The sequence below is a fragment of the Streptomyces sp. NPDC054834 genome (assembly GCF_053611185.1).
In genome coordinates, this window is sequence record NZ_JBSGZV010000036.1 from 54,864 (window position 1) to 97,969 (window position 43,106).

26 protein-coding genes and 1 tRNA gene (1 of these 27 only partly in view) are annotated in these 43,106 nt (G+C 66.2%); 8 read left to right on the forward strand and 19 right to left on the reverse strand.

The window, feature by feature from the left end; translation table 11 throughout:
- The 12 genes from prmC to ACWGJM_RS35155 all read right to left on the reverse strand — a co-directional run.
- Positions 1 to 117, reverse strand: partial view of a peptide chain release factor N(5)-glutamine methyltransferase gene (gene prmC / locus ACWGJM_RS35100; protein ID WP_453415807.1) — the 5' end (the start) only. 723 nt of this gene lie to the left of the window's left edge; 117 of the gene's 840 nt are visible here — the first part of the coding sequence; the start codon lies at positions 115 to 117; the stop codon falls past the left edge of the window.
- A 96-nt stretch (positions 118 to 213) separates the two neighbouring features.
- Positions 214 to 1,290: a peptide chain release factor 1 gene (gene prfA, locus ACWGJM_RS35105; protein WP_453415808.1), complete on the reverse strand. Its 1,077-nt coding sequence runs from the start codon at positions 1,288 to 1,290 to the stop codon at positions 214 to 216.
- A gap of 112 nt (positions 1,291 to 1,402) precedes the next feature.
- Positions 1,403 to 1,627 (reverse strand): 50S ribosomal protein L31, encoded by a 225-nt coding sequence (gene rpmE, locus ACWGJM_RS35110; protein ID WP_030672379.1) that lies wholly within the window; start codon positions 1,625 to 1,627, stop codon positions 1,403 to 1,405.
- 158 nt (positions 1,628 to 1,785) lie between these two features.
- Positions 1,786 to 2,916, reverse strand: coding sequence for an LCP family protein (locus tag ACWGJM_RS35115; protein ID WP_453415809.1), 1,131 nt, complete (start codon positions 2,914 to 2,916; stop codon positions 1,786 to 1,788).
- A 206-nt stretch (positions 2,917 to 3,122) separates the two neighbouring features.
- Positions 3,123 to 4,838, reverse strand: coding sequence for a trypsin-like serine protease (locus tag ACWGJM_RS35120; RefSeq protein ID WP_453415828.1), 1,716 nt, complete (start codon positions 4,836 to 4,838; stop codon positions 3,123 to 3,125).
- A 243-nt stretch (positions 4,839 to 5,081) separates the two neighbouring features.
- A complete protein-coding gene (gene rho / locus ACWGJM_RS35125; protein WP_453415810.1) occupies positions 5,082 to 7,121 on the reverse strand; it encodes a transcription termination factor Rho in 2,040 nt (679 codons plus the stop codon).
- A 405-nt stretch (positions 7,122 to 7,526) separates the two neighbouring features.
- Positions 7,527 to 8,456, reverse strand: coding sequence for a homoserine kinase (thrB, locus tag ACWGJM_RS35130; protein ID WP_453415811.1), 930 nt, complete (start codon positions 8,454 to 8,456; stop codon positions 7,527 to 7,529).
- A 461-nt stretch (positions 8,457 to 8,917) separates the two neighbouring features.
- Positions 8,918 to 9,976, reverse strand: a complete 1,059-nt coding sequence (thrC, locus tag ACWGJM_RS35135) for a threonine synthase (protein WP_453415812.1) — start codon at positions 9,974 to 9,976, stop codon at positions 8,918 to 8,920.
- A 6-nt stretch (positions 9,977 to 9,982) separates the two neighbouring features.
- Positions 9,983 to 11,275 (reverse strand): homoserine dehydrogenase, encoded by a 1,293-nt coding sequence (locus tag ACWGJM_RS35140; RefSeq protein WP_453415813.1) that lies wholly within the window; start codon positions 11,273 to 11,275, stop codon positions 9,983 to 9,985.
- Positions 11,276 to 11,611: 336 nt separating this feature from the next.
- The gene (gene lysA, locus ACWGJM_RS35145) at positions 11,612 to 13,003 is read right to left on the reverse strand and encodes a diaminopimelate decarboxylase (protein WP_453415814.1); all 1,392 of its coding nucleotides are present in this window, start codon (positions 13,001 to 13,003) and stop codon (positions 11,612 to 11,614) included.
- 15 nt (positions 13,004 to 13,018) lie between these two features.
- Positions 13,019 to 14,026, reverse strand: a complete 1,008-nt coding sequence (gene nrtL, locus ACWGJM_RS35150; protein ID WP_453415815.1) for an ArgS-related anticodon-binding protein NrtL — start codon at positions 14,024 to 14,026, stop codon at positions 13,019 to 13,021.
- Positions 14,027 to 14,113: 87 nt separating this feature from the next.
- Positions 14,114 to 14,557 (reverse strand): response regulator, encoded by a 444-nt coding sequence (locus ACWGJM_RS35155; RefSeq protein ID WP_453415829.1) that lies wholly within the window; start codon positions 14,555 to 14,557, stop codon positions 14,114 to 14,116.
- A gap of 187 nt (positions 14,558 to 14,744) precedes the next feature.
- On the opposite strand from ACWGJM_RS35155, the gene ACWGJM_RS35160 reads away from it, so the two are divergent.
- A tRNA-Arg gene (locus tag ACWGJM_RS35160) sits at positions 14,745 to 14,816 on the forward strand.
- 299 nt (positions 14,817 to 15,115) lie between these two features.
- The gene (locus ACWGJM_RS35165) at positions 15,116 to 15,586 is read left to right on the forward strand and encodes a GNAT family N-acetyltransferase (protein WP_453415816.1); all 471 of its coding nucleotides are present in this window, start codon (positions 15,116 to 15,118) and stop codon (positions 15,584 to 15,586) included.
- Between the two features lie 153 nt (positions 15,587 to 15,739).
- Here the strand turns inward: ACWGJM_RS35165 and ACWGJM_RS35170 are convergent, their stop codons facing one another.
- Positions 15,740 to 15,892, reverse strand: coding sequence for a hypothetical protein (locus ACWGJM_RS35170; protein ID WP_453415832.1), 153 nt, complete (start codon positions 15,890 to 15,892; stop codon positions 15,740 to 15,742).
- Between the two features lie 207 nt (positions 15,893 to 16,099).
- Complete coding sequence (locus ACWGJM_RS35175; RefSeq protein WP_453415817.1) at positions 16,100 to 17,245, reverse strand: DNA cytosine methyltransferase; 1,146 nt, start codon at positions 17,243 to 17,245, stop codon at positions 16,100 to 16,102.
- Between the two features lie 503 nt (positions 17,246 to 17,748).
- On the opposite strand from ACWGJM_RS35175, the gene ACWGJM_RS35180 reads away from it, so the two are divergent.
- The 3 genes from ACWGJM_RS35180 to ACWGJM_RS35190 are packed head-to-tail and all read left to right on the forward strand — an operon-like array spanning position 17,749 to position 26,068.
- The gene (locus ACWGJM_RS35180) at positions 17,749 to 19,587 is read left to right on the forward strand and encodes a hypothetical protein (protein ID WP_453415818.1); all 1,839 of its coding nucleotides are present in this window, start codon (positions 17,749 to 17,751) and stop codon (positions 19,585 to 19,587) included.
- Positions 19,587 to 21,026 carry a hypothetical protein gene (locus tag ACWGJM_RS35185; protein WP_453415819.1) on the forward strand — a complete coding sequence of 480 codons (1,440 nt, stop codon included), beginning with the start codon at positions 19,587 to 19,589 and terminating at the stop codon, positions 21,024 to 21,026. Before ACWGJM_RS35180 ends, ACWGJM_RS35185 begins: the two co-directional genes overlap by 1 nt.
- On the forward strand, positions 21,023 to 26,068 hold the full coding sequence (locus ACWGJM_RS35190; RefSeq protein WP_453415820.1) for an FtsK/SpoIIIE domain-containing protein: 5,046 nt from the start codon (positions 21,023 to 21,025) through the stop codon (positions 26,066 to 26,068). Before ACWGJM_RS35185 ends, ACWGJM_RS35190 begins: the two co-directional genes overlap by 4 nt.
- Before the next feature lie 337 nt (positions 26,069 to 26,405).
- Here ACWGJM_RS35190 and vsr read toward each other — a convergent pair whose 3' ends face one another.
- From vsr to ACWGJM_RS35215, 5 genes are all read right to left on the reverse strand, one after another.
- Positions 26,406 to 26,990: a DNA mismatch endonuclease Vsr gene (gene vsr, locus ACWGJM_RS35195; RefSeq protein ID WP_453415830.1), complete on the reverse strand. Its 585-nt coding sequence runs from the start codon at positions 26,988 to 26,990 to the stop codon at positions 26,406 to 26,408.
- Positions 26,991 to 27,551: 561 nt separating this feature from the next.
- Positions 27,552 to 29,354 (reverse strand): DrmB family protein, encoded by a 1,803-nt coding sequence (gene drmB, locus ACWGJM_RS35200; RefSeq protein WP_453415821.1) that lies wholly within the window; start codon positions 29,352 to 29,354, stop codon positions 27,552 to 27,554.
- Positions 29,335 to 31,812 (reverse strand): helicase-related protein, encoded by a 2,478-nt coding sequence (locus ACWGJM_RS35205; protein WP_453415822.1) that lies wholly within the window; start codon positions 31,810 to 31,812, stop codon positions 29,335 to 29,337. Before ACWGJM_RS35205 ends, drmB begins: the two co-directional genes overlap by 20 nt.
- A gap of 695 nt (positions 31,813 to 32,507) precedes the next feature.
- The gene (locus ACWGJM_RS35210) at positions 32,508 to 34,025 is read right to left on the reverse strand and encodes an NERD domain-containing protein (RefSeq protein WP_453415823.1); all 1,518 of its coding nucleotides are present in this window, start codon (positions 34,023 to 34,025) and stop codon (positions 32,508 to 32,510) included.
- Positions 34,022 to 38,734, reverse strand: a complete 4,713-nt coding sequence (locus ACWGJM_RS35215) for a sacsin N-terminal ATP-binding-like domain-containing protein (RefSeq protein ID WP_453415831.1) — start codon at positions 38,732 to 38,734, stop codon at positions 34,022 to 34,024. Before ACWGJM_RS35215 ends, ACWGJM_RS35210 begins: the two co-directional genes overlap by 4 nt.
- 1,115 nt (positions 38,735 to 39,849) lie before the next feature.
- On the opposite strand from ACWGJM_RS35215, the gene ACWGJM_RS35220 reads away from it, so the two are divergent.
- The 3 genes from ACWGJM_RS35220 (at position 39,850) to ACWGJM_RS35230 (ending at position 42,596) form a co-directional block, all read left to right on the forward strand.
- Positions 39,850 to 40,143 carry a helicase associated domain-containing protein gene (locus ACWGJM_RS35220; RefSeq protein WP_453415824.1) on the forward strand — a complete coding sequence of 98 codons (294 nt, stop codon included), beginning with the start codon at positions 39,850 to 39,852 and terminating at the stop codon, positions 40,141 to 40,143.
- Positions 40,144 to 40,251: 108 nt separating this feature from the next.
- The gene (locus ACWGJM_RS35225) at positions 40,252 to 41,748 is read left to right on the forward strand and encodes an AAA family ATPase (protein ID WP_453415825.1); all 1,497 of its coding nucleotides are present in this window, start codon (positions 40,252 to 40,254) and stop codon (positions 41,746 to 41,748) included.
- Positions 41,748 to 42,596: an HNH endonuclease signature motif containing protein gene (locus ACWGJM_RS35230; RefSeq protein WP_453415826.1), complete on the forward strand. Its 849-nt coding sequence runs from the start codon at positions 41,748 to 41,750 to the stop codon at positions 42,594 to 42,596. Before ACWGJM_RS35225 ends, ACWGJM_RS35230 begins: the two co-directional genes overlap by 1 nt.
- Positions 42,597 to 43,106 lie beyond the last annotated feature (510 nt).

The window sequence follows — 43,106 nt, forward strand, 5'->3', positions numbered from 1 at the left end:
CTGGCTCCTCTTCACCCCGTGCACGAACGCGGCGAGCTCCTCCGCGTCGTTGCGCGGCGAGGGCACGCCGGCGGCGGCCAGCCGCTGGGTCGCCTGTGCCACCTCCGCGAGCAGCACGCTGCGGGGGCTTGGGGGTCGCCCCCCAAAATCTTGCTGCACGCTCGTCCTCCGGTGCTCAGTACTTCGTCACGTGCGTGACCTGCGTAATGTGCCTTACGCGGCCGCGAGTTTCGCCGCCGAGTCAGCGTCGACGCAGGCCTGGATCACCGCGTCGAGCTCGCCGTCCAGGACCTGGTCCAGGTTGTACGCCTTGAAGCCGACACGGTGGTCCGAGAGGCGGTTCTCCGGGAAGTTGTAGGTGCGGATCTTCTCGGAGCGGTCGACGGTGCGGACCTGGCTGCGACGGGCGTCGGCGGCCTCCCTCTCCGCCTCCTCCTGCGCCGCGGCGAGCAGCCTGGAGCGCAGGATACGCAGTGCCTGCTCCTTGTTCTGAAGCTGGCTCTTCTCGTTCTGGCAGGAGGCGACGACCCCGGTCGGGATGTGCGTGATGCGCACCGCGGAGTCGGTGGTGTTCACGGACTGGCCGCCCGGTCCGGAGGAGCGGTAGACGTCGATGCGGAGGTCGTTGGGGTTGATCTCCACGTCCACCTCCTCGGCCTCGGGGGTGACGAGGACACCGGCGGCGGAGGTGTGGATACGGCCCTGGGACTCGGTCGCGGGCACCCGCTGCACGCGGTGCACGCCGCCCTCGTACTTCAGTCGGGCCCACACGCCCTGGCCGGGCTCGGTGGCACCCTGGCCGCCCTTGGTCTTCACGGCGACCTGGACGTCCTTGTAGCCGCCGAGTTCGGACTCGGTGGCGTCGATGATCTCGGTCTTCCAGCCGACGCGCTCCGCGTAGCGCAGATACATGCGCAGCAGGTCACCGGCGAACAGGGCGGACTCGTCACCGCCTGCGCCCGCCTTGATCTCCAGAATGACGTCCTTGTCGTCACTCGGGTCGCGCGGGACGAGCAGGAGGCGCAGCTTCTCGGTCAGTTCCTCGCGCTGCTTGTCCAGCTCCTTGACCTCGGCCGCGAAGTCGGGGTCGTCGGCGGCCAGTTCGCGGGCCGTCTCGACGTCGTCGCCCGTCTGCTTCCAGGAGCGGTACGTGGCGACGATCGGGGTGAGCTCGGCGTAGCGCTTGTTCAGCTTGCGCGCGTTGGCCTGGTCGGAGTGGACCGACGGGTCGGCGAGCTTCTTCTCCAGGTCGGCGTGCTCGGCGACGAGTTCCTCGACGGCCTCGAACATCTTGGGGCTCCTGTACTGCGGGTGAAGGGCTGGCGGGCGACCAAAAACGCCGGTCCCGGCGCGACGCCCTCCGGGGAGGGGACGCGGCCGTGGACCGGCGGATCGGTGCTCGCTACTTCTTCGAGCCGGCGGCAGCCTTGCCGAAGCGGGCCTCGAAGCGGGCCACACGGCCACCGGTGTCGAGGATCTTCTGCTTGCCCGTGTAGAACGGGTGGCACTCGGAGCAGACCTCGGCGCGGATGGTGCCGCTCTGGATCGTGCTACGGGTGGTGAACGACGCGCCACAGGTGCAGCTGACCTGCGTCTCGACGTACTCGGGGTGGATGTCGCGCTTCAAGGTGTCTCCTAGGTTTCGGGAGGGCGCCGGGTCGCTGCCGCGGGGTGCGGAGGCGTGAACCGGAGCCGACGTACCAGTCTGCCAGGACTGGGGCCATCCCCCAAAACCGGGGGTTCGCGTTTTCTATTCCCTGAGGGTGGGGCGCATACAGCGAGCGCCTATGAAGAGGTCACGACGCCCTTGGCCTCGCCCGTCGCCGTGCCCTTCGTGGCGCCGGCCGGGATGGGCCGGTCGTTCTTGAGGGCCGTCCACACCTGCTTGGCCTTGGTCTGCTGGACGATGACGCGGTTGGGGTTCGCGGGGTCGTACTGGACCGGCATCGTGACCATGTGCATGTGCGAGGAGCTGATGCCCTTCAGGCCGTCGGCGAAGTCCGTCAGGGAGTTCACCGAGCCCAGGTCGGAGTCGGTGGTGACCGTCTTGGTGGCGGTGTCGGCGAGGTCGAGCAGCTTCTTCGGGTTGGTGAAGACGCCGATGTGCTTGACCTGGTTGACCAGGGCCTTGACGAAGGCCTGCTGGAGCTGGATGCGGCCGAGGTCGGAGCCGTCGCCGACGCCGTGCCGGGTGCGGACCAGGCCGAGGGCCTGCCGGCCGGTGAGCTGGTGCGTGCCGGCCTTGAGGTCCAGGTGGCTCTGCGGGTCCTTGATGCTCTTGGTGGTGGTCACCGGGACGCCGCCGAGCTCGTCGATGAGCTTCTGGAAGCCGGCGAAGTCGACCTCGAGGTAGTGGTCCATGCGCAGGCCGGTGAGGGTCTCCACGGTCTTGACGGTGCAGGCGGCACCGCCGGTGGAGTACGACTCGTTGAACATGACCCCTCTGGCCGCGGGGTGGGTGGCGCCCTTGGTGTCGGTGCACTCGGGGCGGTCGATGAGGGTGTCGCGGGGCATGGAGACCACGGTGGCCTTCTTGTGGCCCTTGTAGACGTGCACGATCATCGCCGTGTCGGAGCGGGCGCTGCCGTCGTCGGTGCCGCCGCCGAGCTTCTTGTTGGAGCCGGAGCGGGTGTCCGAGCCGAGGACCAGGATGTTCTCGGAGCCGTTGTCGGCCTTGGCCGGCCGGTCCGTGCCGAGCGCCTGGTTGATGTCGACGCTCTTGATGTTGCCGTTGAGCTTGAAGTACACGTACCCGATGCCGGTGCCGCCCAGCACCAACACGCCCCCCGCGGTCCAGGCGGTGACCAGCAGGGCCTTGTGGCGCCTGCTGGGGGCCTTGCGGCGGCGCCCCTTGCTTCGGCGGCCCTTCGGGCCGGGCTCGGTTATCGCGGGCTCCGGCGTGCTCTCGGCAGACATGTGCTCCTCGAATTCTCGTCCGGTCGGTTACCCCCTGCTTTCAGGGACAGGCCTGGTCTCGCGACCCTTACCGCACCATCGTCACTCCCCCGGGTCAGACGGGGAAACTCGGCAAAGGGTTGCACAACGGACCGTGCCCACCGCGTACGACGGTGGGCACGGTCCGTAGTCGGACGAGCGGGGTCACCACCCGCTCACCTGCGGGTTCAGCCGAAGATGTCGTACCTGTCGAAACCGGTACCGACCGAGACACGTGTGGCAAAGATCTCGCTGGTCGCCTTGCCGGTGCCCTTGTACAGGTAGAGCGTGCCGCCGGGCGTGCGGGCCAGGAAGTCGGCCTTGCCGTCGCCGTTCACGTCACCGACCGCGTCGAAGGCGTTGTACGTCGTACTGCTCCACGTGCGCACCTTGACCCGGGTGGAGAACGCCCCGGTGCCCGACTTGCCGGTGCCCTTGTACAGGTACACATCGCCCGTGCTGCTCTTGCGCGCGAGCAGGTCGGCCTTGCCGTCACCGTTGAAGTCGCCGTGGCCGCGTACCGAGTTGTACTGGTTCCAGCCCGTGCCGACCTCCACGCGGGCGGCGAAGGCGCCGTTGCCCTTGCCCGGGTAGAGCCACATCGTGCCGCCGGAGTCGACGGACAGCAGGTCGGGCAGGTAGTCGCCGGTGAGGTCGCCGGGGGCGATGATGCGGGTGCGGGTCTCCCAGTTGTCGAAGATCTGCTGTGTGCTCCAGGATCCGCTCGAGGTCACGTAGTGGGTCCAGAAGACGTCGCCGGAGGCGCTGTCGCGCACGACCAGGTCCTGGTAGCCGTCACGGTCGAGGTCGGTCTGAAGGACGACGTTGACGCCGCTCCAGCCGCCCCAGGACTGGCGGGCGCCGAACGCGCTGCCCGTGGAGTCCTTCTCGTAGCCGGTCTTGGTGGAGGACTCGCGCACCCACAGGTCGGCCTTGTGGTCGCCGCTGAGGTTGGTGTCGTCGATGCGCGGGTAGGCGGCGCCGGCGTAGGTGCTGGTCTTGGTGAAGACGCTGTAGGAGCCCTTCTCCACGCAGTCTTTCACGCCCCAGGAGACCACGCCCACGATCCGGTTGTTCACGATCAGCGGGCCGCCGGAGTCGCCGTTGCAGGAGGCGGTGGTGCCGGTGTCGCTGCCGGTGGCGGGCTTGCCCGCGCACACCATGTGGCCCTTGACGAAGTCCGTGCCGTAGTAGCCGGCGCAGGTGCTGTCCGACTGGATGGGCAGGGTGGCCGTCTTCAGCGTGTCGGAGATGTCCTGGCTGGTGGAGCTGGTGCGGCCCCAGCCGTACAGCTTGGCGCTGGTGCCCGCCGCGTACGAGGCGGTGTCGCCGGACGTCGTCATCCGGATCGGCGCGGCCTTGATCGCGACCGGCAGGGTGAGCACGGCCAGGTCGTTGTCGATGGTGTTCGCGCTGTACGACGGGTGGTTCCACTGCCGCCAGACGCCGGTGGCGGTCCCGCCGTGCAGGTCGGTGTTGCCCGAGTCGTCGGTGGTGGCCAGCTGGGAGGTGCCCGTGATGACGGCGCCGTTGGCGTGCCAGTCGTAGCCCTTGACGCAGTGCGCGGCGGTGAGGATCTTCGTCGGCGCGACGACGGAGCCGCCGCAGAAGAAGCCGAGGTCGTCGCTCGTGTCGGTGGTGCCCTTGTCGTCGTAGTACCAGAGCTGGGCCATCCACGGGGCCGAGGTGATGGTGGTGTCGGTGCCGCCGATGATCTTCGGGTCGGCCGTGGCGGTGTTCGTGCTCGCGCTCAGGGACGACTTCTGGGTCGTCTGCCCCGCGGTGTCGTCACCGGCGAGGGCGCCCGCGACCCGCTTCTCCAGCTCGCTGAGCGACGGCGAGCTGATGGCCGGCTTGACCGTCGGTGTCGGCGGCGTGGTTGTCGCACCGGCGGACGAGGTCATCAGCGCGGCGGTGACGGCCGCGGCCACACCGGCGGCGGCGAGGGGAAGGGCGATGCGTATCCGGCGTCTGTGCCGGCCGCCGGCGGGCGAGGCTGTGCTCAAGGGAGTCCCCAGGGAGGCAAGAGGTGGACGGGACGCATGATGCGTCCCGTCCTACTCAGCGCCAAAGGGCCGCCCCCCGTCACTCGTGTGACGGGGGGCGGCCCGGAAAACGCCTGGCGAGGCTCTGAGTGGAACTCTGCCTCAGTCTCCGTTGCCGGGAGTCGGCGTCGTCTTCTGGATCTGCATCAGGAACTCGGCGTTCGACTTCGTCTGCTTCATCTTGTCGAGGAGCAGTTCGACCGCCTGCTGCTGGTCGAGGGCGTGCAGCACCCGGCGCAGCTTCCAGACGATGGCGAGCTCGTCGGGAGCAAGCAGGATCTCTTCCTTGCGGGTGCCGGACGCGTCGACGTCCACCGCCGGGAAGATGCGCTTGTCGGCGAGCTTCCGGTCGAGCTTGAGCTCGGCGTTGCCGGTGCCCTTGAACTCCTCGAAGATCACCTCGTCCATGCGGGACCCGGTGTCCACCAGGGCGGTGGCGAGGATGGTCAGCGAGCCGCCGTCCTCGATGTTGCGGGCCGCACCGAAGAAGCGCTTCGGCGGGTACAGCGCCGTCGAGTCGACACCACCGGACAGGATGCGGCCGGAGGCCGGCGCGGCCAGGTTGTACGCACGGCCCAGACGCGTGATCGAGTCGAGCAGCACGACCACGTCGTGGCCCAGCTCCACCAGTCGCTTGGCGCGCTCGATGGCGAGCTCGGCGACCGTGGTGTGGTCCTCGGCCGGGCGGTCGAAGGTCGAGGAGATGACCTCGCCCTTGACCGACCGCTGCATGTCGGTGACCTCTTCCGGACGCTCGTCGACGAGGACGACCATCAGGTGGCACTCGGGGTTGTTGTGGGTGATCGCGTTGGCGATCGCCTGCATGATCATGGTCTTGCCGGTCTTCGGCGGGGCCACGATCAGACCGCGCTGGCCCTTACCGATCGGCGACACGAGGTCGATGATGCGGGTGGTCAGCACGCCCGGGTCCGTCTCCAGGCGGAGGCGGTCCTGCGGGTAGAGCGGGGTCAGCTTGTTGAACTCCGGGCGGCCACGGCCGTGTTCGGGCGCCATGCCGTTGACGGAGTCGAGGCGGACCAGCGCGTTGAACTTCTCGCGCCGCTCGCCTTCCTTGGGCTGACGGACCGCACCGGTGACGTGGTCGCCCTTGCGCAGGCCGTTCTTGCGGACCTGGGCGAGGGAGACGTACACGTCGTTGGGACCCGGCAGGTAGCCCGACGTACGGATGAAGGCGTAGTTGTCGAGGATGTCCAGGATGCCCGCGACCGGGATCAGGACGTCGTCCTCGGCCAGCTGCGGCTCGGCGATCTCGTCGCGGCCACGGCGGCCCCGGCGGTCGCGGTAGCGGCCGCGACGGCCACGGCGGCCGCCGTCGAAGTCGTCGTCGTCCTGCGGACCGGCGTTGCGGTCCTGGCGGCCGCCGCCCTGCTGCTGGCCCTGCTGCTGGCGGTCCGGACGGTCCTGACGGTCCGTGCGGCCGCCGCCCTGGCCCTGCTGCTGGTCGTCGCCCTTGCCGCCACGGCGGTCACCGCGGTCACGGTCCCGGCCGCGCTCGCGGCGGTCGCGGCGGCCACGGCCCTCGCCGTCACCGGCGTCGCCCTTGGCGGCGTCACCCTGCGGCTGAGCCTGCTGGGCGGGCGTCTCGGCCTTGGGCTCGCTCTTCGCCTCGGCGGCGATCGTCTCGGTGCCGCTGCTCGCCGGGGCACCCGCCTCGGCGGTGGCACGGCGACGGCGACGCTCGGTCGGGGCGTCGTCCCCGTTGCCCCCGGCCGGCTGGCCGGGAATCTCGATCTGCTGCTGGGCCACGGCCTTCTCGGCGGGCGCCTCGGCGGCCTTCGCGGCCTTCTTCTCGGCGGCCTCCTCGCCCGTACGGGCCTTGGAGGTGGCCCGGCGCTTCGGCTTGGTCTCGGCGGGGGCGTCGGCCTTGGCGGCCGGGGCGGCGCCGCCGCCCGCCTGCGCCTCCTTGATGACCTCGATCAGCTGGCTCTTGCGCATACGCGCCGTGCCCCTGATGCCGAGGCCGGATGCGACCTGCTGCAACTCGGCCAGCACCATGCCGTCGAGGCCGGTACCGCGGCGCCGCCGGGAGCCGGCACCGGTGGCAGGCGCGGAGGCGTCCGTGGCGGGCGCGGCAGCGGTCTCCTCGACACGTGCGCCCATCAGATCGGTGGTGTCGCTCACGAAGGGTCCTTCCCTGGAGCGGACGTCGGCCTGTCTGGCTCGGCGACCGGTTGTGCTGTCCGGCATCGGTTCTGTCTCTGTGAACCAAGCCGGGGCGGTGGTCCGCCTAAGCGGCGGAGGAAATTTCTGGTGATGGCGCTTCCTCGAGCCGTGGCACCCAGTGTCACGTGGCGTGGTAGCACCGATTCCGGAGCGTGCCCAGTGGCCCGCTCAGTGCCCGCGTACAACGTGCTGCCCAGGTACGACGTACGGAACACGGAGTGGCTTGGGAGACTCCCGGAAGAATGTCTGTCCCGGACGGGGACACGAAGCACCTCGCCATGGTGGGGTCGGGTGCAGACTTGAGATTAACACTACCGGATCCAACAAACATTCCCCCTCTCCAAATCCGGCAACCGGACGCTTTTAAATATCCCCGGGAGCCGCGAGCGGCAGGACGCTCGCACCCTGGGCATCCAGGCTCAGCCGGTTGGCGGCCCAGCCGGCCCCCGCCAGCCGTTCCACCTTTTCGGCGGTGCCCGCGTCGGCCAGCGCCATGACGGTGGGCCCGGCGCCGGAGATCACCGCGGGGATCCCGTCCGCCCGCAGCCGCTCCACCAGCGCGGCGCTCTCCGGCATCGCGGGGGCGCGGTACTCCTGGTGGAGACGGTCCTCGGTGGCGGGCAGCAGCAACTCGGGGCGCCTGGTCAGGGCCTCGACGAGCAGGGCGGCGCGGCCCGCGTTGACGGCGGCGTCGACGTGCGGCACGGTGCGCGGCAGCAGGCCGCGCGCCGTCTCGGTCAGTACCGGCTTTCCGGGCACGAAAACCACCGGAACGATGGAATCCTTGGGCTCCATCCTGATCGCCCGCGCGGCGCCGGCCTCCATCCAGGAGAGCGTGAAGCCGCCGAGCAGACAGGCCGCCACGTTGTCGGGGTGCCCCTCGATCTCGGTGGCCAGCTCGAGCAGGGCGGTGTCGTCGAGCTTGGCCTCGCCGCCTATGGTCACCGCCCGGGCGGCGACGATGCCCGCGCAGATGGCGGCGGAGGAAGAGCCCAGGCCGCGGCCGTGCGGAATGCGGTTCGCGCACACGATCTCGAGGCCGCGCGGCTGGCCGCCGAGCAGGTCGAAGGCGGTGCGCAGGGAGCGTGCGAGGAGATGGCTCTCGTCACGCGGCAGCGTCTCGCTGCCCTCCCCCGCGATGTCGATGTGCAGCCCGGAGTCGGCCACCCGGACGACCACGTCGTCGTACAACCCCAGCGCGAGGCCCAGGGCGTCGAAGCCCGGGCCGAGGTTGGCGCTGGTGGCGGGGACGCGCACCCGGACGGCGGCGGCGCGGAACGCTGGACCGGCCATCGCTCGATGACTCTCCTTGAGCTGCGTGATGGTCGAATGACATTCGATACGTACGTGAAGGCCCTCCGGCCGCGCAGACAACGCGGCACCCTGCCATATGCGCGGCATATGCAGTGGGCGGGTTCAGTACAGCCTATCGAAGGAAGGTTCTGTGGCGACATAGGGCGCACAGGAGGCGCACGATGCGTGTCGTGGGCCCCTCGTGCCCCCTTCCCAGGGAGTCCCCAGATTTAGACGCCGCAGGGAGCCGCCGGGTTGCCCGGTGCGGGCGGGTTCTCCGGCGGATCCGGAGCGGATCTCTGGGGATCCTCGGGTCTCCGCGGATCCTCGGGTCTCATCGGATGCTCGGGTCTCATCGGATGCTCGGGTCTCATCGGATGCTCGGGTCTCATCGGATGCTCGGGCGAGGCCGAGTCGGGATCCGCAGGTCCGGGATCCACAGGTCCGGGATCCGCAGGGCCTCAGGCGAGGCCGAGGCGCTCGGCCGCCGTCGCGGCGTCGACCGGGACGGTGACCGGCTGCGGGGCGCCCGCGACGGCCCAGTCGGGGTCCTTCAGGCCGTTGCCGGTGACCGTGCACACGATCCGCTGCCCCGGGTCGACCTTGCCCTGCTCGGCCGCCTTCAGCAGACCGGCCACGGACGCGGCGGACGCGGGCTCCACGAAGACACCCTCCTGCGCGGCCAACAGTCGGTAGGCACGCAGGATTTCACGGTCCGTCACCTCATCGATGAAACCGCCCGACTCGTCCCGCGCCGCCAGGGCGTACTGCCAGGAGGCGGGGTTGCCGATGCGGATCGCGGTGGCGATGGTCGACGGGTCCTTCACGACCTCGCCGCGCACGATCGGGGCACTGCCGGAGGCCTGGAAACCCCACATCCGGGGGGTTCTGGAGGCGACGCCGTCCGCGGCGTACTCCTTGTACCCCTTCCAGTACGCGGTGATGTTGCCCGCGTTGCCGACCGGCAGGACGTGGATGTCCGGGGCGTCACCCAGCATGTCCACGATCTCGAAGGAGGCCGTCTTCTGCCCCTCGATGCGCACCGGGTTGACCGAATTGACCAGCGCCACGGGGTAGTTCTCGCTCAGGGCACGCGCGAGCGTGAGGCAGTCGTCGAAGTTGCCGTCGACCTGGAGGATCTTCGCGCCGTGCACGAGGGCCTGGCCCATCTTGCCGAGCGCGATCTTGCCCTGCGGCACGAGCACCGCGGAGACCATCCCGGCGCGCACCGCGTAGGCGGCGGCGGAGGCGGAGGTGTTGCCCGTGGAGGCACAGATGACGGCCTTCGCCCCCTCCTCCTTGGCCTTGCTGATGGCCATGGTCATGCCGCGGTCCTTGAAGGACCCGGTGGGGTTCGCGCCCTCCACCTTCAGGTGGACCTCGCAGCCCGTGCGCTCGGAGAGCACCTGCGCGGGCACGAGGGGCGTGCCGCCCTCGCGGAGCGTCACGACCGGCGTGGTGTCGGATACCGGCAGCCGGTCCCGGTACTCCTCGATGATTCCGCGCCACTGGTGGGTCATTGCTGGTTACTCTCCTTCAACCCGCATGATGCTGGCGACACCCCGCACGGTGTCGAGGTTGCGCAGCGCCTCGACGGTCCCCGTCAGGGAGGCGTCGGACGCACGATGGGTGACGACGACGAGGGAGGCCTCACCGTCCTTGCCCTGCTGCCGAACGGTATCGATCGACACCCCGTGCTCGGCGAACACGGTCGCCACCTGGGCGAGAACACCCGGTTTGTCGGCGACGTCGAGGCTGATGTGGTAGCGCGTGACGACATCACCCGTGGGCGAGACGGGCAGCGCGGCGTACGCCGACTCGCCGGGCCCGGTGGACCCGCTGAGCCGGTTGCGGCAGACGGCGACGAGGTCGCCGAGCACGGCGGAGGCGGTGGGCGCGCCGCCGGCGCCGGGACCGTAGAACATCAGCTGCCCTGAGGCGTCCGACTCGACGAACACAGCGTTGTAGGCGCCGCGCACGGAGGCGAGCGGGTGGCTCAGGGGGATCATCGCCGGGTGCACGCGCGCGGTGACGGAGGCTCCGTCCTTCGAGCGCTCACAGATGGCGAGCAGCTTGATGGTGCAGCCCATCTCCTTGGCGGAGGCGAAGTCGGCCGCCGTCACCTCGGTCATGCCCTCGCGGTAGACGTCGTCGAGGCGCACCCGGGTGTGGAAGGCGATCCCGGCGAGGATGGCGGCCTTGGCGGCGGCGTCGAAGCCTTCGACGTCGGCGGTGGGGTCGGCCTCCGCGTACCCCAGGGCGGTGGCCTCGTCGAGGGCCTCCTGGTACCCGGCGCCGGTCGAGTCCATCTTGTCGAGGATGAAGTTCGTCGTCCCGTTGACGATCCCGAGCACCCGGTTGACCTTGTCGCCGGCGAGGGACTCGCGCAGCGGCCGGATCAGCGGGATGGCGCCGGCGACGGCGGCCTCGTAGTAGAGGTCCTTGCCGTTCGCCTCGGCCGCCGCATGCAGGGCGGCGCCGTCCTGGGCGAGGAGGGCCTTGTTGGCGGAGACGACGGAGGCGCCGTGCTCGAAGGCGGTGGTGATGAGCGTACGGGCGGGCTCGATCCCGCCGATGACCTCGATGACGACATCGAGGTCGCCGCGTTTGACGAGGGCGGTGGCGTCGGTGGTGACGAGCGCCGGGTCGATGCCCTCACGCACCTTGGAGGGCCGCCGCACGGCCACGCCCGCGAGCTCCACGGGGGCGCCGATGCGGGCGGCGAGGTCGGCGGCGTGCGTCGTCATGATGCGCGCCACCTCTGAGCCGACAACCCCACAGCCCAGCAGCGCCACCTTCAGCGGACGCGTACGCATCATCCGACCTCGTTTCCTCATACCGTCTACGGTTGGACCAGTCTCACTCACCGGACGGGACTTTCTATCCCATGTCCGGATCGTGAGACATCTATTTCATTTCGGGGCACGGGAAAGACCGTAGATCTTCCGGCGGTCACTCCGGCGGTCGCTCCGCACTTCTCCCGCCCCTCCCTCCGCGGCACCGTAGGTGTCGACGGTGCCGCAGACCGCTTCGGTGGCGCTGGTGCCACCGCTGTCTCCATGGCCGACGTCGTCGTCAGCCGACGTCGTCGTCGGCCGACGTAACCCTCAGCCAGCATCCTCCTCAGCCGGCATCGTTCTCAGCCGGCATCATCGTCAGCCGACGTCGAGACGCAGAAGGTCCTCCTCCGTCTCGCGGCGGACGATCACCCGGGCCTCGCCGTCGTGCACGGCGACGACGGGCGGCCGGAGCACGTGGTTGTAGTTGCTGGCCATGGACCGGCAGTACGCCCCCGTCGCCGGGACCGCGATCAGGTCACCCGGTGCCAGGTCGGCGGGCAGGAAGGCGTCCTTGACCACGATGTCCCCGCTCTCGCAGTGCTTGCCGACCACGCGCGCGAGCATCGGGGCGGCGTCGGAGGTGCGGGAGACGAGGGCGACGCTGTACTCGGCGTCGTACAGCGCGGTGCGGATGTTGTCGGACATGCCGCCGTCGACGGAGACGTACGTCCGCAGCCCTTCGAGGGGCTTGATGGTGCCGACCTCGTAGAGCGTGAAGGCGGTCGGCCCGACGATGGCGCGCCCGGGCTCGACGGAGATACGGGGCGTCCGCAGCCGTGCGGCCTCGCACTCCCGCGTGACGATCTCGGTCAGCGCCTTGGCGATCTCGTGGGGCTCACGTGGGTCGTCGTCGCTGGTGTAAGCGATACCGAGGCCGCCGCCGAGGTCGATCTCAGGCAGTTCCACCCCGTGCTCGTCACGGATGTCCTTGAGCAGCCCCACCACCCGGTGCGCGGCGACCTCGAACCCGGACATGTCGAAGATCTGCGACCCGATGTGGGAGTGGATCCCGATCAGCTCCAGCCCGTCGAGCTGAAGGGCCCTCCGCACGGCCTCGGCGGCCTGCCCGCCCGCGAGCGGAATCCCGAACTTCTGGTCCTCGTGGGCGGTGGCGATGAACTCGTGGGTGTGCGCCTCCACGCCCACGGTGATACGGATCTGCACTCGCTGGCGCACGCCGAGGGACTGGGCGATGTGGGCGACGCGGACGATCTCCTGGAAGGAGTCGAGCACGATACGCCCCACCCCCGCCTCGATGGCCCGCCGGATCTCGCTCACGGACTTGTTGTTGCCATGGAAGGCGATGCGATCGGCAGGCATCCCGGCGGAGAGGGCGGTGGCCAGCTCCCCACCGGAGCAGACGTCGAGGTTGAGTCCTTCTTCGTACAGCCACCGCACGACGACACGCGACAGGAACGCCTTACCGGCGTAGAAGACGTCGGCGTCCGGCCCGAAGGCGGTACGCCAGGCACGCGCGCGGGCGCGGAAGTCGGACTCGTCGACGACGTACGCGGGCGTGCCGTACTCCTCGGCGAGCGCCTTGACATCAACACCCCCGACGGTGACGACCCCGTCGGCGTCCCGGGTGACGGTCTGCGCCCACACCTTCGCATCGAGGGCGTTGAGGTCGGTGGGCGGCGCGGAGTAGTGCCCCTCGGGGAGGACGTCGGCGTGGCGGGGCCCGGCGGGGTGTGCGGAACGACTCATCTTGGGCGTGCTCTTTCAGAGGTGGTCGGGTGCGTCGATGCCGAGCAGGGACAGGCCGCCGGCCAGCACCGTCCCGGCGGCTTCGGCGAGGGCGAGCCGGGCACGGTGGGCGGCCGAGGGTTTCTCCTCGCCGCGCGGGAGCACGGTCAGCAGGAAGGGCAGCGCGGCATCGGCGACGGTGACGAGGTGCCGGGCGAGCCGGTCCGGGGCACGGTGGGTGGCGGCCGCGGCGAGGATGCGGGGGTGGTCGGCGAGGGCGGCGACGAGCGGGCCGGCCTCGGTCTGTTCCGGCTGTTCCGGCTGTTCCGTCTGTTCCGGGTCACCGGGTTCGGCGCTGAAGCCGAGGCGGGCGGCGTTGCGGGTGAGGGCCCGGGTACGGGCGTGGGCGTACCGGACGCGGAAGAGGGGGTTGCCCTCGCGCTGGACCAGGTGGTCGGCGGTGATCCGGGGCCGGTCGTGCGGGGCGGGATGGAGCAGGGCCCACTGGGCGGCGTCGGGCCCGAGCGGGGCGGGGTCCTCCGGGGCCGGCACGGGCCGCAGATTGACGGGCTCCCCGTGCTCCACCTCGACCCGCCCACCCTGGGTGGCGACGATCCGCACCAGCGCGTCGGCGATGACCTCGGCCCGGACGTCGTACGGCACGCGCAGAGTGACGACCTGCCCGGCGAGCGCGTCACTGTGCCCGTACGCCGGCCCCCGCTCGCGTACCTCGCGCACGAGTCCGGCGGCGGGGTCGGCGTCTGTCTTCAGGCAGATATTGAGGAACCCCGGCCCGGTGACGACGACGTCCTCGACCCCCTCCACCTCCACGAGATGCGGTCGCAGTATCTCGGCGACCCGCAGGGGAGGCTGCCCGGCCGGGCGGGCGAGCTGTAGTGCGATGTTGGTGGCGTAGTCCCCACACCCTCCCGGCCCGGGAGGCGTGACCACGACCCGCTCCGGCACGGTGACACTCAGCTCCCCTTCATCGACGGCACGACGCACCGCGTGCAACACGGTGCGGGAGAGCTCGACGGGGGTCACGGGACAAGGGTAGGGGAGGAGGGGGGTGGGTAGGCGAGCCGGTTTGAGCCGGTGTCCCGCTATACGGACACTCTCTCTCGCACTCACCTACCGCTCCTGATACTCCTGCCGCTCCTGATGCTGATGCCGATCACCCGGCTCGGCTGCTTCCCCACCGACGGCGACGGCATCCGCCCTCCCCCGGTCGATCAACCGCCTGACGAGCTGAACGAGCTCCGCGGGCTCGAAGGGCTTGGCGAGAAAGGCGTCGACCCCGGCATCGAGGCCGGCCTCGACCTCGTACGGCGTACACGCGCTGACGATGGCCAGCGGAAGATCACGCGTCCGCGGATCGGCCCGCAACCGCTCGGCGGTCCGGAGACCGTCCAGACGGGGCATGACGACGTCCAGCGTCACAACATCGGGCCGCACCTGATGAACGAGTTCCAGACACTCGGCACCATCGGCCGCGGTCACGACCTCGAGACCCTCCAGCTCGAGATTGACCCTGATCAGCTGCCGGATGACCTTGTTGTCGTCCACAACAAGCACCCGCCCCGACGCGCCTGGCACAACTCGAGAGTAGGTCCGGACCGGCCACCGCGTCCGGGTTTTCCCCACTTCCACCCCGTCCGAGCGACGCGCCCGCTCCCCGCCCCCGGAAACCCGTTCATGAACACTCCATCAGAGCTGGTAGTGTTCTACCCGTCGCCAGGAGCGAACAGCTCCCCACCGACACGCCCCCGTAGCTCAGGGGATAGAGCAACGGCCTCCGGAGCCGTGTGCGCAGGTTCGAATCCTGCCGGGGGCACCCAGAATGAGGTGCCCAAAGACCCCGTCACCAGCGGAAACGCTGAGGCCGGGGTCTTCGCGTATGCGCAGGCGTATGCAACGCTGAGCGGCCCCAGGACGGGGTCTGTGGACTATTTGTGGACAGGAACTGCGCGCGTCTGCCCAGGTCACAGCGGCTATTTTGGAGCGAACCAGCCCGGCGTGCCGGTCCCGCTCCAGATCCGCGGCGCCTAATACGCTGCGGCTGACTGCCACACGGGGGCGACTCTTCACGTCGGTCCGGACGGCACAGCCGCCGCATGCAGGAAGGGGCGTGGCATGAGGCCTCCAGGCGTACACCTGCGCGAGATCACCGACGACAACCGGGATGCCGTGCGTGCCCTCCGCGTCCGACGCGACCAGAAGCGGTTCGTCGCCTCCGTGTCCAAGTCGCTCAAGCAGGCGGCACAGCACCCGGAGGCCAATCCCTGGTACCGCGCCGTGTACATCGGCGACGAGCCAGTCGGCTTCGTGATGCTGTCGTGGAAGCCGCTGGCTGGTCCTTACGAAGGGCAGCACTTCATCTGGCGCCTCCTCGTCGACAAGCGGCACCAGAGGCGAGGGATCGGCCGAGACACTCTCACGCAGATCGCCGCCCTGGTTCGTGCGGACGGCGTCACCGAGCTGCTGACCAGCTACGATCCCGGCGACGGCGAACCGTGGCCCTTCTACCAGAAGTTCGGGTTCGAGCCCACCGGAGAGATCGACGACGGCGAGATCGTTCTGCGGCTCATCTTCCTCGCTAAGTAAGCTCATACGGGAAACCGCAGTCAATTTCCGGTAGCCAGCTGACCAAGAATTTGGTGGGCGCTGGAAGTCGACCAGCGGCCGACGCCCTGCGACGGGGACACGACGAAGCCCCCGGCCCGCGCAGGGACCAGGGGCTAATGGCTATGTGCCTCGTCACTCGTATTCGCGCAGCAACTCCTCGATCTTGCGGTTGGCGATTTCCTCCCGCCCATCAATGCACTTGGCGTAGCGGCCCAGCAGCACCTCAACACTGTTGCCCGCACGTTCGGCCACCTCGCGGGCGTCCACCTCTCCGGCCGACGCCACCGCCGCCCCTGTCGGCCAACGCTCGACTCGGCCGCTGAAACTCCGTCGAACCCATGGCATGACCGTTAATCGGTGGCCGCAACACAAGGAGCAGCCAAGGGACGCTCACGGAGGCGGCCACGCCAACCCGGTGAGAGAAGTGCTAGGCAGCAGCGGGCAGTTCGCCTACTTCAAAATGCCCTCGGATGGAGTCAGCCCGTTGCAGGCTCAGCAGGCGAGGTCGACAGCAGAGGCAGCGTAGTCGTCCTCAAGCTGCTGGGAAACCTCGTCCTTCACCTGCAGAACTTCAGCGTCGAAGAGCATGGAGGTCAGCGCCTCGGTCAGGGGTGGGGGGACGGCGTTGCCGATGATGACCTGAACCTCGGTGCGAGTCAGCTCGTAGCGAGGCTTGGCCCTCTCGTCGACGAACTTGAAATAGTCTGGGAAGCCTTGGATACGCGCGGCCTCGTGGGCTGTCAGACATCGGGGGACACCAGGATGGACAAACCGTCCACGTCCCATCGTTGCGAAGCCGCTGGTAATGGTCTGAGACGGACGGTCCCACCACAAGCGGCCATACATTGACGTGTAATTGTGCTTGCCCTGGTGACACTCGGGGCGCTCTTCGTTCGGCAGATTGTGCTCGTCGTTCTTGAAGAGATACTCCATACGCCGCTGGTTATCCGCGTTGGGTATGGCAGCTTCATCGAAGAATGACTTCGGTCGCACGTCGAGCAGGTCGCCGATCGCCCAGCGCAAGTCATGGGGTGTAGCATTGCGGTCTTCGATCTGCAGCAGGTCAGCAGCCGAGAAACCGAAAGGCAGCGCGTCTTCGCGGACGGCCAACAGTATGTGGCGCTTGCGTGTCTGGGCCACGCCGAGCTTGAGTAGGTCGATACGACTGGTGGCGACTTCGTATCCAAGCTTCTTGAGGTGAACGATGGCGCGTGAGACCACCTGCTGCTTGTCATTGACAACGGCCAGCACGTTTTCGATGACGACTACCCTGGGGCGCAAAACCTCTGCAGCGCGAGCCATACGCAGGTACAGGCGGTTCTTGGGATCATCACGGCGGGTGTGGTTGTTGAGGTTACTGTGCCCCTGGCATGGCGGCCCGCCGATCAGGAGCTCCACCTCACCCACCAACGAGCGAGTCTCGGCCTCTTGAGCGGTCAACGAAGCGCCAAGGTCACCGTCAAAATAGGACTCGACGGTTCCCTGTTGGACGTTGGCCTCAGGAAAGTTGACCTTGAAAACCTTGGTGGGAGCTGCCTCGAAGTCAACTGCGAGGCGAACATCGAGCGAGACGTCATGCTTGTGGGCTGCCTGGGCGATGCCGAGGGTGAGGCCACCGCAGCCGGCGAAGAGGTCCACCACTCGCAGAGAGCCAACCCCTCCTTCAAACTTCGGCCGCCGCTTGGCGCGCAGGGGGTACCGCTCACCCACGTGTGACCCCCATCTGCCATTGCCTCTAGAACCGGCGGAACGAGCGGTCATGGTACTCGATCAAGGATCGTCGCGCGCGGTAGACCGGTACCTAAGCGTCGCCTGACGTGCCGACCGAGGCGGTTCTACGCCTCACCTGCCGACATCAAGGGCGCCCTGAACATGCTCGCCAACGGCCATCAGGTACGCCGCTGCTGCTACCGCAACGTCTACGAGGACTACGTCCCGTACGTTCCGAAATGCGATCGCAGTCAACAACGCGCGCCTCAGCACCAAGCCCGATGACCAAGATTCTCAAGATCCCTGGCACGGTCAGGCGCTGACGAGCCAGGCGCACATCAGCGCCTTAGAAAGGCATTTGATCTACCGTCAGGAGTGCTGACGGCTAGACTTTTGCAGCGCTCACGGCTCGGTCGACGAAGGACAGCAGCATGCCGCTAGAGGTCAACAAACACGTCCAACGGATACGTCGCTACCAGCCGTTCGATGTCGACGCCTCGGAGATGATCTACGAGCAGGCGGACCAGGCGGACCGGACGCAGTCACCGTACCCCGTCGTGACGCTGGAGTACCTGGTGAGCGCCATCGAGCAACCAACCACGAAGACCATCGTCCTCACCGGAGACGCCGGGCACGGCAAGACGAGCCTGTGCGCCAACCTGCTGGCCGAGCTGAGGATGGGTGGCGAATCAGTCCCATCAGATGTCCGAAGGACAGTCTTCAACGAGTTGCTCAAGGACGGTGACGCCGGCCGCCCCGTTGCCCTGACCCGTAGCGGGCGCCCGCTGTACATCCTCAGGGACCTCAGCGAGCTAAGCCTTCAGGCGGGCGCCCACAAGCTCGTGGAGCTGCTTGACCCCCCGGACAAGGGGGTCGCGATCATCTGCGCAAACGAGGGCCAGCTGCGTAAGTGCGTTGCCGAAGACGACAACCTCGACCGCGGCGGCACCGGGCGCGCCAAGATTTTGGTGAAGACCCTCACAGATGGCATTGCTCGTGGGCAGGTCAGCGACCCCGATGGCGCAGTCACTGTCATCAACCTCAACTACCAGTCCGTAGCGGCTGACAGTCGCACTGGTGGGTTCGTCCCTTGGGTTCTGAGGCAGTGGACGACCCCGCAATGGTCGCGGTGGAAGGCCTGTGAGACGTGTGATGCACGTGATGTCTGCCCGATTCTGGCCAACCGTAACGAGTTGAACGATGCCACTCACGGCCCTCAGCGCCGGGCCGCGGTCCGAGAGCTGTTTGCTGCCGCCGAGCGCGCCGGAGCCGTTGTTACGACTCGTCAGGCGCTCTCGGTGACCAGTTACATGATCACTGGTGGGCTGTCCTGTGAGAACGTCCACGCCAAGTACCAGCGGTCGCATTCGAACAGGTTGTGGCAAGCACCCCACCTGTACCATCAGGCGCTCTTCGGCGACCAGTTGACCCAGCAACAGCGTCATCGTGTTCCTGCGTTCCTCACGCTGCGCAAGCTGGACCCGGGCAAGGTCTCTCGTCGCCAGGTTGACGACCGTCTCGATCCGGACACAGCCGGCCGGTTTCCTCCCGGGGATCCCAAAAGTTACCTGCAGAAGGCCCGTACGACCCGGGACGCGCAGAAGCAGGCCGAACAGCTGAGGGGCTTGTACACGTTCCTGCGACGTGCTGACTTCTTCAACAGCATCGACAGCAAGGACCGGTTTGCCCGCATGGGCTTGCAGGCCGGCGACGACTTCGTCACTGTCCAGAACGACAGAGGGGACCTGGCGGACACCACGGTGCGCGACCGTTTCCTCAAGGGTTTGGAAGCCGTCCAGGGTATCCACCGGGCCGGGAGCAACCCTGACTTCCTCGTGCTCGACCCGGCCTTCTTTGCTCAACGCGCCCGCGCAGCCGTGATCTCCCGACGGGTGTCCAGCAAGAACGTCGAGGTGGTCGACCAGGTCACCCAGTGGCAGAAGGAAGGCCGAACGGGCGACATCCCGGGCATGCGGAATGCAGTCGAGTGGCTCAACCGCTCCATCTTCATCCGGATCCCGGCCGTCACTCCTGGCCAGGGCGCAGTTTCGGTCGAAGTAGATCTTCTGCGCTTCGAGTTGCTGACACGGTGGGCCGCAGGGCTGCGTAGCGAGACCCAGCACGAGGCCGAGATCCGCGGACTGAGCGGGTCTCTGGCAGACCTGGCTGACTCATTGAACAAGGACGACGAGATCCAGGTCCTCGTGGGCAACGTCATGAGAAAGCTCATGATCGACGTCGGTGACAAGATCAGGTCGGTGCGGGCGTAATGGCTGATCGTTCTAAGTCAGAGGTCGTCCGCCGTCTCTTCGGGGTGAATCTTGAACAGCAGGGCCGAGGCTTCTACGTCCCGCTGGAGATGCTCGCGATCGCCCGCGGCGTCTACCTGGCACATCAGGAAGACCCAGAGAAGCACGCGGGACTCCTGGACGCCGGAGACCGGGTCGCCTACAAAAGGACCTCACACGACCTGGCTCGGAGGATCGCAACCAGGGCCCCCATCGCTGAAGGAGACGAAGAACTCAGCAAGGCGGTCGAGCTGGACTCTCCCGAGACGTTGGAGACGCTCCACGCCCTGTTCTCTTCCCTGTTGGTCGAAATCCCGGGACGCCGCAGTCAGCCCAACTGGTTCGGGGCGCACATCTATCCGTTCGTGGGTGAACTCATCCACTACGACGCAGTCGAGCGACCAATCGTCCAACGCGGTGCCACCCCCAAGAAGAAGGAGCAGGCCAGGAAGCTACCGGCCAAGGTCAAGGCGAAGGCTCCGAGCATCGAGCGCTATCTGTTCCGCGGCCCTGGGGGCTGGGCCTACAAGGTCCTGCGTACTGACTCTGATCCTGACCGCAAGGCAGCGACCCGGCAGGGCCTTGATGACCTCGTCCGGGACAGCGGCACCCCTCTTGGCAACCTCGCCAAGGCACTCAGCGCCCACGACTTCGACTACGACGAAGAGCCCTACGAAGACGATTCAGAAAGAGACATTGACCTGTACGAGGACCTCAGCCCGTGGCCTGGCCTGCTGAGGACTGGGGCTCGTAACATCGTCGCCCGGACTACGACGCCCCGGGCCAAGCGCACCGAGAGCCTCATGCACTGGGTCCCCTATTGCTTGGCCCGCCACCAGCTACGTCTCGCACGCGCGAAGTTGGGCCTTACCGATGGCGAGTCAATCCTCTTGGACTTCGGCAACGAGGCAACCCCGCTGCGCAGCGGGTCGCAGAAGAACCTCACCAGCTTCCGCAACGACATCGCCAACGCGATCAACGTCCAGGCCCGGGAAATGATCAACGAAGCCGAAGGCGACGAGGCTAAGAAGGGCCGCTACGAGCGATTCACCAAGGAGACCGGCAACGCGTTCGCATCGCCTCGAGCGTTCTTCAGTGAGACCCTCGCCGCTGTGGGAGCCCTGAACGCGACGGCCGGGCGCCGACATTTCACCATGAAGCCGCCGATGCTTGAGGCCCTGGTGTCTGCCACCATCCCGCAGGGCACGGAGATGGAGTTCGACCAGTTCTGTGCGTTGCTGTATAGGAACTACGGTCTAGTGACGGAGAAAACGGTCGCGGCTGTGAGCCCGTTGGCCCATGAGGTCGACTCATCGGTCTTTGAACACAACGGCAAGGCCTTCCGGGACAAGCTGGCCGCTATCGGTCTGCTCACTCAGTATTCAGACGCAACGAGCATGGTACGAGGAGAGCCCCGTTGACCGACAGCAGCATCCGAGCGCTTGGCCGGTTCATCGCCGATGAAGCACTGCGCAAGGTCATTGAGACCAGCGGGGCCCGTGTCGGTCTGCGTATCAGCGGGTTCGATCCGCCGACCGTAGCCGAGGCCCTCCGTCGCACGGCCCAGAGGCTGTCCGAGTCGCCGGAGCTTCAGGTTGTAGTCAAGGTAGGCACGTCGGAACAGATCGCCGGCGTACCCGATGATTTCCTGCTGGATCGGGGAGACCAGCTGACCAAGTGGCGAAATTCCGGGCAGGGCAGCGCGGTGCTGCTGTTCGAGTGGGGGCAGTCTCCGGACGCAGAGGGCCTGGCGGCCATGAGCGCTCTTGACGACGCCCCAATCCTGGGCGACCACCACGACACCTCCAGTGAGCGTGGATTCGACAGGTTCATGGCGGATATATGGCGGGAGGCAGGTGGCAGCGGCACCGTCCCGGCCGTGATGGCCAGCTCACTGCCGGAGATCTGGCGTGCCGTCACCGATGAAGATCCCCTGTCCTTGCACCGCTGGGCTGCCTTCCTCGTCGAGACGGCGCAGAAGGTCGTCGCAACTCGGGTCCACACACCTGACGTCGTCTGTACCGAGATTTCTGCTGCCCTGCCCGCTCTTGGCCTCTTCCCGGACCGGAGCCTTTTTGCCAAGCCTGCCGCACTGCCCGCCCGGATCAAGAAAAACGTATGCGTCAGTGCCTTCAAGCAGCCCACCGGCAAGGAAATTACCGCGGACGACCTGATAGACCGCATCGACACGGCTGAGTTCAGCGAGGAATCTCTGGAACACATCGGTGCGGACTCAGAGACTGTCAAAACGCGCATGCGCGACCTCGTACTCAACCACCGTGGGCCTGCCCTCCAGGATCGTCGTCAACTGCGCAGTGGGCAGGACCTGACCCTTTGGCTCGAGGTCTTCGAGCAGAAGTCCAAGAAGATTGGCCTTGGCCAGCAGGTCAAGCAGGAGATCTTGAGGACCGCCGCGGACCGGGTCGACGACTTCGACGCGATGATGATCGAAGAAGCGCTTGACCACGGAGACCAGGAATCCGCCCAGCGCTTTCTTGACGAGACACCCGCCGGTGGCGCTGAACCGCTGGCCGACCTGCTGTCCAAGCGTTCACGCCGCAAAGTTGAGAAGCTCGCCTTCCCAGACTCTCAGTTCGTCCAGGACCCACTGCGTGCCCTGCTGCGCGAACTGACCTACTTCTCCGACGAAGAAGAAGGCTCCGTCGTCGTCCGACTTGAAGGAAACCAGGAAGCCGGGCGGTGGAGCCGCTGGTTGTTCGCCTTCCTGTACGCACGTACCCTGCGGGACATCCAGGAATCTACCAGCCTCCGTCTCACTCTGGAGGTCCAAGGCTGCCTGCTGGACGTGACCAAGCCGTCCCTACCGGAGAACCAAGAAACTCAAGAGCCGTTCGAACTAAATATCGAGTGGGCGCCGCTGCGCTTCCTGGTCGAAATGGACGGAGCCGCCCAGCGACGCTTTCGCTGGGACCCCATGGGCATCCCCGGTCAGATAGCGCTGGCAGCCCTCATCGACAGTTGGCAAAACCCCCCTGCCCACGCCAGCAATCTGACCTTCGACACCTTCCTTGAGAAGTTCAACGACCCGAGGCAGTGGCAGACCGACGAACCGGTGCCTGCCCCTGAAACACATTTCGCCGGTCGGCTGGACCGCCTCAAGCGGAAGCACTTCGAGCGATTCTCCGAAGGGCTCGACGCCACGAACATCGGCGAATACGTGCGCGAGTGGGAGGACATCCTCCGCGAAGCCCGCGCCACCCTGGTTCCCGACAACGCTCCGGATACAGACCTTGAGGCAGTCGTGCTGGCCGACGTCGTCGAGCTGGCCGATCACCGCATGATGATGTTGGCCACCCACCCGTTGAAACTGCGATGGCTGGCAAGGAACTACACAGAGACCTCCAACAGCATTGAGATTGCCCTCAACAAAGAGGGTGGCTTGAGCCTCAACCAAGAGAACGAGGACCTCTTCTTCGACGCTATCGACCGCATCTCCCCACACGGAACACCGGCGGTCCTCGTCGGGCCGCGCGGCACGATCGCCATCCCGATGCGGGAATCGGCCGGCCACGAGGAGTACGCACCGGTCCGCCGCGGCGGCAGCGAGTCCAAGGAATGGCTCTCCAGTGTCGACGAGGCCGCGATCGACGAGATGGTCCGCGTCATCACCGACTACCTGACGACTTACCCCCACAAGCTTGACGGCCTACGCGTACTGCTTCTGGACCGCAACGGCGACCCTGTCCTGCCCGTGCGCGTGGCCAAGCAGGTACGGGCCAAGAATCCCCGTCTGAAAGTCGATCTGGTGGTCCTGGCTCCCCAGGCCACCCATCACGAGATCATCCAGGGTTTCGATCTGCAGTTCTCTGGCGCGGAGATGTCCGAGGACAGCTTCCTGCCCGACGTTCAACTCATCCTGCAGGCATGGGAGCCCGACCAGACAACAGACCTGTCGGGGCTGGAAGGCACCATTGACCTCGCCCTGGCTCCGGCACTGTTCGGCACCCAGACCAGTATCAAGGAGAGCACCAAGAAGGAATCCCTGTCGGGCTCCTTCAACCCCTGGAAGCACCCGGCATCACACAACCTGGCTCAGACCAGCGAGAACGTCGTGAGAGCGCTGTTGCCCGAAACCGCCGACGAGACTCTCGAGTCCTGGTCCACCTTGTGCGTGCGCTACGACCGCAGTTCCCCGGTCTCCCGGGAGAGTGTCGACGGCATCGACTACTTCGAGATGCAGGTGCAATTCCACCAGCACCAGAATCTGTTCGCCGAACTGCACAGCGTGGCCCACTGGGTCGTCACCCTTGACAGCTTCATTGGCCGTGAGCAGATCGATGCCCTGCGCAACCGCCCAGACGTCATCCTCGTCAAGCCGAGTGTCGGCAAGAACGAGTCATACACCCTCATCGTCAGCTCACAGACCGGCAAGCAGTTCGTCGTCCAGCGACTACGACGCCGCCTGGAGCAAATCGGCGTCGTCACCCTGCAGGACTCTGAAAGCACCGCCCGGCGAATCTACGAGGTCGGCCGCAACGTGGCTCCAGGCGCCGTGCTGCGCTCCCTCGGCATCGGCACCACGGTCAACGAAGTTGTCGGCCTTGTGGCCACGCGGTTTGTCATCGATCAGCAGTTTCCCATCCCTCAGCAGGGCACGAGCCTGATCACCTGGATCAGCTTCGACGAGCACCACCGGTGGTTCGGTCGCGGACACAAAACCCGTGCCGATCTGGGCCGATTCATACTGACGGTCCAGGAAGACGGCATCGTTCGCCTGGATGTCCTGGTCGCCGAGTCCAAGTTCCGCCAGACCTTCGACGTCGGCTCAGCGGAAGAGCAGCTCAACCGCACCACCGACCTGTGCAAGGATGCCTTCCGCTCGGGCGGCGAAGCTCGCCACGACCGCCCCTTCTGGCTGGACGAGCTGGCCGCCGCAATCGCTCAGACCAGCGGAAACACCCTACGGGCCGCAGACCTTCCAGCGCGCACCACGATCGGCAAGGACGACCATCGTCAGGTCGAAGCGAAGGTCCTAGACGCCCTGCGCTCCGCGGATGTTCAACTCGGTCAAGTCTCCGGCGTTGCCGTGGCCATCTCAGCCGAGGACGACCAGCCGGCTCCGGCGGTCAACACCTTCGGCAGGCACACCCTGGTGAGACTGAACAAACACGAGCTGCTGAACCTCATCGGCGCTCTGCGCGCCAACCAGGACCCAACAGATGCCGACCACCTCGTTGACTCCTGGAACCTAAGTGAGCCCGCGAAGATCCCCGACACGGTCGTCAAACCCACCTCAGGCACTTCCTCCGAACTCCTCGCCCAGGAAGAGCAGGCAGCACCTGCCGAGGCTGCCGTAGCGACTGCTCGAACGCCCGTACCGAGCACAGCAGTTGCCGGTGACATCGCAGCAGGGGCCGATCCTGACAATCTGAATAGTCACCGCGGTGGGCTCGGCGAGGAGGAGCTGAGGCTTCGATACAACAAAGTTCTCGACGTCTTCCATCGCCACAAGGTCGGAGTCACCGCTCCAGGGAACGGCAAGTGGCAGGAGGGGCCCGGCTTTTACATCTTTCGGTTCATCCCCGACCCTGGGGTCACCGTGGACAAGCTAACCAACCGACGCGACGAGATCTTTCTGGCCCTGGCACTGCCCTCCGGGTTCAGCATCCGCACCCGCAGCGACCGCGGCTCCGTGCTCTTCGAGATCCCCAAGATCGACGACGAGAAGTACGGGGTCGACGCCAAGGCACTGTGGCAGCGGTGCCCGGCCGACCCAGAGAGCCTCATCGCCCCGCTGGGCAGCGACATCGAAGGCAACCCGGTCGCCATCGACCTGTCCTCCGCGGACTCACCGCACTTGCTGGTAGCAGGTACTACTGGATCAGGCAAGTCCGTCGCTCTGGACACGATCCTCAAGGGCCTGGTCCGGTACGACAAGAGCACCCTGCGACTCCGCCTCGTCGATCCCAAGGGCACCGAGCTTGTCGACTTCGAGGACGACCCTCACCTTGATGGCGTGATCGGTATGGACGCTGCCGACGCCATCGAGATTCTTGAGGAAACGGTCAATGAGATGGCCGAGCGCTACAAGGACATGAAGGCGATCCGCACACGCAAGCTCGTCGAATACAACGCCAAGGTCAACAAAGCAGACCGAAAGCCCTGGATTGTCATCGTCCTGGACGAGTACGCCGACCTCACCAGCGATCCCGAAGAGAAGAAGAAAATCGAAACGCTACTCAAGCGCCTGACGCAGAAGGCCCGCGCTGCGGGCATCCACGTCATCGCTGCCACGCAGCGCCCGAGCGCGGACGTTATCTCGACGACCATCCGCTCCAACTTCCCAGCCCAACTCGCCCTGAGGGTGAAGACCGCGACTGACAGCCGCATCATTCTGGACGAGACCGGCGCCGAGGCTCTGGCCGGACAGGGTGACGCCTTCCTACACACAGCCAAGGGCACCATACGAATGCAGGTTGCCTACGACGGGAGCGGGAGCTGAACAGACCCCCGCCATGTTTCCCCAGCGAAGACGCGCTCGCCGTACCAGCCCATGGACGTCAAAGCGCTTGATGTCGCAGTCCTATACGACTGCCTCGCCCGGCTGGCCAAGATGACAGAGGTGGCTCAGCGGACCGTTCATGGACGAGCATGCTCCTGAGCACGGGCCCGCTCTCTGACCAGCCAGTGCAGCTGGTACACGCCGACTCACCGGAAGGAGGAGCCAGCTACTGATCAAAGGAGTGCGCAGGATGGTGGCAGCCGGCCCCTGCCCCAACCCGCACCACCAAGACCGTCGGCTGGGAAGCTCCCCCGAGCTTCCCGGTCTGCCGCGAGGATCACCCTGCCACAGCCTGCCTACGGGTCATCAGTACGTCGCAGACCCGCTCAGCGACTGCGGTCGATTCCTCATGCTCCCAGAAGCGCAACACAACCCAACCCGAGGCTCTCAAGTGCTCGGTGGTCTCCCGATCTCGCATGACATTGCGGTCCAGCTTCGCTCGCCACCAAGCCGCGTTAGCTTTTGGGCTGGTCGCATGGTTGGGACAGCTGTGCCAGAAACATCCGTCAAAGAAGACAGCGACCTTGTGTTTGGTGAAGGCGATATCAATGCTTCGCCGAGGCATGCCCGGCACGGGGAGGTGGATGCGGTAGCGCAACCCAGCCCGATGAAGGATCCGTCGAACGGCCAGCTCCTGGGGTGTGTCACGGCGAGGCTGTCGCCTCATACGGTTCGTGACGGCAGGAGACGAGGGCCGTTCCAGAAGCCTGCGACTCACCGTCACTCGCTCGCCGGACTCAACCCGCGAAAGGTGAGTGACATGGGTTCCGGCAGCCCTGGCTAGCTGACGCTGAGTCATGCCGCGGCGCTGGCGCAGGCTGCGCAGCGTCGCGCCGAGTTCCTCGGCTGGTAGAGATGTCACGCGAACCAGGAAACACCAGTCACCCGCGCCCGGTCCATGCTGGAAGTTGCGTTTTGCCGCAATGCCCAACTAGCTCGTGCCGCCACGCGAGTCTGTCTCGACGCTGCGAACGACCCAGTCGGCCAAGTTCGGCCTCTCGGGGAGCAATTCGCCTCGAATACGTCCTGTGGATATTCGGAGCACTCGCTATTGCGCGACACGCTGACAGGGATGCGTCCTGTATCCGTGGCACAGCCACATGGCGAACGCCCCCGCACAAAAGGCACCCGGCAGACGCGGACCATTCGTGGACGGGTGCGCTTCCCGATAAGAGAACCCACGCCCTGACCAGCCAAATGATCAGGGATGCACAGGCCCTCCGGAACTGTTGCGGCAGTGCACCGCAGCCGAGCCCGTCGACCGACGAGAACCCGTGTGGGTTTCCGGAGGCAGACTGATCAGCACCTCAGAGTCTGAGAGGGCAGTGACGGTTACGGGCCCCTTCCCGCCCGAAAGCGTCCGAGGATGGCCGGCTCTGCGGCCCCAAGCACGTGCCACGGGGCCGCAGAATGCTGAAGGTCGTCACCCGGGCCGTCGGACGTCCGTCAGAACGTCGTCCAGCAGTCCTCTCACGTCGCTTCCGCCCAGGACCAGCTGTCGATCCAGCAGCCGGTTTCCGGTCTCGCAGGAGGTCTCACTCACCAGGGCGCACCCGTGGCAGGCCGAGAGGTTCAGCTGTGAGGCTCCCTGACGATCGCTTTCGATGCAGACCGGGTCGTTGGAGCAGAAGTCCGCGTCGTCCAGTGCTGCCACCAGGAGTGGGATCAGCTTCTTGGGCTCCCCGAGCCTGACGAGACCGCCGAGAGTCCCCTGGGCGTCCCCTGCCGCGGTATAGATCAGGATCCCGGCGGTCTTGTCCGTGCGGTCGGAGTTCGCGTAGATCCTTTCCTGCAGCGAGGCAGAAGCGTAGCCGCTGGCGAACGCCAGCCGACGGATGAGCAAGTGCGCCAGCGTGTGCAGGGCGATGTACCTGGGTTCCGGCACGTCGAGGCGGCCGGCCCAGGGAGAGTCGGCCCTTCTCGTCTTGAGGATGCCGGCGCGTGCCTGCACCTCCGGCTGTGCCTCCCATGCGGCGAGCTTCTCCTCGTCGAACCGCAGGAAGATTCCTTCCCCGAACAGTTCGATCGCCGGGTAGGTGGGCCGATACGACCGGTCCGACCCCAGATCGGCGTTGATCAGCGTCGCTTCTGCGTCGTGGCGTCGGAACCCTTGCAGGGCACGGACCTCCCGCACTCGGCGTACCTGTCCGATGCCGCTGATCTTGGCGAGAAGGCTCTGCGGTCCCGCGAGCCCTTCGAGGCTTCTGCCGTCGACGACGAAGTCGCTTCCCGTGCGGTCGCGCCCTTCGTCGAGTTTCTTCAGGAACGCCGACCACTCACCGTCCTTCAGGTCGAGCAGCAGCTCGCCCGCGGGGCTTTCCTCCCCCGCCGCGACGCCGAGGACGGTTTCCGCCGTCACTCCGAGATCGTCGGCGATCAACTGCGCCAACACTTCCGACTGCGGTCCCCCGTTGTCGGTCACGACTTTCCCGAAGAGCATGTGACCACGGATCTTGTCGGCCGTCTCCGCAGACTGCGGGCGCTCCTCCGGGATGTCGAGAGCCGAGATTCTGTCGACGATGTAGTTGCCCGTGGCACCGCGCTGCACGGCGACCAACTCGTACGGGCAGGGCTTCTTGACGGAGCTCTCCGGCTCCCAGGGCTGCCGTCCCGCGCAACGGATCCCGTCCTGGTGCAGGGCCCCCTTCGTCACAAGTTCCGCGAGCTTGCGCTCGTTCTTGCACCCGTAGCACTTCACCACCAGGGCCGCGAGGCCCTCGCCGCGGGTGGCCAGCTTGTGAAACCTGAGTGCCTTGTAGTCACGGCAGAAGCGGACCGCTTCGTTAAGGCTCGCCGCGCGCCCACGATGCGCCCACTGGAACCAGTTGATGTCCTGGATGTGGCTGCCCTTTTCACAGACGGCGACATATCGCATCGGTACGAGCGCGCCGCCGCAGTCGCAGGTGTTGCTCCACTTGCCTTTTTTCCTACCGGTCAGCTTCGAGAGCTTGTCGCAACGCTCGCAGAACCGCCAAGCGGGAAAGCGCCAGTACGGCAGCGCAGGGGTTTCCTTTGCGGCCCGGCTCGCGTGCGCCGGTGGTTGTCTCAGGACACCGGCACCGAGGCGGGCCATCAGACGCTCACAGCTGATCTCATGGGCGAACTTCTTGTCCCACCAGGACGTGTCCGGCGCCATGAGCGACTCGCCTCGCACGTCGACGATCGCTCCCACACCGAACGGTGAGATCGTCTCGGAGAGGCGCAGGTCATGCCTGATCTTCTCCATGGTGCACCTCCTCCTGCGGTTCCTGGACCTCGACCGCCACGTTGGGCTCCACGGACCTCATCGAGTCTGCGACGAGCCACCCTTCGCCGGGCTGGCCGAACTTCTTCAACAAAGCTGCTGCCTGGTCTTTCTTCGTCCGCTGGTAGTACAGAGGCTCGCCTGACTCCCGTGCCTGGCCTGCCCGTCGGTCCCAGTCCCTCAGGAGGCTCCATACGGCGGAGCGTGTTTCCGGGGCTTCGAGGCCGTCGGCGCGCGTCACGTATCCGAGGAACCGTTCGACGAGTCGATCGACCGCTTCGTGGATCCTGCCGTCCTTGAGGTCGAACCGACCCGCCGCTTCGTTCGGGGCGAGAGCAGTGAACGACTGCCGCAGCAGTGCCACGAGCGCGCCGGCGAGCGATCGCTCGCGCGAGGCCAGCGACCACGGTGTGACGCTGGTGGGCTCCACGCTCCGGTAGAGGGCCTCGTGGTAGCCACGGAAGGTCTCGAAGTGCGACCGATCACGGGCCCTTCCCGACCGGAACAGCGTGACGACGACGCCCTTCGTGTCTCCACGTCCGACACGGCTCGTGGCCTGGATGTACTCGGCCGTGGTCTTCGGCTGCCCCACCATGAGCATCAGCGCGAGCCGTGGGATGTCGATGCCCACGGAGAGCATGTTCGACGAGAGGACCACGTCTACGGCCTCCGGCGACTCGTCGGCCCTGACCCTGAGCGCGCGGAGATCGTTCGGCAGTTCCTCGGCTCCGCGACGGCTCGTCAGTTCCAGAACCGCCCTGACGGGCCGCAGGGGGAAGCCGAGCCTTTCGGCTCGGGGTTCCAGACGACCGTTGACGTCGTCGACGACCAGCGTCCCGGTACGTCCGAGCTCACGAAGACTGTTGTGGTACATGACCAGCGTCCAGTACGCGTCGCGTGACGCGGCGGACGGGGCGCGGGCGGCGAGCGCTTCCGGCATCTCCACCATGGGGGTGACGGCTGCGATGACGGCCGACGGCTGCGAGACCGACTGTGGCATCAGGCCGATGTAGAGACGTCCTTCTCCGCTTTCCACCGGGCGGGAGAAGAAGGTCCGGTCGTCGTCGAGTCCCGAGGGCGGATACAGGGCGACCTCACGCCCGTACAGTCCCTCCACCTGTTCCTCGGACGCGCGGATGGTGGCCGTCGAGGCCACGATTTTGGGACTGGAGTTCGACCGGCTCAGCAAGAGCTGGATCATCGCGTCGAAGACGGCGACGGTGGTTCCGAGCGGCCCCGAGAGCAGGTGCAGCTCGTCCTGGATGATCATGGATGGTTGCCTGAAGGTGGTCCCGAGACCGAGCAGCCTGCCCGCTTCCGGCTTGAACTGCAGACGTGCGAACTTGTCGACGGTGGCCAGGAGGATCGTGGGCGGTTCCTTGTACAGCACCTCGTCGACGACAGCGAGCGGAAGCTCGCCGGCGAAGTCGCACGACGCGTCGACACAGTGGAGCACGACGTCCACACCGTCCAAGCGCATGCCGTAGTCCTCTGGCTTGTCGCTCCTGAGCCTCGGCACCAAGGGCGTCAGACACCATGGGCAACTCTCGACCTGGAACTCGTTCGCCTCTTCCGGGCGCGCGGCCTTCTGAAGCCGCTTGAGTGCTTCACGTGCGTCTACTCGCGTGCCGGGGGTGACGTCGTTGCCCACCCACAGACCGATCGAGAACGGCGCCATGCCCTTCGCCCGGTCGTCGGTGGCCCGCAGCCGCTCCATCGCGCAGACCAGTGCCGCGGCCCGTTGGAACTGTTGAGAGGTCAGCAGCCTCAGGGTGTAGCGCGTGATGACGGCGGTTCCCCCGCCGGCCGTGCCGTGAGCGAGCCGTCGGCGGAACACCTCGATCGCGGCGAGACCCAGGTATGCCTCGGTCTTGCCGCCACCGGTCGGGAACCAGATGAGGTCGACGAGGTCCCGGTCCTTGTGCCCCTCATCGACGCTGGAGGCCAGCGACACGAGCAGGAAACCGAGCTGGAAGGGGCGCCACCGCGGCTCCGGCACCTGCTCCTCCGGCTTCCCGCGGTTGATGGACGCCTGCCGCATCTGAAGACGCATGGCGGCCATGCCAAGTGAGAAGGCCGTTCGAAGGTCCTCTCCTCCCGGCGCCCGGAGGAGGTCTATGCCTTCCCTCATCCTGTCGACGGCGTCCTGCGAACGCCCGGCGATGCGGACGGCCACGGCCCTGTCGTCGCTGAAAGCCTCCGCCCGTTCCATCTGTAGGGAGGCCCAGCCGGCGAACGCCTCGAGGAAGGCGTCCAACGATCGAATGACCGCTTCGGGATCCTTGTCGATTTGCTGGAGGTGCCCCAGCTCCAAGGCCTCGGCTTCGGCCGTCCCTTCGTCGAAACCCGTGGTCTCAACGGCGGGCACTACGAAGGCCGGCACGGGCTCGAGGAAGACCTTGGCACAACGGCCCTCCGCGAACTCCCAGTCCGCGGCCATTCCGTGCCCGACCGCGTAGACCTTTCGGTTGCGATATCGCAGGCGCAGCTCGGCGGCTTCCGGGTCGGTGTCGATCGAGCGCGTCGTGTCGTACTCCCGGATCTCCGCCCCGGCGGAGGGAGCGGCGGCCAGGTGGACCTGGAACAGCGTCCGAGGGATGTCGTGTCGGTCGTCGCCTGTTGATTCGGTCAGGACCCGTACGTGGACGGTGACCAACGAGTCGCCCTGGAAGTCGCGCCACCGCGACCCGATCTCGACCGAGACTCCACCCACGGAAAGGCGCTCGGGCCCCTTGTCCCGCCGGAGGTCGAGGCCGTCGACGGAGAACGGGGTACGCCGCCACCTGGGCGGCCCGTCTCCCTCGACAGCGGCGTACGTACCGCACGAGAAGTCGACGTCGACCGAGTCGCCGTCGGTGACGAAGGAGAGCGCGACGGACGAGGGCTTCCAGTCCTCGGCCAGAGGGACACCGGCCCCGGTCTCCTCGACATCGCCGTCCGGGACATCCGCCGATACCTCTTCGTCCGTGTTCCGGTCGCCGTGAGAGCCTCGTGCCTCGGCTTCGACCGGGAAGAGCATGCCGACGGCGTACTGCCGGTGAGGCAGGTTCGCCGTGACCTCCTCGTCTCCGGCCTCGGGCCCCACGTAGGAGGCTCGGAGATGGTGAAGGGCCTCCTTCTGGGCTGCTGTGAGGTTCACTTCCCAACCTGCTTTCGAAGAAGATCCTGGAGCCGCTTCTTGTCGTCCTTGGACGCGACCACGTGGAGCGTGACCCGCGCCCGCGTGACGGCCACGTAGAACGCGGCGAGTCCCCGGTCGTCGTATTCCTGGGGCAGGTCGCAGACGATGACGTGCTCTGCCTCCAGCCCCTTGGCGTAGCGGGGGTGGGTCACGAGGAATCCGGCCTCGCTCCTGCGCGGCTCGGCGTCCTCGGACACACTGATGATCCAGATGTCCTGTCGGCGGGCCCCGTTCGCGACGAGGTCGCGAGCCACGGTCTCGGCCGCGGAGACGCCGGCCGTCCCGTCCGACCACCGCCATTCCACTCGGTCGCCATGGACGATGCCCGGGTCCCCGACGTCGGCGCCGAGGTACTCCTGCACGACGTGGACGATCGCACGGGTGTTGCGCACGTTCCGGTCCAGGTCGTACTGGAGCGCCTCCTGCTGAACCAACTCGCAGACCTCCGGGTCGAACTCGCCGTCGACGCGTGCCTGGTTGTTGGGGTCGAGGAACATCCTCCACCGGCCGCCTTCTCGGCCCCCGCGGATCACGGCGTCCAAGGCATCCATGCCGTCGGCGTTCATGAGGTCCTGTGCCTCGTCGACGAAGACGACGTCGTACTGCTTGTCACCGGACAGGTCGGCGAACGGAAGGAGATCGATGTCTCTGCCCTCGATCCGCGGGCCGAAGAAGTCGACCAGGGCGGGCGAGTGAAAGGTGATGAGCACCGACTTGCCTTCGCCCGCCTCCTGCTTCGCGCCCTCCGCCAGCACCAGGGATTTCCCGGTGCCCGCGCCACCGAAGACGAGCATCCTCGGGTTCCGGGAGAGCGCGGCCAAGACCCTGGCCTGGCCCTCGGTCGCTCGATTCTGCTCCTCCAGCACGGCGCCCCGCTGCGCGTCGATGACGGGCATCCTGGTGAACTCACCGAAGAGGCGCGCCCGGAGCGTCTCGGACCGGGCGACTCTGATTCCGTGGGGAGGGGTCCTCGCTTCGCCAGCGACCTTTTGGAAGGCTTCGGTCAGTGCGGCAATGCTCATCTGCTCCTTGGCCCACCAGTGGCTTCCCTTCCATTCGACGGCTGCCGGAGGCGCGTCTATGTCGGGGGTGAGGGCAACGGCCTCGGTCGCGAACCAACCGACGCCTTCCTCCTGGAGGATGTCGCGCAGCGCGTACATCGCCGACTGCGCCTGGTCCATCGGCGACTCGCGCAACTTCTTCCAGTCACCGTGGCGGTCGATGGAGTACCAGACGCCGTCGTACTTTCTGACGCCACCGCCCTTGAGCTCGACGATGATGACTACGCCGTTCCAGAGCACGACGAAGTCCGCTTCCCCCTGCTGCTTGACCGCGTGGCTCCGCAGCTTCACGGAGTGGAAGGCGACGGCGTCAGAGGGGCCGTCGATCGCTCGCAGCAGCCGGGCCACCCGCCGTTCGGCGTTGCTGCTGGTGGTCGTCTCGATGTCGGCGAGATCCGGTATGACGATCACGATCCCTGCTTTCGCCAGAGGCCCTCGTAGGCACGGAATCCGAGGAAGTCGTTGACCGCGCCGAAGTTGTCGGCGACGTCCACGATGAGGCACTCCTCCTTGCCGCCGTTCTCAGGACCACGCAGACCGCGGCCGGCCATCTGGATGTAGGCGCTGGGACTGAACGTGGGCCTCGCGATGTACAGCGCCCGGACGCCGGGCGCGTCGAATCCCTGGATCAGCAGGTCGCAGTTGGCCAGAACCCTGATTTCGTTCCTCTTGAATCTCTCGATGACGTCACGGCGCGTCTGCCGTCCGGTCTGGCCGCTGACCGCTTCGGCCGCGACATTCCGGTAACGCAGTGTCGCGGCGAGGACCTGGGCGGACAGGACGTTCGGCGTGAACACGAGGATTGGCCATTCTGGATCCCGCTTCAGGATGTCGTCCACGAGGATTTTCATGCGGGCCTGGTCCCGGCCGATGCGGTCGAGGACCTGGGGTTCGAGTTTGCGCAGGGACCGCACCTGTGCGAGTTCGTCCGGTTCCAGCCGGACCTTCACGCCGTCCAGCACTTCGTGTCGGACCCTGGCGAGGACACCTCTCTTCGAGAGCTCCGGGTAGGCGTTGCCGTCGAAGGCGCTCATCTTGTGGTGACCGAAGCGGGCCGCCAGTTCCTTCGTCGGCTCGGTGACGTCGCCGCTGCCCTTGAACGGCGTCGCCGAGATGCCCACCAGAGGCCGTTCCCAGCTACGACCGTCGACTCCGAGCCACCTGAGGATCTTCGTGTACATCTTCGACCCGCCGGCCCGGTGCGCCTCGTCGATGAATACCGCGGAGGCCCTGCTCAGCCACTCGTACTCAGGAGTGTCGGCCACTCGGTCGAGCTTGGCGTCGGTGGCCACGACCACACTGAACTCGGTGTCGGGTTCGTGGACGACATTGGTGTTCCAGAGCCGGCCGATCGTCAACGGACGCTCGTCCCCGAGCCAACGCCAGACGGTGCCGAACGTCTGCACCGCCTGCTCGCAGAGCTCCTCCGACTGCGCGATCCAGAGCACGGTTCCGCTCATCGCGCCGTCGACGAACAGCCGCAGCACGGTTTCGGTGGCCACCCGGGTCTTCCCGGCTCCCGTCGGAAGTTCCACCATGCCCTTGAGCGCACGACCGTCCCTCCCTTGGGACGTCAGGACCTCCTTCAGTTCCTCCCTGATCTTCTCCTGGAAGTCGTGCAGGGGCTTGAGCTTCACGGCACCAGGCACGACGAACTCATCGTCCTGGTGTCGGGTGCGACGCCCGGCGTACTTGGCACCGAACCCCATCTTCCGAAGCCAGGCGACGGTCAACGCTCCCCCCGCCCATTTCTCGGGAACGTCCGTGTACCCCTCGGCGCTGAACTCCTCCGCGAGAAGCTTGATCGAGTCGCTGCCATAGACGGTCAGGAACAGCTCGGCGACGGACGTGGAGCCGTCCACCAGGCCTTGGCCCTCAAGCGCCTGCCAAAGTCCCTTCGGCAGGTTCTCCTTCAGCGTGTCGTCACCGATGTAGATCGCCAGCCGCTCCACGTCACTGGACGCGGCCCGGGCGTCTTGCCGTTGCATCTCCAGGTGTTGGTCGACGCGTGCCTGGAGGATGTCGCTCAACTCGGCGTTCGACAGGCGCAGGTCGAATGCCTCGTTGACGATCTGCAGGACACGACGTTCGTCGAGTTCTGCCTGGACCACCAGGGTCATTCCCTGGCAGTGCCACTCGAGCGACTGGTCCTCGACACCGTCCTCCGTGGTCACACGCTTCGTGATCTGGACGGCCTTGGCCACGGTCGCGTTCGTGACCTTGTCCTCGACGAACGTCGAACGCAGTCCGGTGTACAAATCGAGGACGCGCTCCTCGACCTGCCGACCGTCGACCAGGAGCGAGAAGGAGAAACTGTCCTCGAACCGTCGGCATCCGACCACGTCGACGAACTCGTCCGCTTCGTCCTCATCCACCTTGAGGTACGGCTTCTGCCTCAGGTTGAGGAACTCGCGTTCCTCTTCGGTCGTCGCCAAGTACACCGCATCGGGCCGCCTCCTCTCGATGACGCGGCCCACCCGGGCGGGGATGAACCTGGGATGCCCCTCCGGGAATGCGAACCGACTCGCGGTGAGGACGAAACCCGTCAGGGCCACGTTGCTGATCTGCGAGGTGACCTCCGCCTCGAGCGCTTCACGCAGGACCTCCGCAGGGACTTCGCCCAGGTCCTTGGGCAGCTGCAGGGCGTCCTCGACGTGGCGCGGTCCTCGGAAGAGAGGCAGCAGGGCCTCGTACTCGACGAGCGACGCGGAGACTACGCGGTCGGGAGTCCGGTAGCCGCGAGCCGACTTCAGCAGGCCGGCTCGGCCAGCCGCCCATCGAACAGGAGACAGAACCCTGTGGCTGAGCCCTGTGTCGATGTCCGTGCAGAGCCAGTGACCTGCCTGGTCGAGTCTGAGCAGTCCTTCCGTCCACCGCTCGCGTACGAGTTCGGACGCGCCCGCGTCCTCCAACATCAGGAGTACCGAGAATGGGCCGGGACCGTCCCCCCTGTCGAACTCCACCTGCTCGACGGGGCGTTCTCCGGGCCCGAGCCTCCGGTTCACCTCGTCCAGCACGTACTGGCAGTAGTCATCGAAGTGGACCTCGTCCTCGAGCGAGTACGAGCCGACCGGCTCGGTGATGACCCCTGCCGCGTGTGCGAGCTGGGGAACACACTTCGTCCGGTCCAGAACTCGATCGGGTGCGCTGTCGCCAAGACCGTCGATGTCCAGCACGTACATGGGTGGAGCCCAACCACCGTCGCGTGTCGGAACCTTGAGAGCACCTGCCTTGTTGCCCGCCACGACCTTCTGTGCCTGTGCCATCGGCACATCGGTGGCAGCGTCCCAGAACTTCGGGAGTTCGTCGGCCTCGGCCTCGGGCGACAGCCTGGCCATCCTGGCCTCGAACATCGAGAGAGGATCGAGATCCCGAAAGCCTCTGTCCCCGAGCTTCTTCTCGACGCCGGGAACAGCCAGGAAGTCCGGATCGACGAAGCACGCTCCTTCGATGTCGACATCCTCCGCACGATGTAGGAAGACCCGGTCACGGTCCTTGATGGACAACATGCCGCCGGTCGTCGGTATGACCTTCGCAGGACCGAAGCCGTTGGGATTGCGCAGCACGAAATCGAGCGCCTTCGCTGCAGAGGCCCCATCCGGCCCCTCCGCCCACTCACGCAGCCAAGACAGGACACCTCTCTTGGAGATCTTCTCCAACGCCTTCAAATCATCTCTGGGGCGTGAGTCGGCGAAGGCGGTGGAGACGCTGCACACGTAGAGCGCCCTCAAGCGAGTCACACGCTGCTGACCGTTGGCGTAACAACGCCAGTGCGGCACGGCGTCGTCGGTGTGGGGCGATTTGATCCACTCTTCGTGGTCACGTTCGGACGCCTCACTGACGCCGAAGTCGAGGGGACGGAGCTCTAGCGGCGTGCGTAGCACGCCGGTCGCGTCGGGGATCAGAGCCTTCTCACAGCCGAGCTGCGGAACATGGGCGCAGAGAATCTCGTCGCCGAACGAATGGGTCTCACGGCCACGCGCCGGCATGTAGTCCAGGTGTGCTGCCGGATCGTCGACGGACGAGACCTTCGGCAGCATGTCCAGGAACATCCCCGAGAGAGTCACGAGGATCTCTCGGTTGTACGTGTTCGAAAGCAGGGTGGTGCGGTCGTCGTTGACGCTCCAGGGGGCGTTGAAAAGGGCGGATGCCGATGTCCTGTCCTGGAGCGGGAAATACGACCAGAACTCGCCCGTCCTCAGTTGTGCGAAGCGTGCCGGCATCGCGACCGTGACCTTCATTCGGTCACGAGACACCGCTTCGCCGACTTCGATCCGAGCCTCGGGGCTGGGTGCATGCATTCGGTTGTCGACGTACCACTCTTCGTGGTCACCGTCTGGACGCTCGATCCGAAACCTGCCGTCGCCCAGCTGCCGCGACACGTGACTCGTCACGAAGTTCGCGTCGGCTCCGATTACCCGGAGCCGGATCTCACGCACCGAGTTGACGAAGAGGAGGAACTCGGATCGGAATTCCTCGATCTCCTTCTTGAGATTTTCCAGCCTCGTCGCATGCGGCAATCTGACTATCGTCACCGCCCACTCCGCCAGCTCGGCCAGGATCGCGTCCTTGACGAACTCGGCCTCCGCGTCGATCCGGGTCAGGGTCCTCAGGACCGGGAGTCTCTTGGAGGCGGGCGCGATCGTCGCGATCGCCGCCTTCGCCTTCGACGAGTTGAACTCGAAGGCGACCGATCGGCTGAACACCTGTGGAGTGTCGGTGACCGCGAGCACCGACTTGAAACCGAGCCCGAACCGCCCGATCTCGTCGCCTCGTTTACCACTGAGATGCGCATGGGCGAGCGTGGTGAGGCCGCTTCGGGAGAACGGACGGCCGGCGTTCGCGCAGTACAGTGTCTGGCGGTCAAGGTCGAGGACGATCTCGACCCGCCCCGCTCCCTCCTCGTGTTCGGCAGCCCCCGACATGGCGTCAGCCGCGTTCTGCACGAGTTCCAGAAGCGTGCGGTTCGAGTAGCCCCCGACCCGGATGGACTCCTCCTGGTTGGCGTGCTCCGTGATCAGGTTCGGATTCGCACGATACGAATCAATCGCCCGCCCGAAGAGGTCATCAACCTCCCGGACCAACCCGGCGTCGGGGACCCAATCGGCACGTTTGTTCATCACGACTACACCGCCTCAACTGCTGTCACCACGACGCAGGCTGACAGCCCTGCATCTACGTGGCTCCTGAACTACGATCGCCCTGTTTTTCACTCGTGCGTAAATCGCACACTGCCGGACCTGCTGCGGACAGTAAGAACAGCCACCTGATCAGGTCGGTTTTTGTGGCCTTGGCGGACGAGCCGTGGTCATCCGGCGTTCGAACGCCCAACTTGCGGCGGGTCGGCGGAGTTAGGGCCCTAACTTTCTCTGCAACCAGCGCATCCCGATGCCAGCGATCGGGGTTGCAGGCTGGCATCGCACATTCGTTGCCGGGATCAGCCGGGCGTATCCCTGCCCCAACGCACCGATATTCAGGGTGGACCCAGACCTGAAGCCGCTGAGGCACGGCCGACTGCCCTGAAAGCGGAAGCCTTCGACATCGACCCTGGGTGCACCGCGCTGCGGGAGTGGCCCTGCCAGCCCCAGCGGGGTGCAGCCGGGTCTCCTCGTGTGTGACTGCGGGATCAATGAAGCGCCCGAGCCCCCCGCCTGGCCCCCCGCCAGGCATGCTCAACAACCCTCACGAGTCCCCCTCATTCATGGAGCTTAAGCGTTCAACAAAACGTCACGACAGGGAACCCCTGTTACCGATTCGCAATCTACGTGCGACATCCGGTGCGCCACGACAGAGACGTCACGCCATCAGGAAGTTTGCCTGCCAGGCAAAAATGCCTCACCCCCGGAGCCGCCTCGACCGACCCAACCGGCCGCCTCAACGGCGACCGCTTCCTAGCGCCACACCTCGGTGGCGCATGAATCGATCTTCACAAGTCCACGCGTTTGTGCGCTGTTCAAGCTTTCAGGAACCGCTCAGGAAGCGGAAGCAGTTTTGCCGAATCGGCTCAGACCAGTGGGGCACACCACCGAGGCAGTGCGCCCCTTGTGCGCCCCCGTGCCCACCCACCGGATCACGGAACGGCTCACGGTATGCGACATGGCTCCGACCTCACGGGCACGACGTCTCGTCCGGGCCTGCGCAGTAACCCTCCCTGACGTCTGACAGAAGGTGCCGCACCTCAAAGGAGGAGCGCCCTCCGTCTCCCAAGGCAGACCGCAGGAGCTCAGGTTCCCAGGTGAGAGCACCTCGATGTACCCGCAGCACCAGCGAGCTGGTCGATGGCGAAGCGATGCCGCTCGGGGTTTGGATCAGCCAGCAGCGGGCCAAAGCCAACCAACTGTCGGCTCAGCGGGTCGAGGAACTGTCGGCACTGGACATGTGCGCCTCGGGAGGAAGGGCCCCCCAGGCGCGTCGCGGCGGAGGAGCGGTGCTGCAGAAGGCTAGCTGGACTCCCCGATTGGAAAGCCCGCGTGATCGGGGCGGACCCGACTCGCCGCCTTTGCCGCGCCGGGATCCCGAAGGCCACTGACCGTCACTGGCACCTCTGGCGGCGGTGAGAAGGCAAAACTTGCAGCCCTCACGGGGATGCATGAGGCAGTCTGATCGTCAGTCGATCGGCGTCTGTTGAGGGAGCTCAGTGCGGTTCAAGGTTCTGGAGTACAAAGCGAGGGTGCCGAGACTCGACGGCGCCTATTTGATCAAAGACAGTTGGAACGACTACGGGTTCGTCACCACATTCGACCTGCGGGTCCACTTGGAAGGAAGGGTGAAGCGTATCGGCTACGTTCGGATCGGGCATCTTGATCTGAACACCGAGCCGGAGGGCATGCGGGCTACCGCGGAGGTGCTGCCTGAGGAGTTCCACTCCCTTTCGGAGGACTTCGCCAGCCTAGCCCACCAGGACGACTACTACGCGGCCCTGAACGAGCTGCCGGCGGGAATGGGCCGGGACATCCTGAGGGCCCTGAATGACATCGCCTACAACCCGGAAATGGAGGCCATCTTCTCAGATCATCCCGTGCTAGCGAGTTCCCTGATGCGCGACAGAACCGGCAAGGACCTGCGTCTCCTGCAGCGGATCGCCACGGGTACGCGTGCACGCCGAGTGCCTTTCAAGTGGTCTTACACCCCTGTCCAAGAGGGCTTGCTCCCGGCCCCGGAGTTTGAGTTTGAGGCCGTACCGGGGAGCCGGCCGGCCACGAACGTTCATGCATTGATCGGTCGCAACGGCGTCGGAAAGTCCCGGATGCTGCAAGGCATCGCAGAGCATGTGATGGCAAGACGTGTGTCTTTGGAAAGTGCTTCCGGAGGTGAGGACAACAGCTTCACGGGCTGCGCGCTCGTAAGCTTCAGCCCCTTCGACAGGCCGCACCAAATAGAGGACTCTGGGGAAGACCTGCGTTTCAACTACATCGGCCTCAGGAAGACTAGGCGGGAGTTGAAGTCTGATGCCGACCTGCGCGAGGAATTCGTACAAAGCTTCCTCGAGGTCCGCATCGGTGCAACGGGAGAGCGCTGGCGCAAGGCGATCGACACGCTGAACTACTCCGCCAGCGGGTTCCTCGACGAGTACTCCGACTTGATCAGCGGTCTTATGCGACATCCTGACCAACGAGGCGTCGCAGACGCAATCGGTGAGGTCTTCGACGGACTCAGCTCCGGGCACAAGGTCGTACTCCTCATGGTGACTCGGTTGGTCAGGGTGGTCCGCGAGCGCACGCTTGTCCTGATTGACGAGCCGGAGATCCATCTGCACCCACCCCTCTTGGCCGCCCTCACCCGGGCTCTCTCCGACCTGCTCGCGGACCGAAACGGCATGGCCGTCATTGCCACCCATTCCCCCGTCGTGCTGCAAGAGGTACCCGCCTCGTGCGTCTGGAGACTGGTCCGTAATGGCGCGGAGCTTACGGCCAGCAAGCCGACGATGGAGACGTACGGCGAGAGCGTGGGCGAGCTCACCCACGAAGCCTTCGGCCTGGAGACCACCTCTACTGGATTTCACGCTGCCATCGTCGATGCAGTGGAGGAGGGTGGCTCCTACGAGGAGATCACTGCCCGCTTCACCGGGCTGGGCTCGGAAGCCCGCTCCCTCCTGCGGGCGATGACCTACCCACGGACCCGGGGGCGGGACTGATGCTCCGGCCGGCACGACCGGTATTCACCGTCAAAGAGGTCGTCGATGCCTGCTCGGCATGGCTGCAGAAGTACGGGTACGCCGATAGGGTCGACACACACCTATTTGGACTCAGGGAGCTGGAACAGGAATACCGACTGGCTGGCCAGTATGGGATACTCCGTTCTTTCCTCCTGGTCGAGCTAATTAAGCAGGAAGACCACCAGGACCGCGCGATGTTTGAGGAGATCTACGCACAAGCCGTGGTAGGCCGCGCGGCGGGCCGCCAACTGTACGACGCAATCAAGGCGCTGGCGGCCGACAGCCGGTGCCCCCTGTGCGGCATACAGGCGGTCGCACAAGTCGACCACCATGCGCCGAAAGACAAGTTTCCTCTCCTCGCCTTGGCCCCCCAGAACCTCGTCGCGGTGTGTGGAACCTGCAACCAAGCCAAGTCGAACACCTTTGATCGAGAGCCCTCACGGGAGGCAATTCATCCCTACTTCGACGATTTCGGTTCCGAACGATGGCTCTCCGCCCGCATCTTCAGCGCAGCCGGCGGTGTCGCCGTGTTCGAGGCGACACCGCCTGGAACCTGGTCCAACACCAAGGCCGCACGGCTGCGACGCCACTTCACCCAATACCACTTGGCTGACCGCTACAGGGCCGAGGCAGGGCACGCCCTGTCCATGCGGAAGAGGAAAGACACGAGAACGCTCGAAGAGTCCGGACCCGACGGGCTGCGTGACCACCTCCTCGCTGACGCCGACGAGTATTCCGACTACGACCCAAACAGCTGGCAGGCCGCGTTGCTCTTCGCCCTCGCAGACAGCTCTTGGTACCTCAACGGTGGGATGCGGAGCATCTGACTGATGCCAGGCCGCAGGTCCCGTCGCATGCGCAAGTCGGTCGTGCAGGTAGCTGAAGGCTCCCCAGTCGGGGAGCCCGCACGATCCCAGTGCCGACTCACCGATTGCGGAGCCTACAGGCAGGTGAGCATCATCCTGGCCCTCAATCAAGGAACGGGCCCTTCAGTCGACGAACTCGGTACGGCCGGTATGGATCGCCCTGCGATCCTGCCAAGGCTGGCCTCAGATGGCCCCCGGCAGCCTCTTCGACTGTCGAGTCGCCCTGTCTACTTCGGCAGCATCGGCGGCGAAGTTCACGTTTTGGTCGCCACAGGAGTCCCCCGGTGGACTCACGAGGCCAGAGGCTTGGTGTTCCAAGTGCCCACGATGGCCTACCGCCTCGTGTTCGCCAGCAGTCACGACTGCAAGGTCTAGGCATTGAGGCTTTTTCATCATCGGTCTGAGCTGGCCAAATGCAGGGTGAGGACGGCCTGGACGAGGCAGGTGATCCGGGTGGTCGAGCACCGGAGC

Bases quoted from the DNA above. Each gene is read 5' to 3' on its own strand.
- ACWGJM_RS35205 (WP_453415822.1), bottom strand. From the start codon at position 31,812: ATGGCCGCGGACTGGGAGTTCGCGGAGGGCCGTTGTGCCAAGGTCTTC.
- prfA (WP_453415808.1), bottom strand. From the start codon at position 1,290: ATGTTCGAGGCCGTCGAGGAACTCGTCGCCGAGCACGCCGACCTGGAG.
- ACWGJM_RS35180 (WP_453415818.1), top strand. From the start codon at position 17,749: ATGCCGCTAGAGGTCAACAAACACGTCCAACGGATACGTCGCTACCAG.
- ACWGJM_RS35185 (WP_453415819.1), top strand. From the start codon at position 19,587: ATGGCTGATCGTTCTAAGTCAGAGGTCGTCCGCCGTCTCTTCGGGGTG.
- ACWGJM_RS35140 (WP_453415813.1), bottom strand. From the start codon at position 11,275: ATGATGCGTACGCGTCCGCTGAAGGTGGCGCTGCTGGGCTGTGGGGTT.
- thrC (WP_453415812.1), bottom strand. From the start codon at position 9,976: ATGACCCACCAGTGGCGCGGAATCATCGAGGAGTACCGGGACCGGCTG.
- ACWGJM_RS35115 (WP_453415809.1), bottom strand. From the start codon at position 2,916: ATGTCTGCCGAGAGCACGCCGGAGCCCGCGATAACCGAGCCCGGCCCG.
- drmB (WP_453415821.1), bottom strand. From the start codon at position 29,354: ATGGAGAAGATCAGGCATGACCTGCGCCTCTCCGAGACGATCTCACCG.
- ACWGJM_RS35215 (WP_453415831.1), bottom strand. From the start codon at position 38,734: ATGAACAAACGTGCCGATTGGGTCCCCGACGCCGGGTTGGTCCGGGAG.
- ACWGJM_RS35165 (WP_453415816.1), top strand. From the start codon at position 15,116: ATGAGGCCTCCAGGCGTACACCTGCGCGAGATCACCGACGACAACCGG.
- ACWGJM_RS35120 (WP_453415828.1), bottom strand. From the start codon at position 4,838: ATGACCTCGTCCGCCGGTGCGACAACCACGCCGCCGACACCGACGGTC.
- lysA (WP_453415814.1), bottom strand. From the start codon at position 13,003: ATGAGTCGTTCCGCACACCCCGCCGGGCCCCGCCACGCCGACGTCCTC.
- ACWGJM_RS35230 (WP_453415826.1), top strand. From the start codon at position 41,748: ATGCTCCGGCCGGCACGACCGGTATTCACCGTCAAAGAGGTCGTCGAT.
- thrB (WP_453415811.1), bottom strand. From the start codon at position 8,456: ATGGCCGGTCCAGCGTTCCGCGCCGCCGCCGTCCGGGTGCGCGTCCCC.